The sequence below is a fragment of the Dietzia sp. NPDC055877 genome, assembly GCF_053615975.1.
In genome coordinates, this window is sequence record NZ_JBSHCV010000014.1 from 1 (window position 1) to 57,671 (window position 57,671).

Annotated in this window: 47 protein-coding genes and 1 tRNA gene (1 of these 48 running past the window's edge); 21 read left to right on the forward strand and 27 right to left on the reverse strand. The window is 71.1% G+C overall.

Going from position 1 to position 57,671, the window contains the following annotated elements; all coding sequences use genetic code 11:
• Positions 1–130: 130 nt before the first annotated feature.
• The 3 genes from ACWGLC_RS13380 to ACWGLC_RS13390 form a co-directional block, all read right to left on the reverse strand.
• The gene (locus ACWGLC_RS13380; protein ID WP_452100349.1) at positions 131–991 is read right to left on the reverse strand and encodes a crotonase/enoyl-CoA hydratase family protein; all 861 of its coding nucleotides are present in this window, start codon (positions 989–991) and stop codon (positions 131–133) included.
• Positions 992–1,041: 50 nt separating this feature from the next.
• Entirely contained in the window at positions 1,042–1,248 is a 207-nt protein-coding gene (locus ACWGLC_RS13385; RefSeq protein WP_230929895.1) for a PspC domain-containing protein, read from the reverse strand.
• 179 nt (positions 1,249–1,427) lie between these two features.
• On the reverse strand, positions 1,428–2,210 hold the full coding sequence (locus ACWGLC_RS13390) for an SDR family oxidoreductase (protein WP_452100350.1): 783 nt from the start codon (positions 2,208–2,210) through the stop codon (positions 1,428–1,430).
• A gap of 120 nt (positions 2,211–2,330) precedes the next feature.
• Here ACWGLC_RS13390 and ACWGLC_RS13395 point away from each other — a divergent pair, with 120 nt between their 5' ends.
• The 6 genes from ACWGLC_RS13395 (at position 2,331) to ACWGLC_RS13420 (ending at position 13,671) form a co-directional block, all read left to right on the forward strand.
• A complete protein-coding gene (locus tag ACWGLC_RS13395) occupies positions 2,331–6,179 on the forward strand; it encodes a Pls/PosA family non-ribosomal peptide synthetase (protein ID WP_452100351.1) in 3,849 nt (1,282 codons plus the stop codon).
• A gap of 57 nt (positions 6,180–6,236) precedes the next feature.
• Positions 6,237–7,631 (forward strand): M1 family metallopeptidase, encoded by a 1,395-nt coding sequence (locus tag ACWGLC_RS13400; RefSeq protein WP_452100352.1) that lies wholly within the window; start codon positions 6,237–6,239, stop codon positions 7,629–7,631.
• A complete protein-coding gene (locus ACWGLC_RS13405; RefSeq protein ID WP_452100354.1) occupies positions 7,609–8,964 on the forward strand; it encodes a polysaccharide biosynthesis protein in 1,356 nt (451 codons plus the stop codon). Before ACWGLC_RS13400 ends, ACWGLC_RS13405 begins: the two co-directional genes overlap by 23 nt.
• Positions 8,961–10,928 carry an arabinofuranosyltransferase gene (locus ACWGLC_RS13410; RefSeq protein WP_452100355.1) on the forward strand — a complete coding sequence of 656 codons (1,968 nt, stop codon included), beginning with the start codon at positions 8,961–8,963 and terminating at the stop codon, positions 10,926–10,928. Before ACWGLC_RS13405 ends, ACWGLC_RS13410 begins: the two co-directional genes overlap by 4 nt.
• A 179-nt stretch (positions 10,929–11,107) precedes the next feature.
• A complete protein-coding gene (locus ACWGLC_RS13415) occupies positions 11,108–11,674 on the forward strand; it encodes a DUF3558 family protein (protein ID WP_452100356.1) in 567 nt (188 codons plus the stop codon).
• 200 nt (positions 11,675–11,874) lie between these two features.
• The gene (locus tag ACWGLC_RS13420) at positions 11,875–13,671 is read left to right on the forward strand and encodes a WXG100 family type VII secretion target (RefSeq protein WP_452100357.1); all 1,797 of its coding nucleotides are present in this window, start codon (positions 11,875–11,877) and stop codon (positions 13,669–13,671) included.
• A 34-nt stretch (positions 13,672–13,705) separates the two neighbouring features.
• Here the strand turns inward: ACWGLC_RS13420 and ACWGLC_RS13425 are convergent, their stop codons facing one another.
• The 3 genes from ACWGLC_RS13425 to ACWGLC_RS13435 form a co-directional block, all read right to left on the reverse strand.
• A complete protein-coding gene (locus ACWGLC_RS13425; protein ID WP_452100358.1) occupies positions 13,706–14,065 on the reverse strand; it encodes a hypothetical protein in 360 nt (119 codons plus the stop codon).
• A gap of 114 nt (positions 14,066–14,179) precedes the next feature.
• Complete coding sequence (locus tag ACWGLC_RS13430; RefSeq protein ID WP_452100359.1) at positions 14,180–14,572, reverse strand: hypothetical protein; 393 nt, start codon at positions 14,570–14,572, stop codon at positions 14,180–14,182.
• A gap of 2 nt (positions 14,573–14,574) precedes the next feature.
• Complete coding sequence (locus tag ACWGLC_RS13435) at positions 14,575–15,471, reverse strand: glycosyltransferase family 2 protein (protein ID WP_230929882.1); 897 nt, start codon at positions 15,469–15,471, stop codon at positions 14,575–14,577.
• A gap of 62 nt (positions 15,472–15,533) precedes the next feature.
• On the opposite strand from ACWGLC_RS13435, the gene ACWGLC_RS13440 reads away from it, so the two are divergent.
• The 4 genes from ACWGLC_RS13440 to ACWGLC_RS13455 are packed head-to-tail and all read left to right on the forward strand — an operon-like array spanning position 15,534 to position 18,645.
• Positions 15,534–16,283 carry a glycosyltransferase family 2 protein gene (locus tag ACWGLC_RS13440; RefSeq protein WP_230929881.1) on the forward strand — a complete coding sequence of 250 codons (750 nt, stop codon included), beginning with the start codon at positions 15,534–15,536 and terminating at the stop codon, positions 16,281–16,283.
• Positions 16,284–16,670, forward strand: a complete 387-nt coding sequence (locus ACWGLC_RS13445; protein ID WP_452100360.1) for a DUF2304 domain-containing protein — start codon at positions 16,284–16,286, stop codon at positions 16,668–16,670. It abuts the gene before it with no gap.
• Between the two features lie 8 nt (positions 16,671–16,678).
• Entirely contained in the window at positions 16,679–17,068 is a 390-nt protein-coding gene (locus tag ACWGLC_RS13450; protein WP_452100361.1) for a hypothetical protein, read from the forward strand.
• Positions 17,065–18,645, forward strand: coding sequence for an alpha/beta hydrolase (locus tag ACWGLC_RS13455; RefSeq protein WP_452100363.1), 1,581 nt, complete (start codon positions 17,065–17,067; stop codon positions 18,643–18,645). The genes ACWGLC_RS13450 and ACWGLC_RS13455 overlap by 4 nt, the downstream gene beginning before the upstream one ends.
• Before the next feature lie 15 nt (positions 18,646–18,660).
• Here the strand turns inward: ACWGLC_RS13455 and ACWGLC_RS13460 are convergent, their stop codons facing one another.
• From ACWGLC_RS13460 to ACWGLC_RS13470, 3 genes are all read right to left on the reverse strand, one after another.
• Entirely contained in the window at positions 18,661–19,599 is a 939-nt protein-coding gene (locus ACWGLC_RS13460) for an NAD-dependent epimerase/dehydratase family protein (RefSeq protein ID WP_452100364.1), read from the reverse strand.
• Positions 19,600–19,685: 86 nt separating this feature from the next.
• Positions 19,686–21,860 carry a DUF6541 family protein gene (locus ACWGLC_RS13465; RefSeq protein ID WP_452100365.1) on the reverse strand — a complete coding sequence of 725 codons (2,175 nt, stop codon included), beginning with the start codon at positions 21,858–21,860 and terminating at the stop codon, positions 19,686–19,688.
• Between the two features lie 83 nt (positions 21,861–21,943).
• Complete coding sequence (locus tag ACWGLC_RS13470) at positions 21,944–23,758, reverse strand: hypothetical protein (protein ID WP_452100366.1); 1,815 nt, start codon at positions 23,756–23,758, stop codon at positions 21,944–21,946.
• A gap of 133 nt (positions 23,759–23,891) precedes the next feature.
• On the opposite strand from ACWGLC_RS13470, the gene ACWGLC_RS13475 reads away from it, so the two are divergent.
• Positions 23,892–24,734: an HNH endonuclease family protein gene (locus tag ACWGLC_RS13475; RefSeq protein ID WP_452100367.1), complete on the forward strand. Its 843-nt coding sequence runs from the start codon at positions 23,892–23,894 to the stop codon at positions 24,732–24,734.
• 17 nt (positions 24,735–24,751) lie between these two features.
• On the opposite strand, the gene ACWGLC_RS13480 is transcribed toward ACWGLC_RS13475, so the two are convergent.
• The 3 genes from ACWGLC_RS13480 to ACWGLC_RS13490 form a co-directional block, all read right to left on the reverse strand.
• Positions 24,752–25,639 (reverse strand): DUF1542 domain-containing protein, encoded by an 888-nt coding sequence (locus tag ACWGLC_RS13480; RefSeq protein WP_452100368.1) that lies wholly within the window; start codon positions 25,637–25,639, stop codon positions 24,752–24,754.
• A 260-nt stretch (positions 25,640–25,899) separates the two neighbouring features.
• Positions 25,900–25,975, reverse strand: a tRNA-Thr gene (locus tag ACWGLC_RS13485).
• A 131-nt stretch (positions 25,976–26,106) separates the two neighbouring features.
• Positions 26,107–27,318: a DNA polymerase III subunit delta' gene (locus ACWGLC_RS13490; protein ID WP_452100369.1), complete on the reverse strand. Its 1,212-nt coding sequence runs from the start codon at positions 27,316–27,318 to the stop codon at positions 26,107–26,109.
• A gap of 72 nt (positions 27,319–27,390) precedes the next feature.
• Here ACWGLC_RS13490 and ACWGLC_RS13495 point away from each other — a divergent pair, with 72 nt between their 5' ends.
• Positions 27,391–28,968 (forward strand): adenylate/guanylate cyclase domain-containing protein, encoded by a 1,578-nt coding sequence (locus ACWGLC_RS13495; protein ID WP_452100370.1) that lies wholly within the window; start codon positions 27,391–27,393, stop codon positions 28,966–28,968.
• 303 nt (positions 28,969–29,271) lie between these two features.
• Here the strand turns inward: ACWGLC_RS13495 and topA are convergent, their stop codons facing one another.
• Positions 29,272–32,235 carry a type I DNA topoisomerase gene (gene topA, locus ACWGLC_RS13500; RefSeq protein ID WP_452100371.1) on the reverse strand — a complete coding sequence of 988 codons (2,964 nt, stop codon included), beginning with the start codon at positions 32,233–32,235 and terminating at the stop codon, positions 29,272–29,274.
• Between the two features lie 334 nt (positions 32,236–32,569).
• The gene (locus tag ACWGLC_RS13505; protein WP_452100372.1) at positions 32,570–34,159 is read right to left on the reverse strand and encodes an alpha/beta fold hydrolase; all 1,590 of its coding nucleotides are present in this window, start codon (positions 34,157–34,159) and stop codon (positions 32,570–32,572) included.
• Between the two features lie 410 nt (positions 34,160–34,569).
• Here ACWGLC_RS13505 and ACWGLC_RS13510 point away from each other — a divergent pair, with 410 nt between their 5' ends.
• On the forward strand, positions 34,570–36,480 hold the full coding sequence (locus ACWGLC_RS13510; RefSeq protein WP_452100406.1) for a 2-oxoacid:acceptor oxidoreductase subunit alpha: 1,911 nt from the start codon (positions 34,570–34,572) through the stop codon (positions 36,478–36,480).
• A gap of 25 nt (positions 36,481–36,505) precedes the next feature.
• Positions 36,506–37,576 carry a 2-oxoacid:ferredoxin oxidoreductase subunit beta gene (locus tag ACWGLC_RS13515; RefSeq protein WP_452100373.1) on the forward strand — a complete coding sequence of 357 codons (1,071 nt, stop codon included), beginning with the start codon at positions 36,506–36,508 and terminating at the stop codon, positions 37,574–37,576.
• Between the two features lie 205 nt (positions 37,577–37,781).
• Here the strand turns inward: ACWGLC_RS13515 and ACWGLC_RS13520 are convergent, their stop codons facing one another.
• The 3 genes from ACWGLC_RS13520 to ACWGLC_RS13530 all read right to left on the reverse strand — a co-directional run bounded on the left by ACWGLC_RS13520 (position 37,782) and on the right by ACWGLC_RS13530 (position 39,456).
• Entirely contained in the window at positions 37,782–38,567 is a 786-nt protein-coding gene (locus ACWGLC_RS13520; RefSeq protein WP_452100374.1) for an NRDE family protein, read from the reverse strand.
• Between the two features lie 11 nt (positions 38,568–38,578).
• Positions 38,579–39,166 carry a hypothetical protein gene (locus ACWGLC_RS13525; RefSeq protein WP_452100375.1) on the reverse strand — a complete coding sequence of 196 codons (588 nt, stop codon included), beginning with the start codon at positions 39,164–39,166 and terminating at the stop codon, positions 38,579–38,581.
• Between the two features lie 86 nt (positions 39,167–39,252).
• A complete protein-coding gene (locus ACWGLC_RS13530) occupies positions 39,253–39,456 on the reverse strand; it encodes a cold-shock protein (protein WP_230929865.1) in 204 nt (67 codons plus the stop codon).
• A 236-nt stretch (positions 39,457–39,692) separates the two neighbouring features.
• Here ACWGLC_RS13530 and ACWGLC_RS13535 point away from each other — a divergent pair, with 236 nt between their 5' ends.
• Entirely contained in the window at positions 39,693–42,029 is a 2,337-nt protein-coding gene (locus ACWGLC_RS13535; RefSeq protein WP_452100376.1) for a DEAD/DEAH box helicase, read from the forward strand.
• A gap of 290 nt (positions 42,030–42,319) precedes the next feature.
• Positions 42,320–43,606 (forward strand): chloride channel protein, encoded by a 1,287-nt coding sequence (locus ACWGLC_RS13540; RefSeq protein ID WP_452100407.1) that lies wholly within the window; start codon positions 42,320–42,322, stop codon positions 43,604–43,606.
• 50 nt (positions 43,607–43,656) lie between these two features.
• Here the strand turns inward: ACWGLC_RS13540 and ACWGLC_RS13545 are convergent, their stop codons facing one another.
• The 7 genes from ACWGLC_RS13545 to ACWGLC_RS13575 all read right to left on the reverse strand — a co-directional run bounded on the left by ACWGLC_RS13545 (position 43,657) and on the right by ACWGLC_RS13575 (position 48,856).
• A complete protein-coding gene (locus ACWGLC_RS13545; protein ID WP_230929945.1) occupies positions 43,657–43,974 on the reverse strand; it encodes an Rv3654c family TadE-like protein in 318 nt (105 codons plus the stop codon).
• Between the two features lie 65 nt (positions 43,975–44,039).
• Positions 44,040–44,402, reverse strand: coding sequence for a TadE family type IV pilus minor pilin (locus tag ACWGLC_RS13550; protein WP_344995125.1), 363 nt, complete (start codon positions 44,400–44,402; stop codon positions 44,040–44,042).
• Positions 44,403–44,494: 92 nt separating this feature from the next.
• Positions 44,495–44,677, reverse strand: a complete 183-nt coding sequence (locus ACWGLC_RS13555; protein ID WP_452100408.1) for a DUF4244 domain-containing protein — start codon at positions 44,675–44,677, stop codon at positions 44,495–44,497.
• Between the two features lie 274 nt (positions 44,678–44,951).
• Positions 44,952–45,653, reverse strand: a complete 702-nt coding sequence (locus ACWGLC_RS13560) for a type II secretion system F family protein (protein WP_452100377.1) — start codon at positions 45,651–45,653, stop codon at positions 44,952–44,954.
• Positions 45,650–46,540 (reverse strand): type II secretion system F family protein, encoded by an 891-nt coding sequence (locus tag ACWGLC_RS13565; RefSeq protein WP_452100378.1) that lies wholly within the window; start codon positions 46,538–46,540, stop codon positions 45,650–45,652. Before ACWGLC_RS13565 ends, ACWGLC_RS13560 begins: the two co-directional genes overlap by 4 nt.
• Positions 46,537–47,721: a TadA family conjugal transfer-associated ATPase gene (locus ACWGLC_RS13570; protein WP_452100379.1), complete on the reverse strand. Its 1,185-nt coding sequence runs from the start codon at positions 47,719–47,721 to the stop codon at positions 46,537–46,539. Before ACWGLC_RS13570 ends, ACWGLC_RS13565 begins: the two co-directional genes overlap by 4 nt.
• Entirely contained in the window at positions 47,708–48,856 is a 1,149-nt protein-coding gene (locus ACWGLC_RS13575) for a chromosome partitioning protein (protein WP_452100380.1), read from the reverse strand. Before ACWGLC_RS13575 ends, ACWGLC_RS13570 begins: the two co-directional genes overlap by 14 nt.
• A 352-nt stretch (positions 48,857–49,208) precedes the next feature.
• On the opposite strand from ACWGLC_RS13575, the gene ACWGLC_RS13580 reads away from it, so the two are divergent.
• Complete coding sequence (locus ACWGLC_RS13580; RefSeq protein ID WP_452100381.1) at positions 49,209–50,033, forward strand: HAD family hydrolase; 825 nt, start codon at positions 49,209–49,211, stop codon at positions 50,031–50,033.
• 407 nt (positions 50,034–50,440) lie between these two features.
• Here the strand turns inward: ACWGLC_RS13580 and ACWGLC_RS13585 are convergent, their stop codons facing one another.
• Complete coding sequence (locus ACWGLC_RS13585) at positions 50,441–51,199, reverse strand: oxidoreductase (RefSeq protein WP_452100382.1); 759 nt, start codon at positions 51,197–51,199, stop codon at positions 50,441–50,443.
• 173 nt (positions 51,200–51,372) lie between these two features.
• On the opposite strand from ACWGLC_RS13585, the gene ACWGLC_RS13590 reads away from it, so the two are divergent.
• From ACWGLC_RS13590 to ACWGLC_RS13605, 4 genes are all read left to right on the forward strand, one after another.
• Positions 51,373–52,272: a PRC-barrel domain-containing protein gene (locus ACWGLC_RS13590; RefSeq protein WP_452100383.1), complete on the forward strand. Its 900-nt coding sequence runs from the start codon at positions 51,373–51,375 to the stop codon at positions 52,270–52,272.
• 155 nt (positions 52,273–52,427) lie between these two features.
• The gene (gene acs / locus ACWGLC_RS13595; protein ID WP_452100384.1) at positions 52,428–54,398 is read left to right on the forward strand and encodes an acetate--CoA ligase; all 1,971 of its coding nucleotides are present in this window, start codon (positions 52,428–52,430) and stop codon (positions 54,396–54,398) included.
• A gap of 104 nt (positions 54,399–54,502) precedes the next feature.
• Positions 54,503–55,018 (forward strand): phage holin family protein, encoded by a 516-nt coding sequence (locus ACWGLC_RS13600; RefSeq protein WP_452100385.1) that lies wholly within the window; start codon positions 54,503–54,505, stop codon positions 55,016–55,018.
• Between the two features lie 196 nt (positions 55,019–55,214).
• On the forward strand, positions 55,215–56,024 hold the full coding sequence (locus ACWGLC_RS13605; protein WP_452100409.1) for an alpha/beta fold hydrolase: 810 nt from the start codon (positions 55,215–55,217) through the stop codon (positions 56,022–56,024).
• Positions 56,025–56,354: 330 nt separating this feature from the next.
• Here the strand turns inward: ACWGLC_RS13605 and ACWGLC_RS13610 are convergent, their stop codons facing one another.
• Positions 56,355–57,551 (reverse strand): MarP family serine protease, encoded by a 1,197-nt coding sequence (locus ACWGLC_RS13610; RefSeq protein ID WP_452100386.1) that lies wholly within the window; start codon positions 57,549–57,551, stop codon positions 56,355–56,357.
• Positions 57,548–57,671, reverse strand: the 3' end of a protein-coding gene (locus ACWGLC_RS13615) for an NUDIX hydrolase (RefSeq protein ID WP_452100387.1). The gene runs 998 nt beyond the window's last position; 124 of the gene's 1,122 nt are visible here — the last part of the coding sequence; its start codon lies off the right edge, out of view; it ends in the stop codon at positions 57,548–57,550. Before ACWGLC_RS13615 ends, ACWGLC_RS13610 begins: the two co-directional genes overlap by 4 nt.

Below are 57,671 nucleotides of genomic sequence, written 5' to 3' on the forward strand. Positions count from 1 at the left end.
ATGTCAAGATGAACGAACTCATCAACGGTGTTGCGCTGGCTCCCTGAGACCGCCCGAGAGGCAGTGTGCGAAACGCTCTTTTCGTTTGTGCGGGTCGGCGGCGCCGGGCGGCGCGTGGGACCAGTGCGGCTCAGCGGCCTGTGTAGCTGGCGTCGCGCTTCTCGAGCGCGGCGCTGACGGCCTCCATCATGTCCGCGGAGGCCAGGAAGCCCGCATTCCAGGTGGCGACGTAGCGGTTGGACTCGCGGATCGGGCCCTCGGTCGCGCGGTTCAACACCTCGCGGGTTCCGCGCACGACCAGCGGCGGGTTGTCCGCGATCTCGGCGGCGGTCGCGTGGGCGGAGTCGAGCACGCCCGCGGCGTCGTCGACCAGGTTGGTGATGAGTCCGTAGCGCAGTGCGGTCTCGGCGTCGATGTCGCGGCCGGTCAGCGCCAGCTCGCGGGTCAGGCCCGCACCGATGATGTAGGGCAGGCGGCCGAGCGAGCCCATGTCGGCGACGATGCCGACCTTGACCTCGCGGACCGAGTACGACGAGTCCGCCGAGCCGTGCCGCACATCGCACGCCGAGATGAGGTCCATCGCGCCGCCGATGCAGCGACCCTGGACCGCCGCGATGGTCGGCGTCCGGGCCGCGGCCACCGAGTCGATGGCCTGACGCATCGTCTCCACGAAGTCGAGGATCCGCTCGTTGCGCGAAGCGTCCGGGGCCTTGTCCCGGGGCAGGAACTCCATGAACTGCGGCATCATCGCCATGAGGTCGAGGCCGTAGGAGAAGTTCCGGCCGTCGCCCGCGATGACGGCGGCACGGATCTCGGGGTCCGCGTCGAGCTCGGCCATCACGCGGGGCATCTCGGCCCAGAAGTCCGGGCCCATGCCGTTGTTGCGTCCCGGGCCGATCAGGGTGACCTGGGCGACGTGCGGGTGCCGGGTCCCCTTTTCGATGCGGACCGAGGCGTACTCGCAGGGGGTGGTGGTGTCGGAATCGCTCATGGCCTAGAGACTGCCATGCCCCTGCCGCTCCGGCCCCCGGCAGTACCGGATCAGGCTCCGGAATTCGGCATGACGAACCAGAGGATCACGTAAATGAGCACCTGCGGCCCGGGAAGCAGCAGCGATGCCACGAACAGGACGCGGACCAGTGCCGGATCGAGCCCGAAGTAGTTCGCCAGGCCGCCGGCCACACCGCCGATCCAACGGTCCTCGGACCGGGCCAGACGCTTCGGCTGGGAGGTGGGAAAGCTGGTCATGACTGGAACTCCTTGTGGACGGCGGTGTCGTCGTCGTCCTCGTGGGGATGGTGGGCCGGGGATCTCTCCCCCGGTGACTCCCACTGTCCTCCCGTCGCGCCCGCACCACATCGGGGACGAACCCGGATTTCCGACCCTGATCCCGGCTCGGGGTCGCCCGGTTCCCGGCCCGGAGTTCGTCAGGTGTGGAACTCGCCGCAGTCGACGGTGAGGGTCTGGCCGGTGACCGCCGAGGCCCGGCCGGAGAGCAGGAACAGGACTGGGTCCACGATCTCGCGCTCGGTCGGCAGGCGGCGCAGGTCCATCTTGGCGGCCGTGTGCTGGTAGACGTCCTCGACCGAGCCACCGTACTTGCCGGCCAGGTGCTCGAAATAGGCCTTGAGGGTGTCGCCGTAGATGTAGCCCGGCGCGACCGTGTTGACGCGGATGCCGCGCGGGCCGAGTTCCGTGGCCAGCGAGTGACCCAGCGCGACCAGCGCGGTCTTGGCGATCTTGTAGCCCGCGTAGCGCTCGCGGGAGTGGTGGATGACGGCCGAGGCCATCATCACCACGGAGCCGTCCCCGGCCTCGAGGAGCGGGGTGAACTCCTGCGTGGCGCGCAGGGCGCCCATCACGGACAGGTCGATGCCGCGGGTGATCTGATCGTGCTCGGTCTCCGCCAGCGGCTTCATGCTGGGCACCGCGAAGGCGCTGTTGACCAGGCCGTGCACCGCGTCGGTGTGCTGCTCGACCGTCTCTCGCAGGGCGCGCACCGAGTCCGGATCGGTGGCGTCGACCGCGGCCGCGATCGCCCGGCCACCCACCTGCGTGATCTCGTCGGCCAGCTGGTCCAAACGCTCCTGCGTCCGCGCCGCCACAACGACCGTCGCGCCCTCGCGCGCGGCCTCGAGCGCCAGCGTCCGGCCGAAGCCGGGACCGGCGCCGATGATCACGATGACCTTGTCCGCGAATAGCCCTGTCATGCAGGCCATCAAACCAGCCGGGCGGCCGCATAGGGGACGGTTCGGTGCGGATTCAACGGCCTCCCCTCCACGGGTGTCGGTGGACTCTCGGCGTTCACTTAGCCGGGATACCATCCACCGGTGCGATCGATCCCCGAGCAGTATCTCCGCGGCCCCCATGCCCCGAGCCCGCGGACGTTACTGGACGTCCTCGGTGCCGCCGCCGAGCGGCATCCCGACGCGCCGTGCCTCGACGACGGCGACCGGATCCTGAGCTACGGGCAGGTGTGGGAGCAGATCCACGCCTCCGCGCGATGGATGCACGAGCAGGGCGTGGGGGCCGGGGACCGGGTCGGCATCCACATGCCGTCCGGCACCGCCGAGCTGTATCTGGCGATCCTGTCGACGCTCGCCGCCGGGGCCGCGTACGTGCCCGTGGACGTGGAGGATCCGCCGGAGCGCGCCGAGCTCGTGTTCGGCCAGGCGCAGGTGGCGGCCATCTACCGGGCCGAGGGCATGTCCGTCACCGACCCGGGTCGTCGCGTCGACCCGTCGCTGCGCCGGGCGCCGATAGGGGACGACGACTGCTGGATCATCTTCACCTCCGGCACCACCGGCCTGCCCAAGGGCGTGGCCGTGACGCACCGCAGCGCCGCCGCGTTCGTCGACGCCGAGTCCCGGATCTTCCTGCAGGACGCCCCGCTGGGGCCCGGGGACCGCGTCCTGGCGGGGTTGTCCGTGGCGTTCGACGCCTCGTGCGAGGAGATGTGGCTGGCCTGGGCCCACGGCGCCTGTCTGGTGCCGGCGCCGCGGTCGATCGTCAAGTCCGGACTCGACCTGGGCCCGTGGCTCCGCGACCGCGGCATCACCGTCATCTCCACCGTTCCGACGCTCGCGTCGATGTGGCCGAACTCGATGCTCGCCGACATCCGCATGGTCATCCTCGGCGGCGAGGCCTGCCCTCCCGAACTGGCGGCGCGACTGTCCGGCGACGGACGCGAGGTGTGGAACACGTACGGGCCGACCGAGGCCACCGTCGTGGCGTGCGCCGCGCCGCTGGACGGGCTCGGCGAGGTGTCGATCGGCCTGCCGCTGGACGGCTGGGACCTGGCCGTAGTCGACGACGACGGCCACCCGGTGGGCTTCGGCGAGTCCGGCGAACTGGTGATCGGCGGAGTGGGGCTCGCACGCTACCTCGACCCCGAGAAGGACGCCGAGAAGTACGCGCCCATGGAGACCCTGGGCTGGGAGCGCGCCTACCGCTCGGGTGACGTGGTCCGGCTCGAGGAGGACGGCCTGTACTTCAACGGGCGGGTCGACGACCAGGTGAAGATCGGCGGGCGTCGACTGGAGTTGGGCGAGGTGGATACCGCCGTCTCGGCGCTTCCCGGGGTGAGCGCCGGCGCCGCGGCGGTGAAGAAGACCGACGCCGGCCAGCCCGTGCTCGTGGCCTACCTCGTGGCCCGGGACCCGGCGGGTTTCGATCTGGCCGAGGCCGCCGGCATCCTGCGCGAGCACCTGCCGGCCGGCGTGGTGCCGCGACTGACCCTGGTCGACGAACTGCCGACCCGCACCTCCGGCAAGGTCGATCGCGTTGCCCTGCCCTGGCCGCTGGCGGCGACCTCCGCCGCCGAATCGGAGCTCGACGGCACCGAGGCGTGGGTCGCCGAGCTGTGGTCGTCCGCCCTGGGGGCCGACGTCTCCGGCGTCGACGAGGACTTCTTCGCCCTCGGGGGCGGCTCGCTGGCCGCAGCGCACGTGGTGGTGAAGGTCCGTGAGCGCTTCCCGGCCGTCACCGTCGGTGACATCTACGACCGCTCGCGACTGGGCGACTTCGCCGAGTTCCTCGACTGCCTCGAACCGGAGGCCGAGGTCGAGCCCCGCGACGTCCGGCCGGTCGGCCGTGGGGCGCAGCTCGTGCAGGTCCTCGCAACCATCCCACTGCTCACCGTGACCGGCCTGCAGTGGCTGACCTGGCTCGGCGTGACGAACAACATCGGAGCGGAACTCGGCGCGAGCTGGGCGCGCCCCGTGTCGTGGTGGGTGCTGGCGGTCATGGCTGTGCTCCTGCTGTTGCCCGTCGGCCGGATGGTCGTGACCGCCGGCCTGTGCCGGGTGCTCATGGCCGGGGTCCGACCGGGGGCGCACCCGCGCGGCGGCTCGGTACACATCCGACTGTGGGCGGCCGAGCGGCTCGTGGAGGCCTCGGGCGCGGCCTCGCTCGCCGGCGCCGGCTGGCTGACCACCTTCGCCCGCCTGCTCGGTGCGACGATCGGCCGCGGCGTCGACATGCACACCCTGCCGCCGGTCACGGGCCTGCTCACCGTGGGCGACGGCGCCTCGATCGAGCCCGAGGTCGATCTCGCCGGTCACTGGGTCGACGGCGACGTGGTGCACATCGGCGCGATCGAGATCGGCGAGAACGCCGTGGTGGGCGCCCGTTCGACCCTGCTGCCGGGCGCGACGATCGGCCGCGGTGCCCACGTGGAGATCGGCTCCGCCGTGGTCGGCGCCGTCAAGGCCGGCAAACGCTACGCCGGATCCCCCGCCCTCAAGCGCGGCAAGCGCGGCTCCAGCTGGCCGTCCGAGCCCGCCCCTCACAGCCGGGGGTGGAGCCTGATCTACCAGCTCTCCGCACTGGTCCTGGGTGGGATGCCGCTCGTGGCGCTGGCCGCCGGGCTGGTCCTGGTGGCGTGGGGATCGCGCGACGCCGAGGGCCTCGCCCGACTGGCGCTGCAGACGACGCTCTGGTCGATCCCCGGAGCGCTGCTCGCATTCGCGGTCCTCACCGCGTTCACGCTCGTGTCGATCCGACTCCTGTCGATCCGGCTCAGGCCGGGCTTTCACCCCGTGCACTCGCGCACCGCATGGCAGGCCTGGTGCAGCGAGCGGATCATGGACGCCGCCCGCAACTGGCTGTACCCGCTGTACGCGTCCATGCTCACCCCGATCTGGTTGCGGATGCTGGGCGCGAGGATCGGCAAGGACGTCGAGGCGTCCACGGTGTTGCTCATCCCGTCACTGACCACGGTGCGCGACGGGGCGTTCCTCGCCGACGACACCATGGTCGCCCCCTACGAGCTCGGGTCCGGCTGGATGCGCCTCGAGCACGCGCAGGTCGGCAAACGGGCGTTCCTGGGCAACTCCGGCATCGCCTCCGCCGGCCGCAAGGTACCCGCCCGCGGCCTGGTCGCCGTCCTCTCATCCGCCCCGCAGAAGGCGAAGAAGGGCACGTCGTGGCTGGGCTCGCCCCCGCAGAAATTGCCCCGTGCCGTCACCGATACCGACGACGCCCGCACCTACCAGCCGCCGCGCCGCCTCAAGGCCGCCCGCGGGGCGTGGGAGACGCTGCGCCTGATCCCCGTCTGGATCTCGTTCCTGCTGCTGTGCAGTGTCCTCGTCCTGATGCAGGCCGCGCACCAGCAGTGGGGCTTCGCCGTGGCCGCGGTGACCTCCGGGCTCGTGCTCGCCTACGCGGGCCTGGTCGCGATGCTGCTCGCGGTGCTCGCCAAGTGGCTGTTCGTGGGCCGTATCCGCGCCGGTGAGCAACCGTTGTGGTCGTCGTTCGTCTGGCGCAACGAGGTCGCCGATTCCTTCGTCGAACTACTCGCGGCCCCCTGGATGGCGCGCCCCGCCTCCGGCACGCCGGTGCTGGGCGTGATGCTGCGTCTCCTCGGCTCGCGCCTCGGCCGCGGCGTCTGGTGTGAGTCGTACTGGCTTCCCGAGGCCGACCTGATCACCCTCGGTGACGGCGCCACCGTCAACCGCGGCTGCGTGGTCCAGACCCACCTGTTCCACGACCGGATCATGCAGATCGACACCGTCGACCTGGAGGCCGGCGCCACCCTCGGGACCCACTGCGTGACCCTGCCCGCCTCCTCCATCGGGGCCGGCTCCACCGTGGGCCCGGCCTCGCTGGTGATGCGCGGCGACCGCATCCCCGCAGGCACCCGCTGGCAGGGAAACCCCATCTCACCGTGGCGGGGCTGAGGGCTCAGAAACGGCGACGGGGGCCCGGCCGCGGGGTCCACTAGACTCGCGCAGGTCATGGAACTCAGGGCAGTCAAGAAGGACCTCGTCGCCAAGATCGCCGCGCCCCGCAACCCATCGCGGGCGGACCCGGTCGACCCCTACCTACCGTCCGCCGGCAACCACGGGTACCGGGTCACCCGCTACGAACTGGACCTCACCTACAAGATGAGCTCCAACAACCTGCGCGGCGAGGCCGTCATCACCGCCACCGCCACCGAGCCACTCGATTCCCTCCTGCTCGACCTGTCGCCGCACCTCACCGTCTCCAAGGTGACGCTCGACCGCGGCCGGGTCGCCCGCTACAGCCGGCCCCGCGGCAAGCTCGCCGTCACCCCCGCCGAGCCGCTCGCGGTGGGATCGGCGTTCACGCTGACCATCCGCTACGCCGGCAATCCGCGCCCCATCCGCGGCGCCTGGGGCGAGGTCGGCTGGGAAGAACTGACGGACGGTGTCCTGGTGGCCAACCAGCCCAACGGCGCGGCCAGCTGGTTCCCCTGCGACGACCACCCCTCCTCCAAGGCCCCCTTCCGGATCAGGCTCACGGCCGACTCGCCGTACCGCGCGGTGGTGACCGGCTCACTCGTGGGCAAGAAGCGCAGCGGCAGCATGACCACCTGGGAGTTCGACCTCCCCCACCCCACCTCCACGTACCTCGTCACCGTCAACCTCGGCCAGTACGAGCACGTGGAGGTCAGCGGCGGCCGCGTGCCGTTCCGCGCCTACCTGCCCGCCGACCTCAAGCGCGGTTTCCGGGTGGCGTTCGACCGGCAGCTCGAGATGATCGACGTGTTCACCGATCTGTTCGGGCCGTACCCCTTCGAGGAGTACAAGGTCGTGGTGACCGACGACGAGCTGGAGATCCCGCTCGAGGCCATGGGTATGTCGACGTTCGGTCGCAACACGATCGAGTCCGGCGGCGCCGACGAGCGGCTCATCGCCCACGAGCTCGCCCACCAGTGGTTCGGCAACGCGGTCACCGCCGCCGAGTGGAAGCACATCTGGCTGCACGAGGGTTTCGCCTGCTACGCCGAGTGGCTGTGGACCGAGTTCTCCGGCGGCGCCGACGCCGGCAGCCACGCGCTGCGCTACTACGCCAAACTGCAGAACTCGCCGCAGGACATCCTCCTCGCCGACCCCGGCCCGAAGGACATGTTCGACGACCGCGTCTACAAGCGCGGCGCCCTGACCCTGCACGCGCTGCGGCTGACGATCGGCGACGAGCGTTTCTTCGACCTCCTGCGGGCCTGGGTGGCCAAGTACTCGGGCAAGAACGTCACGACCGACGACTTCCTGCACATGGCCGCCGATCATTCGCCCGTGGACCTGCGCCCCCTGTGGAACGCCTGGTTGTTCTCCGAGCCCGTGCCGCCCACCCTCGGCATGCCCGATGGCCTCCCCGGATCCCGCTGAGGCGGCGCCCACGACCGCTCGGGGGGCCACGGGCGGGATGCGGGCGCTGACGCTGGCCACCCTGTTCGCCGCGGCGTCTGGGTACCTGGTGATGCTCATCGCCGGCCGCGCCCTGGGGCCGGCCGACTATCCGCTGTTCGCCACCTACTGGGGCGCGTTCTTCGCCCTCGGCGGTGTCGCCAACGGGCTCATGCAGGAGGCCACGCGCGCCGTGCGGTCGGCGCGACAGCTCGCCGGCGGCGTCGGGGCTCCTGGTGTCGACGACGACGACGCCGGCAGCATCGGCGGCCCGCCTCCGGCCTCCCCACCGCCCGGCCCCCGCGTCCGGCTCCTGCCCGCCGGCCTCGTACTCGGCCTGGCGCTGGCCGCCGCGGTCGTGGTGAGTACCCCGGCGTGGGCCCCGGTCGGGCTACCGACGTTCTCCGGTGCCGGCGTGGCGATCATGGCGTTCGGCATCCTCGGATTCAGCCTCCAGGCGGCCACCGCCGGCGCCCTGTCCGGCACGGAGAGGTGGGGGCTATACGCGGTCCTGCTCACCGTGGACGCGGCCCTGCGCCTGGCCGTGGCCGGTATCGCCTGGTGGCTCGGTGATGCCGGGCTGGGCTTCGCGATCGCCACCGTCGCCGGCGCCATCACGTGGGCCCTGCTCGTCGCGCTCTCCCCCGCCACGCGCTCCGCCCTGGCCTCCGCCGTGGATGTGGGCCGCGGCCGGTTCTGGCGCAACACCGGCACCGCGATGCTCGCCTCCGCCGGCACGTCGGCCCTGGTCACCGGGTTCCCGCTGTTCGTCACCGCGACCGCCCGCCCCACCGATCCGGCCCCGCTCCTCGGTGCGGTGATCCTGGCCATCACCCTCACCCGCGCTCCCCTGCTCGTGCCGCTGACCAGCTTCCAGAGCGCGATCATCGTCTACTTCGTCGAACGCCGTTCTCGGGGACCGCGCGCCCTCGCGCTACCGCTCGCCGCGGTGACCGCCGTCGGCGTCCTCGGCGCCGGAGCCGCGTGGCTGGTCGGCCCCTGGCTGATCCGCGTGCTGTTCGGCGCCGAGTTCGAGCTGTCGGGTGTCGTGCTGGCCGCCCTGACCGCCGCCTCGGTGGGAACCGCCGCGCTCATGGTGACCGGCAACGCCGCCCTGGCCTTCGACCGCCACCTGCTCTACAACGTGGGCTGGTGGGTGGCGGTCATCGCGGCCGCAGCGCTGCTCGTCGCCGTGCCCGGCGCGCTCGACGTGCGCGCCGCGATCGCGCTGCTCGCCGGGCCCGGCGTGGGCGTACTGGTGCATGTGGTCGGACTCGTCGTCGCCACCTCCTTGCGCCCGGGGGCCCGCTCGTGACCCACCTCCGTCCCCTCGGTCGCGGTGCGGCCGAGCTGCTCGCCGCGCTGATGGTGGCCGCCGCCGTGGGTGTTCTCACCCTGCTGGTGGTGAACGCGCCACCGTTCGCCCAGCCCAGCTGGCTGCCGGAGTCGTTCCGGGCGGCCCTCTCCGCCGGGTTCGTCGTTCTGGCCGGCTGGCTGCTGCTGCGCCGCGCCACCGGCCGGCGCGCCCTGTGGCTGCTCGGCACGGCGGGCCCGTCGTTCCTGGCCTCGTCCCACCTGGGGCTGCTGCTCAACGGCACCCCGCACTACCTGTTCGGCCTGGGTGGCGACCAGATCAACCGCGTGGCCTACGTGACCCGCTTCGCCGATTCCGCGGGGCTGGCCGACCCGTTCTACGCCGACGCCGCGCCGTTCTATCCGCCCCAGTGGTTCTGGGTGGGTGGTCGGCTGGCCGCCATGCTCGGCGTGGACGGGTGGGAGTTCTACAAGCCGTACGCGATCATCACGATGGCGGTGGCCGGGGCGCTCGCGTTCGTGGCCTGGCGGTGGCTGCTCCCGGCCCGACTGGCGGTCCTGTTCGGCCTGGTGACCGCCGTGGTGGGCGTCCACACCAACGCCTATGAGCCGTATTCGTGGATCCTGATCTGCCTGTTCCCGCAGGTCGTGGTGGCAACCTACGTGCTCAGCGCGCGCATCGCCGTGGCCGCGGGCTCGCCGACGGACAGTCGGCCGACGTGGCCGCTCGTCGTGACGATCGGCGTCTACCTCGGCATCGCGGCGTTGGGATACACCCTGATCGCCGGCTTCGCGGCGCTGGTCGTGGGCCTGGTGGTCCTCCTCCACGCCTGGTGGCACCGCTCCGAGCGCGCCGTGGTCCGCGCCCTTCTCGGCCGGCTCGCCGCGATGGCCGGGATCTCCGCCGCGATCGCGCTCCTGTTCTGGCACCGCTACCTGTTCGCGGTGATCACCGGGGCGGAGACCGAGTCGTCCGTCGCCAACGATTTCGCGCCCGAGTCCGGTGCGCACCTGCCACTGCCGATGTTCGAGATGTCGGTCACGGGTGTCCTGTGCCTGATCGGGTTGGTGTGGATCGTGGTCACCGTGTGGCCCACCGGCGCCGATCGGTCCGCCGCCGCGCTGCGCGAGCGGGTCAGCGTCGAGGCGCATGGCGACGACGACAACGACCCCACCCCCTCTGCATGGCCGCTGCCCTCACCGGGCCGGGCGCTCGTGCTCGCGCGCAGTCTGGCAGTGATCACGGTGGCCGTGTTCGGCTGGTTCCTGCTCTCCGGGCTGCGGGCCGTCGCCGGCAGCACGCTGTTGCCCTTCCGCATGATCCCCGCCCTCACGCTGGTTCTGGCCCTCGCCGGGGTGGTGGGGGCGCTCGCGCTGACCCGGTGGGCCGTCGCGGTGGTCCCAGGGCTGCCTCATAGCAAGGTGCTCGCGGCCGTGGTCGTGGTGGCGGGGCTCGCCGCCGTCCAGATGGTCCAGCATGTGTCCGAGGAGGACGCCGAGTTCGCGGAGGTCGCGCGCAACACCCCCGGTGTTCCCACGAACGTCCTGACGGCGATCGACGACATGACGTCCGACCGCGAGCCCTCCGACCTGGTGCTACTGACCTCTGACCCCACGCTGTACTCGTACCGGCCGTTCTTCACGTTCCAGGCCCCCGCTCAGGCGTATGCGACCCCCGCCGGACGCTACGAGGAGCGCACCGACGAGATCCGCGGCTGGGCGGCGACCCCATCGGCCGCGGACCTGGCCGCCGAGCTCGACGCGAGCGAATTCCGCGCCCCCGATGTGTTGGTCCTGGATCGCGAAACCCCCGAGCGGTGGGTGTTCCCCGCGGTGATCAACCAGATGCCGCTCCAGCACAACAACTCCCGCGAGGAGATCGTGTTCGGTCCGGGCCAGTTCGATGACCCCGACCTGTTCGACGTACGCGAGGTGGGGGCGCGGGTCGTGATTGTGCGGCGATAGGTCGCACGTCGGGCCGGCGTCGGCGTCGGCCGTCGGCGTCGGCGGCGGCGGCGGCGGCGGCCGTCGGCGGCGGCGGCGGCCGTCGGCGGGGTACGCCGGAACTATCTTGTGATCGCGGGAACCGTCCGCCGAGCCGGGCCGTCGTACTGGTTGTGGGAATGAGTAGAGGTGTAGGCGCGGTGCTGGTCGCCGCCGTCATGGTGCTGTCCGGGTGCGTGTCTGACGCCGAGGATGTGACGACGATGAGCCCATCGCCCGAGACGCCCGTCAATCCGTGGGACCTGCCCCTCGAGGAACGGCCCGACCTCTTCGACCCGTGCGCCGAGATCCCGGTGGAGGCGATTGACGAGGGAGTGGGATCGCCCCTCGAGGTTGTCGAACAGTTTCAGAACTATAAGCCAGGCGAACTCATCTCATGCGGCTGGAAAACCGACGAGGTGCACGTCAGCCTGCTGTCGACGTGGAAGAGCCGTGAAGAGTTCCTCGCCGATAGCACCGTCTCAGTAATTGACGCAGATTCAAACGCCACCGGCAGACCGTCTCTTCGAATGCAAGAAGCGGCCGATAGCACCAATATGACTTGCTTCCACCTTTTCTTTACCGAACAGGGAGCGGTCATGTACGTACTCGATCTAGTGAATACACTTCACTCGTTCAGGGGAGAGCGATTCGTGGATTCTTGCGACGCCCTGGATAAAGCGGTAGTTCCAGTCGTTCCACTTCTTCCTCGAGGTGACTTCAAATGAGTTTGCACTTGAGCGCGGATTCGGCCGAAAGCTGCGTCCGCGCCTGCGACACATTCGTGAACGACCTGCGGCTGTATGTGAGAGAGCAATTCTTGGGTGCTCATTCCACTAATACTGGCGCTTTCGACACAGCCCGCCAGATCGGGACTGTGTATTCGCTATTCGCGGGCGAGGATCTACGCACTCTACTGAACGGATTCGTGACTCAGGTAGAGGCGATGTCGGTGCTGTTCGCCGCAGCCGGCGGGATGATCGATGCCCAGGACGAAGCAGCTGCTGCCGCACTCGGGAAGGCGGCCGAGGAGCCAGCCGGGTTGAAGAGCATCGGACTGATGAGCATGCTGGCGTCGATGCATGGCCCGGCAGCGACGGTCGCCGTCTCCGCATCCGCTTCGGCCGCGGAGGACCCCGAGAACGTGGGTGGCTACGACCGAGTAGGGCCGGAGGACGTGTCTTCGACCCCATTGGAGCGGATCGTCACCGCCGCCGAGGCGTTGGATCCGAGCCAGTTCGAGCAGGTACAGAAGCAGGTCACGACCGCTGCGAGCACGCTGGACTCGGCGGCTTCAACCTTGCAACGCGAACTGGACGACGTATTGGGCGGCGCCTGGCAGGGCGAGTTCGCCCAGGAGGGCGCGAGGGCGGTCCACGCGTTGACCGGATCCGCGTTCGAACTCGTGGGCGTGCTGGAAGAAGTCGCCACCCGAGCCGACGGAGCACAGGTCGGGTTCCACACCACCCGCAGCAACATCTCCTCCGAGTCGCTGAAGCTGGAGCTGGCGCAGGCCCGCACCCCGGGGCTCGGATCCGGTCCCGGCGCGACACTGGGTCCCGCCTCAACAGGCGCGGCCGAAGCAGCTTCCGCTGCTCGGGCGGCAGCGGAGGAACAGGCGCGAGCTGTGGTCAACACCGAGTACAGCCCAGCAGTGATGAAGGCCAACCTCGACGACCTCCAGTTCCCCACCGCGTTTCGAGTCGTCTCCGGTGCCGCACTTGGCGGCGCCACCGGCATCGACCCCGTCTCGGCCTGGAACACCGGAGGCATTCCGCAGACCGCCAGCGCAGCCGCCCCCGGCCCAGCAGCCCTGGCCGCTGCCGGTGCCGGCGGGCCCGGCGCCAGCGGGGTCAGCGGGCCAGGGGCCGACGCTACGGGAGCAAGCGCGCCGATCACAGCCACCGACGCCGCCACGGAACAGGCACTACTGGCCTCCCGCACCGGCGGAGGCGACGCATCCGGACTGGGCGCAGCCGCTCCGAATGCGGGCGCAGGCCCGGCCGGGGCGGGTCCGGTGAACGCGGCCACCACCGCGGCGGGGGCGCCTCTGGCCCCGATGAACGGAGCCCCTGGACAGCAAGCCGGTGGTACCGGGACGTCCGGCATCCACGGACTACGCGGCAATGCCGGAGCCCGCGGCGGCGCGGCGGGCAGCCGGGACCGTGATCGTGGCTTTGGCAGCGCAGCCGGGCTGGTCGGAGGCGGCGGGGCCGCAGCCGCCGGCGCAGCAGCGACGCGCATGGGCGGGGCCGGGACCCTGGCAGGTCTCAGCCACTCGGCCGGCCCGGGTGTCGGCGGCCCATCTGCCGGTGTCCCGGGGGCAGGCGCCGGAAACGCCGCCGGAGCAACCACCGGTGCTGGTGGGATGGGGCCGACGTCGTCGTCGACTGGTGGTTCCACCGCAGGGCGAACAGGCGCGATGCCGATGGGCATGATGGGCGCCGGCGGGGCCGGGCAGGGCTCCGACCGACGTGGGCACACGCCAGCCGGCTACCTGACCAACGCCACCAACACCACCGACATCATCGGCGACCCCGTCAAAGTCGCGCCCGCCGTACTCGGTCGCCACGCTGAGCCCGGGAGTACGACAACCGACGCGGCTGTGGGCAAGGCCGACGCTGCGGATTCGGATGGTTCCGCAGGCGTCGTCCGCTCGCCGGGGCGGGTGCTCGGCCGCAGCTATACGGGCAGCGGCGACGAGCGGGACCAGGCGCGAAACTAGGCGCAGGGCTCGCGCTATCGAGCGCTCGTCGAGGTCAGGCGCTGCGGAGGTCGTCCGGCGCCGGGAACGGCAGTACGATCTCGCGGCCCACGTCCTCGATCGCGTCGGTCAACGCGGTGGTGAGCACGATGCGGTCGTCGTAGACGTGGGCGATCCGAACCGTGAGAGGGCCCGCATCCGACGACCCGGGCTCGCTGTACACGAACCGTTCGGCCAAGAAGCGCAGGCCGATCGCGTCGAGTGCTTCCTCCGCCTCGAACCAGTCGTCGACGGGCCCCAGCGGGCGGCCGAGGCGATCAAACGGGACCAGGCGCGGCTCGGCGACGGTCATGTCGATCCAGCCGACCAGCTCGCCGTCATCGCGGCGGTGCGGAATCCAGGTTTCGGGGATCATCAGACGAGTCTGCCCGTGCGTTGGCGAGTTGGTCGTAGCCACTGCGGAAATGGTCGCCGCCACTGCGCGACATGTCCGGCAGCCTCGCACTGGTGACGACCATCCGGTCAGGGCTCACGCCGTGACGACCGCCTGCATGATCAGGAACGCCACCAGCGGCACCAGCGGCGTGACCACCATCGCCGTCACGAGCGACCACAACCGGCGGCGCCACAGCACGAGCGCGCCCATCACGACGACGGCCGCCACCAGCGCGGTGATCGGCGTGAGCGCCATGATGGTCTGCCAGCGCGGCTCGCAGATCAGCTCGGTGCTCTCTCGGAAGCAGGTGTCCGAGAGCATCGCCGACAATCCACCGAACAGCAGGCTCAGTAGCGCCAGGACAACGACCTCGGCGCCGTAGAGCACCGCCCCGACCACCCAGTAGGCCGGGGCCGGCCCGGAGCCCGCGCTCGAACCCGGACCCGGACCCGAGCCCTCGCCCGGGCGGCCGGGCGCGGGTTCCACCGTCAGAACTTCCGGAAGGTGTGCCCCAGCAGTTTCTTTCCGCCCTCGGCCAGCTTCCCTGCCTTGGCTGCGGTGGGCAGCAGCGAGAGCGCGTTGAGCCGCGAGGTCACATGCAGGCGCGCGGCCCGTTCGGCGTTCTTCCAACCGCGGGCGCCGAACGCGTCGGCCTCGCCGGAGAAGAAGCGGGCCTCCTCGTCGAAGCGGCGGCCGTCGAGCGCTCGCACCGACGAGTCGGAGGCCGAGTGGCGCCGGTAGAGGAACGCGAGCGTCGGGTCGTAGATCATGTGCCCGCCGCCGGTGATCACATCCACGAGCAGCGCCAGGTCCTGCACCACGTCCAGGCCCTCACGGAAGCCGATGCGCTTGACCCACTCGGAGTTCCACGCCAGCGACGGGAAGTAGGTCCAGTTGCCGTGCATGAGCGAGGTCATGAGCTTCTCGCCGTGCAGCACCGTGCGGCCGTCGGCCTTGGGGGTGGTCAGCGACTTCACGCTGTCGCCGAGGCCGCGGACGGCGGAGCCGTGCTCGTCGATGACGTTGACGCCGACCTCCATCACCGCGGCGTCGGGCACGGCGGCGAATCCGTCGGCCACGACCTGCAGGTAGTTGGGCAGCATGATGTCGTCGGCGCCCATGATCACCACGATCGGCGCGGTGACCATGCCGATGCACTTGCGGTAGTTGCCGTTGGCGCCGAGGTTGGTCTCGTTCTTCTCGTAGGTCACCCGGCTGTCGACCGCGGTGATCTCGCCCATGTAGCGGGCGGGCTCCGGGTCCGGGTAGCCATCGTCCACCACGACCAGCCGGAAATCCTTGTAGCTCTGCGCCAGGACACTGTCCACGGCCTTCTTGAAATGGTCGACATCCCCGTAGTAGGGGAGCATCACATCAATGGCCATTGGTGAACCGCCGTCCTTGTCGTCTCCGGATTGTCCGTCCGATCGCATAGTATCGACCCTCGATGACCGGAGACAGTGTGCGGCCCACGGGGCCAGATGAGGAGGCCGGGGGCGACCCCGTCCGCAACCGCGATGTCTGGCTCATCGTGCCCTGCTTCAACGAGGGCACGGTGATCGAGGACGTGCTGCGCAACGCCGGCGAGACGTTCCCCAACATCGTCGCGGTGGACGACGGTTCGGCGGACGACTCGGCGGCGGCGATCCACCGCGCCGGGGCCCACCTGGTGCGGCATCCGGTGAACCTGGGCCAGGGCGCGGCCATCCAGACGGGTGTCGAGTACGCGCGGAACCAGCCGGGCGCCCGCTACTTCGTCACGTTCGACGCGGACGGTCAGCACCAGGTCAAGGACGTGCTGACGATGGTCGGGCGGCTCCGCAGCGAGCCCGTGGACATCGTGGTGGGCACCCGTTTCGGCCGCCCGCGCGCGGAGGACGACCAGGTGCCGCTGATCAAGCGCCTCGTGCTCCGCACCGTGGTGATGCTCAGCCCGCGCACGCGCCGCCTCGGGCTGACGGACGCCCACAACGGCCTGCGCGTGTTCAACCGCCGCGTGGCCGAGGGCCTCAATCTGCGCATGAACGGGATGAGCCACGCGAGCGAGTTCGTGGAGCTCATGGACTCGAACGGCTGGCGCGTCGCGGAGGAGCCGGTCGACATCCTGTACACCGAGTACTCCATGTCCAAGGGGCAGTCGCTGCTCAACGGGATCAACATCCTGTCCGACGGGATCGTGGGACGGAGGCTGCCCTAGATGATCAAGGTTCTGCTACTCCTCGCCGGTGCGGTGCTGGTCGCGTTCTTCGTGGCCAACCGTCGCAAGGCCCGGGCCAAGGCCGGCGTGAAGATCGGCTTCGTGCTGTTCGTGGTGTTCATGGTCTACGCCGTGATCCGCCCGGACGATCTGACGTGGGTCGCCAACCGCCTGGGTGTGCAGCGCGGCACCGACCTCGTGCTGTACGCGCTGGTCATGGGCTTCGCGTTCGTGACGGTGTCGACGTGGGTGCGCTTCCGCGAACAGGAGCTGCGGTACGCGCGACTGGCCCGCACCATCGCGCTGGCCGACGCGGTGCGGCCCGAGGATCACGTCGATGTGCGGGTCATGAAGCCCGTGTTCGACGACGATCCACTGCAGTCCTGAGCCACGTCGTGGATCCCGCGAAGGGTCCGGACGCGGATTCCGCGCAGACAACCGGGACCTGCGAGAACACCGAGGCCTCCCGCACCGCCGCCGAAGTCGATGAGGCCGCCCGGCTGCGGGATCGGCTCGGCGTGGCGAGCGCCCGCCTCGAAGCCCTACTGCCCCCGGAAGATCCGGCCGCGCCGGGGGAAGGAGCCGCGCCGCGCGGGGGTGTCGCCAGGTTCGACGACGACGCCGTCAACTCAGAGCTCCGGTCACTCCTTGCCCCCGCCGCCGCCCGGGCCTCCCGCCTGCTCGAGCTGGCGGGGTCGGTCGCGGACGGCACGCTGAGCGAGGAGTCCGCCACGCGTGCCGCCCGGGCGATCGCGGCGGAACAACCCCATCGGCGGCCGCGGTGAGCGGTGCGATTCCGGAGAACCCGCCTCCGCTGCGGGTGACTCGACTACTCGGGCTGGCCACCGAGGCGCTCTCGGCCCGGGATGCCCTCGCCACGGCGCGCGACGCCCTGCTCTCGGCGCCCGTGCACTCCCCCGCGCTGACCGCGCTCGCCGAGGCGATCGACGGCGAGGCCCGCGGTCTCGACGAGTTCCTGGCCGGCGTGTACCGGCTGGTCGAGCTGGCGGAGGACAGCTGGGACGATCTCGACGGCCCGCACCCACTCCCTGAGCCTGAGCGCGGCCGCCTCCTGCGATCGCTGGACCAAGCCGTGGACAACGCGTTCGTCGATCTGGCCCGCCTGACCGGCACCCGGCCAGTCGGGGGCCAGGCGATCGACGCCACCGGCCTCGACACCCGCGCCACGGTCGCGTCGTGGGCCCGGGCCGAGCCTGACGCGGTGTACTCGACGGTCGAGCACCTGAGCGCCGCCGATCGCCGCCTGCTGGCGTTGGCCGAGCCCGTGGCGGTCGGCAGCACGTACGGAGTGCCGTGGGCGGTTCGCGCCCGCGCCAATGCGGTGTCGGTTCGTCGGGCGCTGCATCGCGAGCAGGTGGCGGGCACGCCGTGGAGCCCGCGCATCGGCCGGCTGGAGACCATGGCCCGCCGGGCGGGCCGTCGGCGTCGTTCGTTCATCGGCTTCTCGGCACGACGGGGCGGCCGGATGATCGAGGTCGTGGGTGAGCCCGGCCCGGCCACCGAGGCGATCGCGGTCTACGTGCCGGGCACGGGCACCAACCTGGACATGTCGCACGTCAACACGGATGTGGTCGATGATTTCGTCGACGCCGCCGCCGGCCGCCTGGTCGCCGTGGCCTACCTCGACGGCGAGTTCCCGCAGGACATCATGGCCGACGCGGGGCGCCCGGACTACGCCGAGGAGATTGCTCCGCGACTGGTCCGCTTCTGCCGCGAGGTGGACCGCGTGGTGGAGATCGACTGCCCCGGCGCCGCGGTCACGGTCCTCGGCCATTCGTACGGCGGCCGGATCGTGGGCACGGCCGAGCGGATGGGGCTGCGCGCCGACCGGGTCGTCTACGCCGCCTCCCCCGACCTCGGGGTGGGGGTCAACGGCCCCGAGGACTGGCGCTCCCCCGGGCCGGTGCGCCGCTATTCGATCACCGCGCCGGCCGATCCGGTGGAGCTGCTCCAGGCCCGGTTCGCGCTGCGACGCCGCTGGATGTCCCGCAACCTTCCGGACGGGGTGGTCCGCCTCGACGCGGGTTTTTTCGACGACGACGAGCCCGTCTACGGGACCCGCGGTCACGGCGGGTTGTTCGATCGGGACTGTGGCGCGTTCCGGGCCATGCTGGCAGTGATGCTCGGCGGGCGGGTACCGCTCTGGTGCGACCGCGAGATCCACGCCCGCCACACTCGCGTGCGTAGGGGCGAGCAGGGACGGCTGCTGCCGATGATCCGCCGCCACGCGGTCGGGCTGTGGCTGCGGCGGGACGACGATCCCTACGGCGAACCCGCAGTCGTGTGGGCGGCACCCGGGCAGGTCATCGACATCCCCGCTGCCCGGTCGGTGCGGCGTTAGCAGCGGCGGGGCCGGTCAGTCGCGGAAGTAGGCGACCGTGCGGGCCACTCCCTCGCAGATCGGCACCTGCGGGTTCCAACCGAGCACCTCGCCCGCGCGGCGGGCGTCCAGCGCCGAGCGTGCGACGTCGCCGAGGCGGGCGGGCGCGTACTCGGGATCGTCGGTGGCGCCGGCGGCCTCGGCGACCAGGGTGTGCAGTTCCCGGTCGGAGGTCTCGACGCCGGTGCCGATGTTGAAGCGCAGCCCGGCCGCGGCCTCGACCTGCGACGCGCGGACGAAGCCGTCCACCACGTCGTCGACGAACACGTAGTCGCGGGTGTTGCCGCCGTCGCCGAAGACGCGGGTGGGCTGCCCGGCGAGCAGGCGCTGCGAGAAGATCGCGACCACGCCGGCCTCGCCGTGCGGATCCTGGCGCGGGCCGTACACGTTCGCCGGAGCGACGCCCGCCCACTCGATGCCGTACAGGCGGGAGAACATCTCGAGGTAGATCTCCCCGGCGACCTTGCCGGCCGCGTACGGGCTGAGCGGATCCACCGCCCGGGTCTCGGCCACCGGCAGCTCGGTGACGGGACCGTAGATCGAGCCGCCGGAGGAGGTGAACACGATCCTGCGCACCCCGGCCCGACGGGCGGCCTCGGCAAGGCGCACGGTGCCCACGACGTTGACCTCGGCGTCGTGCACCGGGTCCTCGACGGACAGCCGCACATCGATCTGCGCGGCCAGGTGGAAGATCACCTCCGGCCGGGCCTCGGCCACCACACCCTCGATCGCGGGATCGGTGAGCCCCATCTGGTGGAATGCGAACCGCTCGCCGACCTCACGGGCGGCGGCGAGGTTCTCGAGTCGCCCGCGGGACAGGTCGTCGATGACCGTCACCTCGTGCCCCTCTGCCAGCAGTCTGTCCACGAGGGTCGAGCCGATGAACCCGGCTCCGCCCGTCACGAGTGCACGCAAGTGTTCCCCTCCCGGTGTGCGGCGGATCCGCCGCGGCCGACCGTCTGGACGCCTGAAGCACAGGATACGACCGACGGGGGCTGCGGTCACTCCGGGATCTCGGATTCCAGGGTGAGCGGGGCCCTGGCGTGCGGCGGGAACGGTGAATCGGCGAGGATCTGCGCGAGCTCGGCGTCGGAGAACGCGGCACGTACCGCGAAGATCCGGACCTGCGAGTCGTTGTACACCTTCACCAGTCCGGGCGTCGCGTCGAGCTCGAGCAGGTGCGGGTTGGGTTTCTGGAAGCCCCAGTAGTTGGGCGGGCTGATGTAGACGTAGGTGACCCCGAGTTCGGCCAGGGCCGCATCCACCGCGGGGTTCACGCCGGCCTGATCCAGCGTCATGAACAGGCTGCTGGTCAGTGGTGCGGTGTCCCCGGGTGCCAGGTAATGCCGCGAGGTCGAGGGCAGGCCATCGGTGGCGTACATCCAGCCGGAGCCCTCATCCGGATTGGTGTAGATCTGCCCGCTGTAGGCGCGGGGTTGCTCGGACAACCACCGGAAAGCCGCCAGGTCGTGGCCGTCGACGAGCCGTCCCCAGCGTTGGTTCGACCCGGCCGCGACCGCGTACTCGGGCGAGGTCTGGATGACCCACGAGCCGGTGCCCACCAGTGCAGCCAGCGCCACCGCCACCCGCAGGCCCGTTACCCCGCGCCCGTCCGGGTCGGTGATCGGGTCGATGAGCCGGCCCAGCCAGCCCGCGAGCATCTGCACGAACGCGCCCACGCCCACTCCCACCGCGGCGGCCACGACGACGGCCATCACGACCCCGATCCGGCGCGGGTCGTTGTAGAAGACACTACCGAGGGCACGCAACGTGCCGCCGGTCCAGTTGCCGAAGTGGTCCATCGCGTTGACGCACACCACCAGCAGCCCGCCCCACAGCAGGATCGGCCAGAGGACCAGGCGGCGCAGCATCACGATCACGCCGAGCGCGGCGAGGGACAGCAGCACCCAGCGCACACCGAAGTCCTCGACGTGGCGCACCTGTAGGGCCGCCGCCTTGCCCCAGGTGGCGGCCCTGTCGGCGTTGATCTCGAACTCGAACGCCGAGATGTCATCCGCCTCGGCGGAGACAGTGAGAATCTGCGGCAGCAGGGTGAGCACCCCGGCCAGCCCGACACCGGCCAGGACGAGGAAGTCGCGCAGGCGTCCCCGCACCGGTCGCCACAGGGCCTCGAACAGCCACCAGAACAGCACGATCACCGCGGCGGTGACCATGCCCGACGGGTGGACGCCACCGATGCCGACCAGGCCCAGCGCCGCCGCGGGGATGAGCCGCCGGTCGGCCACCGCCGCCACCACGACCGCGGCACCCAGTCCGGCCAGCCCGTTGGCCACCGCGGACGGGGTCGCGGCCACCATGACCTCCATGAACGGCAGTCCCGGGAACAGCGCGGTCGCCATTGCCGCGACCGCCGCGGAGGTGGCCACCACCGGGCGCGAGAACCGCCGGTGCGTGATCAGCCACGCCAGCGCTGCCACGCCGAGCGGGAACACCAGAGCAACGGAGCCGATCTGCACGAGGTTGTACGTCTCCACGGCCCCGATGCCGCGCAGCGCCATGACGAGCGCGGCGATCGCATGCCACGTACTGGGGTAGTAGAGGGTCGCCGAGTTCTCCGGATAGCGCAGCGCGCCCGCGTGGTCCGGCGAGGCCAGGCCCTCGTCGTGGATGAACCGGATGTAGTTGGCGTGCCAGTGCGCGTCCCAGCCCTGGAACACATTCGCCGTGCCGCCGGGCATCGCCGACAGTTCCGTGATGATCATCTGGCCGATCAGCCAGGCGCTCACCAGGACCGCCGTGCCGGGCAGCAGCCACCACCACGACCGGCGACCCGCCCGTGCCGCGGCCCGTCCCGCTGGGGCGGCAGGCCGTCCCGCGTTGGCGCGTGCCGCCCGCGAACGACCGCGAGTGCGCTTCCTGCGTCTGCTGCGGGACGTTGCCGGACGGGCCGCTCGTCGTCGCCGTCGTCGTCGGATCCAACCGACGCCGGTGATGAGCAGGCCCACGACACCGACCACCGCGGTGGTCACGGCCGTGGCCACCGCGTAGCCGGCGAGCGTCCAGGGCACGTCGATGCGGCCGTAGACGTAGCTCGCGATGGCGGCGATTCCGAACGACACCGGGATCGACGTGGCCACGGCCAGTCGCAGCGGCAACTGGGCCGCTATTCCGACGATCGCCCCGGGCAGCACCAGGAGCGCGGTCAGGGTCACCATGACCATCGCGATGTCGATGACCCGCCTCCGTTCCTCGCCGACTTACTGTTCAGCCCATTATGGGCCACCCCTGCGCCATCTCTTCACCGCGGCACGAGGACTCCGACAGGTCCGCTGCCGACGCACATTTCGGTGACGCCCTCACGTGGGGAAACGGTGAGGCCCGTGCCCCCGCCCTCGACCCGCACGAACACCGTGCCCAGACCGGCCCGCACCGGGGCGACGGTCTCCTCACCCTGATCGAACTCCAGGGCCACCTGACCGTCGGCGTCGGCGAACACGTTGAGTTGCACCACCCAGTCCCTCTCGAGCAGCGGGCCGTCCAACGCGAGCCGGGCCCCGTCCGGCCCCACGCGATGGCCACAGGCCGGCTCGGGCCCCTGCGGGAGCGTCCGGCCGAACGCTACCTCGGCCGGGTGGAGCGCGCCCAGGGCATCGATGAGGACCGGCTCGGGGGTCCACGTACCCACCTCCGGCATCCCGGGCACGCCGGTGATCAGTGTCGACAGCCGGTGTGCGGGCGCCGTGACCGGGTGGAGAACCTCGAACGGCACGTCCTGGTCGAGCATCGGTTCCGGCCGGTCGCGCAGCGTCTCCACCAGCGGCTGCACGTAGTCGCGCGACGGCTGCTCGGACCACACCTGCCGGAACGTCACGGTCGACACCACCGACGACGCGAGCAGCGCGACGAGCGCGAGCACGCCTACGACCGTGTGCGTCGGCGCCGCCGTGCGCCGTGGTGCGGCCAGGGCGAGCGCGGCGGCCGCACCGAGGATCACCGGCAGCTCCGCGTGATAGCGGAGGGTCTGGACGATCTCGGCGGCGGTGTCCGGGCCGGCGCGCCCGGCCGCGACCAGGACCACCGAGATCAGGGGGTACAGCGCGGCGACCAGCCAGATCGCACCGGTCCGGCGCCGCGTGAGCAGCGACCACGTCAGGACCGCCGCGCACGCCAGCACCCCGATCACCACCGCGGCGACCGGCGGATCGGCCATGGGCGGGCCGGGATGCCAGCGGTCCCACCGCCACGGTCCGCCGCCCAGCGCGGGAACCACGGCCAGGCGGTAGGTGTGGGCCACGAGGTCGACGAACCCGGGGCGTGTGCCCTCCGCCTCGCCGAACGATCCCCGGCCCCCGAGACGTCCGACGACGACGAAGAAGACCCCCGCCCACACCACCACGATCACCGCCTGTGCGGCCCACGCGACACGGGTGCGCCGCCAGAGATCGAGGATTTCCGCCCGCCCTCCCCCGGCGGTCCACCATCCGGCCAGCAGCACCATCGCCGCGACCACGGGAATGATGAGGGCCTTCTCCACGAACAGCAGGCCGAGGACCGTGGCCAGCGTGGCCTCCACGGCATGCCTGCGGTGGCCAGTCCGGGCGAGCAGGACCATCGAAGACACCGCCCAGGCCAGCGCGGCGCTGAGCGGGAGCACGTTGAGGGCGGCCGCCCACCAGGTGGCCGCGGGCAGGCCGAGCGGGATGGCCAGGCCCGCGATGAGCGGCACCAGCAATACAGGCCGTCCGCGGAGCAGCACCCAGAGCATGCGGGCATACGCGGCGCCGGCGAGCAGTTGGAGCACGACGATCTGCGCGAGCGGGAGCCGGAAATCCAGCGGCGCGAAGTGGGCGGCGATCCAGACCAGCGCCATCCCACCGGGCATGAGGTGCCCGTCATGGTCGGTGAGCAGGAACTCCGGGGTCGGCCACGAATAGCCGGCGGCCAGGCTGTGCAGAATCAGATCGTCCCAGTAGAACCAGCCCGCGGCCGCCACCCAGAGGCGCACCACCGCGGCCACCACCACGATCGCCGCGCACAGACCGACCAACGCGCGCGGGGACACGGCGGCGCGCGAGGACTGGCGGGGCGGCGGGTTCTCGATGGTGGGCGACATCGCGGGTCAGGGTAGCCGCACCCTCCGACACGGTCTCCGAGACGCACCCGCGCCGCACCACGCTGCCGCGCGCGAGCGCAGCCCCGGCAGGCCGCGGGCGGGGATGTCGGAGGGCATGGCTATGGTGCCCCGCATGAGTTCACGGTCCTCTCGCCCGGTCATCGCTGTCGTCCTCGGCGTGGCCGTGCTGGCGGGCGTCGGCTGGTGCGCCGAGGCCGAGGAGGGGACGGACTTCCCGAGCGCGACCGGAGGAGACGATTCATCGCAGGCCATCACGTCGGTGCCCGCTCCGCCGGAGGGGTCACCGGATTCCGACCCCGCGCCTGCGCCCGCTCCTGAGCCGGCCCCCGGTGAGCCCGGGGGCCCGGCGGTGCCGGAGGCGCCCGCGCCCGGCGGCGATCCGCTCGTCCCGCCGGCCCGTGCGGCGCTGGGGCAGCTCGAGGTCAAGGGGCGCGCGCCCAAGACGGGGTACGACCGTGATCTTTTCGGTCAGGCCTGGTCAGACGATGTGGGCGTGGAGTTCGGGCGCAACGGCTGCGACACGCGCAACGACATCCTCAAGCGAGACTTGCAGGAGCACACGTTCCGGCCCGGGACGCGGGACTGCGTGGTGCTCACCGGCGTCCTGAACGGGCCGTACACCGGGGAACGGATCGAGTTCCAGCGCGGGCAGGACACGTCGTCGCTGGTGCAGATCGATCACGTCGTGGCGCTGTCGGACAGCTGGCAGAAGGGGGCGCAGCAGCTCACCGTGGAGCAACGGCGCGATCTCGCCAACGACCCGCTCAACCTGTTGGCGGTGTCCGGTCGGGCCAACCAGCAGAAGGGGGACGGCGACACGGCGACCTGGCTGCCGCCGCGGCGCGAGTTCTGGTGCTCGTACGTCTCGCGTCAGGTGTTGGTCAAGGAGCGCTACGGGCTGTGGGTCACGCAGGCGGAGCGCGATGCGATGGACCGGGTCCTCTCCGGCTGTTGAGCCGGACCCGCGCGGGATCAGAAGTCGAACAGGCCTCCGCCGTCGCCGCCGAACAGGCCGCCGTCGAAGAACCCGCCGCCGTCGCCACCACCGTCACCGCCGAACAGGCCGCCGTCAAAGAACCCGCCGCCGTCTCCCCCGGCGTCGCCGCCGGCATCACCGCCGTCGCCACCGAACAGGCCGCCGTCGAAGAACCCGCCGCCGTCGCCGCCCATGTCGCCACCCATGTCACCGACGTCGGCGCCGCCCTCGCCGATGCCGGAGGCGAATTCCTCACCGGAGTATCCGACGCCCGACATGCCGGCGAACATCATGTTGAACATCATCATCGAGCTCATCATCCACATGCCGCTGACCAGCGCGGACGCCCACCAGGGCTCCGAGTACCAGCCGGCCGGGACGGGCCGGCCCGCCACGACGCCGCCCGGGTAGTAGTGCGGGGTCTGGTCGCTCGGCCCGGTGGCCGCGCTCATGGTCCGACCGTCGACCTCGACCGTGCGGTCCTCGGTCACCTTTCCGGCGCGGTCCTGGCCGGGGGTGGCGGGCAGCTCGGGGCCGGGATCCATGCCCATCGCCTCGCGGGCGGCGCGCACGTAGTACAGCCCCTCCAGCGCGGTGTCCTTGGCCAGCTGCGCCTGGACCGGAGTTGTGGCCCGCTCGAGCTCGGTGACGGCGGCCGTATAGCGCTCGGAGGCGTCCGCCATGGCCTGCTTGGAGGCGTCGTCGATGCCGTCGATGTTGAACACCTGGCCACCGAGCCGCTCGACCCACCGGGTCGCCTCCGCGCGGTAGTCCTCCAGGTGGCGGTTGTGATGCGCCTGCAGCTGGGTCTGCCCCTTGTTCTGACTGCGGGAGATCACGGCGACGGCCACCGCGATCACGGCGGCGATGAGGAGGAATTCCACGGGAGCGACCTTTCTCGGTACTACTGACCGAGCGTACCGAGATCGCCGACGTCAGGACATCGCGTGCGCCTCCGCTCCGGCGTCAGAGCCGCTGCGCCCGAGGGCGGGTCCGGAACGCGCCATCCGGGACGACCGGCCCGAGTGGTTCGCGGGCGCTTGTCGTCATGCGATGGCGGTCGCTCCCGGGCGGGAAGGAACGGCCATCATCCCGGAGAAAGCACCGATCCCCCGGCCGGCGGGCCGAGGGATCGGGTGTGGTGTGGAGCCGCGTGTCGGAATCGAACCGACGACCTTTTCATTACGAGTGAAATGCTCTACCGACTGAGCTAACGCGGCGAGCCCTTGTGGGGCGAGGCAACTATATCCGACGGGGCCCGTGACCGAAAAAACGAGGGCACCGCCCGATGCCGGGCCAGCCACAACGCACGCTGCCCGCCAGCACCCCAGGCGACCGCGCGAGGCCGCGATCAGGTCAGGGCCGCACGGATGGCGCCGACCATGGCCGAGACCGCGAACTTGGGCTTGACGTTGACCTCGATCGCCGCCCGGCAGTCCTGGACAGCCTCGATCGCCTTGAGGATCGACGCCGCCGGATAGTGGCCACCGAGGCGGGCCGCCTCGTCCGCTTTGTCCGCGTGGACCGGCGCGACATCGCGCGCCCCGATGGCGGCCGTCAATGCGTCCCGATAGAACCCCGCCAGGTCGACCAGCGCGAGATCCAGCGAATCCCGGGTGGAGCGCGTCCGGCGCGATTTCTGCGCGCGCTCGAGTTCCTTGACCGCCCCTGACGCACCGCGCCCCGCGGACGCCGTGCCCTTGCCCGTGCCGCCGGCGCCGAGCGCGGTGCGCAACTCCTCGACCTCCCGCTCGTCCGACTCGGTGTTCCGCGCGATCGCCTCCTGCTCGGCGGTCTTGACCAGCTGGTCCGCGAGCGGGAACGCGCGTCCGGGGTTGTGCATGACCATCGGCAGCTGCAGCACGACCTCACGGCGTTCGCGGGTCGCCTCATCCGTCGCCAGCCACCGGGCGCGACCGACATGTCCCGACGAGACCGAGGCCGCCCACCTTGCCCGTTCCGGGTCGATCGAGCCGTCGGCGAGCAGCGCACGCTCCACCGCCTCGGCATCCGGTTGCCGCAGCGCGACGTTCCGCGACCGCGACCGTAGGGTCACCATGATGTCCATCGGGTCCGTGGTGGGCGAGCACAGCAGGAACACCGTGCGACTCGGCGGCTCCTCGACCACCTTGAGCAGGGCGTTTCCCGACTGCTCGGTGAGCCGGTCCGCCTCCTCGACCACCACGATCTGCCACCGACCGGTCCCGGGACGGCTCGCGGCCCGGTGGATGGTCTCCTTGACGTCCTTGAGCAAGATGTTGACACCCTGCGGGGCCAGCAGGTGCACGTCCGCGTGCGTCCCGGCCAGGGCGGTGTGGCAAGCCCGGCACTCGCCACAGCCGACGATCTCCGGGTGCTCGCATTGCAGCGCCGCCGCGAAGGCCATCGCCGCCACGCTCCGGCCGCTGCCGGGCGGGCCGGTGAACAACCACGCGTGGACCATGCGCGCATCCGACTCGTCCCACCCCTGGCCGGGGACACGCAGACGTGCGGCGGTGGCCGCTGCGGTTAGTTCCGCCACGGCCTCGGCCTGACCGGCCAGACGATCGAACACCCCGGACATGGCCCCACCTTATCGCCGTCCTCCGACACACCTACGTTCCCGGGATGACCGGCGCGAACTACTCTGGGTGCAATGGAGCGCTGGGTCAGGTTGTTCAGGTGGCTGTGGGCCACTCCCTGGCCCGTCTACGCGCTGACGATGGTGCAGGCCAACATCATCGGCGCGGTCTTCGTGTTCGCGTTCCTGCGCTTCGTCATCCCCATGGATCGTTTCCTGGACCTGGAGGAGTTCCGATTCCTCAACCAGTACCTGTTCATCGGCTATCTGGTGCTGGCGTTCATCGGTGGGGTGATCGCCTCCACGCTGCTGCTGCTCCCCGTGCTGCGAGCCGACCGCTCGGGCCAGGACTTCGGCGATGAGATCCGCTCCCGGACCCTGCGTCTGCCGTTCCATCAGGCGCTCATCTCGGGCGCGATGTGGGTCATCGGCACGCTGCTTTTCGTCGCCGTCAATGTCGGCCACTCCCCCCGTCTGGCCCTGATCGTCGCGGTGACCAGCCTCCTCGGCGGCTCCACCACGTGCCTGATCTCCTACCTTCAGGCCGAGCGGATCATGCGGCCGATCACCGTCCGGGCGCTGGCCCGGGGCGTCCCGGCGAGCAAGCACGTCCCCGGCGTGCGCCGGCGCATCTTCCTCGGCTGGGCGCTGACCACGGTGATCCCTATCGCCGGTGTGATCCTCATCCTCATCGGCCACTGGTTCGGCCTGTTCGGCAGGGATCCCAACCACATCCTGGTGGCCCTGGCGGTCCTGGCCAGCGTCGCCGTGATCGCCGGTGCCATCGGGATGGGGCTGGTCTCCGACTCCATCGCGGACCCCGTCCGCGAGATGCAGGACGGCGTCCAGCGCGTGAAGAAGGGCGATCTGGAGACCCGTCTGACGATCTACGACAGCTCCGAGGTCGGCCGCCTGGCCCAGGGCTTCAACGAGATGGTCACCGGCCTGCAGGAGCGCGAGGCCATCCAGGACCTGTTCGGCCGCTACGTCGGCGAGGACGTGGCCCGCAACGCGCTCGAGCGGGGCACGGAGCTGGGCGGACAAGAAAGGGAGGTCGCGGTCCTGTTCGTCGATCTCACGGGGTCCACCGAGTTCGCCGCCGCCCACGAGCCCGCCGAGGTCGTAGCCGTGCTCAACGAGTTCTTCCGGATCGCCGTCGAGGCCGTCGACGCCAACGACGGGTACATCAACAAGTTCCAGGGCGATGCCCTGCTCGCGGTGTTCGGGGCTCCGATCGAGGTCGACAACGAGGCCGGACGCGCCCTCCGGGCGGCCCGCGCGCTCCAGTCCCGCCTCTCCGAGCTGGCCCCACTGACCGCCGGCATCGGGGTGTCGTACGGCACTGTCATCGCCGGCCACATCGGCCACGCCAAGCGGTTCGAGTACACGGTTATCGGCGACCCGGTCAACGAAGCCGCCCGCCTGACCACCCTGGCCAAGATGGAGCAGGGCCACGTCTTGGCCTCGGCCGCGGCGATCCGCCACGCCGACGCACCCGAGGTGGCCCGCTGGGTGCTCGGCAGCAGCGTGGAGCTGCGCGGACGCGGGGTCATGACCCAGCTCGCACGGCCCCTTCGCCCGACTCTCGCCGACCGCTGGCAGGCGGGGAACGTCGCATTGCGCCCGGCGCCTGCGGACAACGCCACAGACTGACCAGCCTTGCCCGCCCGAGGGCCGCCCCGGTTGACCGTGCCGGCCCGACGGCAACGCCCTGCCGGCCCGGCGGTTGCCGGGCAGCGGTTGCCGGACATGACAGACGAGTTGCCGGACAGAATGTGCGAAAAATCGCCCCCCGAACGCACCGGATGTCGGGCAACCGCGGGGCGATGTCCGGCAACCGGCGCAGGGGCCCACGACCTGGCGCAGGCCGAGGTGTCGAGGACCAACGGCCCAGGACGCGGGAGCCCGGGGCCAGCGGCGCGGCCGCTACTCCGCCGACGCCTACATCGCCGGGGCCTACTTCGCCGCGGCCTTCTTCTTGGCCGGGGCCTTCTTCGCGGGGGTCTTCTTGGCCGGAGCCTTGGCCCGCCGCTCGGACAGCAGCTCGGAGGCCCGCGCGTCGGTGAGCGTCTCCACGGTGTCACCCTTGCGCAGGGAGGCGTTGGACTCGCCGTCGGTCACATACGGTCCGAAGCGGCCGTCCTTGACCAGCATCTGCTTCCCGGAGACCTCGTCGACCCCCATCTCACGCAGTGCCTTGGGCGCGGCCTGGCGACCACGACGCTTGGGCTCGGAATAGATCTTCAGGGCCTCCTCGAGCGTCACCGAGAAAACGGCCTCCTCCGACTCGAGCGTGCGCGAGTCGGTGCCCTTCTTCAGGTAGGGGCCGTAGCGGCCGAGCTGCGCCGTGATCTCTTCGCCGCTGTCCGGGTCCACGCCCACGACGCGCGGCAGTGACAGCAACTTGAGCGCGTCCTCCAGCGTGACCGTTGCCGGCTCCATGGACTGCATGAGCGAGCCCGTGCGCGGCTTGGGCCCGGTCGGGCTCTCCGCGTCCTTCTTGGCCTTGCGGGTGACCGCGGACTTGGACTTGGTGGCCGCTTTCTTGATCTCGGCGATCTCGTCGTCGTTCTTCGCGGCGGCGATGGCGGCCTCGCGCTCGGCGTCGATTCGCTTCTTCTCGGCGTCGGCCTCGGCGAGCACCTTCTTGGCCCACTCGGCCTTCTCCGCATCGGTGGCCTCGGGGAGCTTCTCGGTCACGTACGGGCCGTAGCGCCCGTCCTTGACCACGATCTCGTGCCCGGTCGCCGGGTCGACGCCCAGCGGACGACCGTCCTGCGGGGTGGCGAAGAGTTTCTCGGCCACCTCGAGGGTGAGCTCGTCGGGGCTCATGCCCTCGGGCAGGTTCGCGCGCTGCGACTCCTCGGCGCCGCCCTCGCCGGCGACCATGCGCTCGAGGTACGGGCCGTAGCGGCCGACCCGCACGTGGACGGGCCGCCCCTCCGAGTCATCGAAGACGCGGATCGAGTTGATGCTGCGGGCGTCGATGGCCTCGAGGTTCACGTCGACCAGGTTCTTGAGGCCCACCGCGTAGTTCGCGTCGTCGCCGCCGCCGGCACCCGGGCCGGAGCCCTCGCCGACGCCGAAGTAGAAGCGCCGCAGCCAGTCGTCGCGGTTCTCGCGCCCCTCGGCGATCGCGTCCAGCTCGTCCTCCATCAACGAGGTGAAGTCGTAGTCAACGAGTCGGCCGAAGTTCTGCTCCAGCAGCCCGACCACCGCGAACGCGACCCAGCTGGGCACGAGCGCGTTACCGCGCGAGTACACGTAGCCGCGGTCCTGGATGGTGCGGATGATGCTGGCGTAGGTCGACGGGCGTCCGATGCCCATCTCCTCCATCGCCTTGACGAGGCTGGCCTCGTTGTAGCGCGACGGCGGGCTGGTGGTGTGGCCGTCGGCGACCAGCTCGGAGCCGGTGAGGTGCTGTCCCTCGTCGAGGCGGGGCAGGCGCCGCTCGGCGTCGTCGGCCATCTGCTTGTCCGAGGCGGTCTCGTCGGTGGACTCGACGTAGGCCTTGAGGAAACCGGGGAACGTGATGGTGCGACCCGACGCGGCGAAGGTGGCGTCGCTGTAGCCGGAATCGTTGGTTCCGGCCCGGCCGGTGATCCGGATGCTCACGGTGGTGCCGCGCGCGTCGGCCATCTGGGAGGCGACGGTGCGCTGCCAGATCAGCTCGTAGAGGCGGTACTCCTCGGCGTCGAGGACGCTGTGCAGCTGACCGGGCGTGGCGAACGACTCGCCGGCGGGGCGGATGGCCTCGTGCGCCTCCTGCGAGTTCTTGACCTTGCGCGTGTACTGGCGCGGCGTGGGCGAGACGTGCTCGCTGCCGTAGAGCTCCGTCGCCTGCGCGCGAGCGGCGGCGATGCCGCCCTCGGACAGGGTGGTGGAGTCGGTTCGCATGTAGGTGATGTAGCCGTTCTCGTACAGCCGCTGCGCGATGCGCATCGTCCGCTCGGATGTGTAGCGGAGCTTGCGGCCTGCCTCCTGCTGCAGCGTGGAGGTCATGAACGGCGCGTAGGGGCGTCGTGTGTAGGGCTTGGACTCCACGGAGTCGACGACGAAGTCGGCACCCTCGAGCGCCCCGGCCAACGCCCGCGCGGCCTTCTCGCCGAGCACGACCGAGTCCTTGGCCGCGCCGGTCGCCTTGAGCCGGCCGTCCTGGCCGAAGTCGCGGCCCTGCGCCACCCGGGCTCCGTCGACGGCGGAGAGGCGGGCGGTGAAGCTGCGCGGCTCGCCGGCGTCTCCGCCGCCCGATCCCTGCGTGGCGAGCGAGGCGGTGATGTCCCAGTAGTCGGCGGCGATGAACGCCATGCGTTCCCGCTCGCGCTCGACGATCACGCGGGTCGCCACCGACTGCACGCGGCCGGCGGACAGCCGCGGCATGACCTTCTTCCACAGCACCGGCGAGACCTCGTAGCCGTAGAGGCGGTCGAGGATGCGGCGGGTCTCCTGGGCGTCGACCAGGTCGGTGTCGAGCTCGCGGGTGTTCTCGGCGGCGGCGAGGATCGCGGGCTTGGTGATCTCGTGGAACACCATCCGCTTGACCGGGACCTTGGGCTTGAGGACCTCGAGCAGGTGCCAGGCGATCGCCTCGCCCTCACGGTCGGGGTCTGTCGCGAGCAGCAGCTGATCGACCCCTGCGAGCTCCTTCTTGAGCTCGGCGACCTTCTTCTTCTTGTCGGCGCTGACCACGTAGATGGGCTCGAAGTCGCGGTCCGGGTTCACGCCCAGCCGCGCCCACGGCTCCTTCTTGTACTTGGCCGGGATGTCCGCGGCACCCTTGGGCAGGTCGCGGATGTGACCGACGGAGGCCTCGACCACGTAGTCGGACCCCAGGTACGGCTGGATCTTCCGGGCCTTGGTGGCGGACTCGACGATCACCAGGCTCCGCTTGCCGCCCGATGCTGCCTGCTTGCTCGCCACTGAACTGCTCCCAACCTGCGCTGATTCATCGACGACGCGCGCCACCGACCGCCGGTCCCGGTCACGGTACGCGCGCCGGGGCCTTCTTATAGAAATTCATACCAGGCTATCGACGCCCGGCGAGAAACCCGAACCTGCCCGTCGGGAGCGCCTGCCCCCGTTCGGCGGGTTTCGTCCCGGTCCGCCGATGTGAGCCGGACCCTTGCCCAGGTGCCTTATATATGGGCCTCATCTCGAACTCTCCGCGACGGCGACGGCGACGCCGCGGTTGGCGTCGTCGTCGTTACGGTCCGACCCACCATCGCCGCTCCCGCGGCCTCACACCCGTCGGGGTTCAGACCCACGGTGCCGGCTCCGGCGCCGGCACCGGTGTGTCCAGGTAGAGCCCCTCCGGGACCTCCCCGGTGTGCAGATAGTCCAAGACCACTGCATCGACCCGGAGGTTTCCGGTATCGAAGTGACAGTGCACCGTACCCCTGATCCGGACCAGCGTGCCTCCGGTGGCCGCAGCGGTGGACGGTCCGAACATGCCGGGGGTGTTGGGATCGTGGTCAGACTGCAGTATCAGTGGCGGCGCGGCCATCTCGTTGGCGACGATACGGGGCGGCACGGTCGACGGCGGGTACAGGCAGTACGGGGTCTGCTCCTCCAGCGCCCACGAGTCCTCTCGCGTACTGCCCACGGAGTCGCTGCTCCCCAGCAACACCCCTGCCAGCGGGGTCCCCGACGGAGGCGCGGTCTCGTTGCAGTTGAGGATCGTCAAGTAGGTCTGGGTGTCAGAGGTCATCACCGGGACCGGAAGGCCCTCGACGATCTGCTCCTCCAACTCGTCCGGGGTCGGCGGGTCGGTCACTGTGCCGTGGATCTTGGCCGAGATGATCCACGCGATATCGGACCACACCGACGGGTTCCTACTGTTCGCGTCCAGCACGGTGAAGTATCCCTTCGCCCCTTCCACGTCGCGGTCGAACGCCCCGGAGGACGCCGCCGCCGCATTGTCGAGCCGGGCCGACCCGGTGGTCAACGCATCGGCCGATCCGGCAGTGAAGGGTTCAGCCGAGGCTCCCGCCGATCCGCCGGACAGCGACCCCAACACCTCGTCGCCAGGCTGCGCCGGCGGGGGCAGGAACCGTGCGGCCGCCCGTCCCTCCGTCAGATCCAGCTCGTGGATACGGCGGTAGACCTTCAGCGGAGTATCGCCGAGGTCGTACGTGGCATCGTTTTGTGCGATCCACCCGAGAACGTAGTCGCGAGCCTGGTGGCGGTTCTCGGCCTGGTGGCGGTGGAAGTCGTACCACCACGTCTCGGTGGGGCCGACCGAGGAGTCGAGAAGCATCCGCTCGATACTCTCCGGGAACAGCGTCTGGTACATCATCCCGATCGCGGTGCCGTACGAGTATCCGAAGTAAGTGATGCGACCCAGACCCATGGCCTGACGCACGTACTCGTGGTCCCGGACGAGATTCTCTGTGGTGATCGACGAGACGAGCTCGGAGTCGGCGTCCATGCACGCCTTTGCCGCCGCGACCGCGCTGAGCTCCCCCGCCCGGTCGGGCGCACACTCGAGCGAGCCGGCCCCCTCGAGCCCGCGTGGCTGCACCACCACCAGATCGTGGTCCCGCCGGATGGTGTCCATCGGCGAGTCCTGGGCCGCGTCTATAGCGGAGTACCAGAGCGTCCGCGCATCGGCGCCCGGCCCGCCGGGGTTCCCGAAGACGGTTCCGGTCCGGTCCCCGGCGGCGGTGATCCGGCGGATTTCCACGTCGACCTTGCGGCCGCCGGGGTCAGAGTGATCGAGGGGGATCGGGACTGTGGCGCAGAGGACGTCGGCGCGGGGCATCCCGTAGAACTCGTCCTCCGGCGAACTGGCCGGGCACGCAGCCCAGGTGAGGGTGTCGACGCCGGTCGCCGCGGTTGCAGCCACGGGGGCGACCGCAAGTGGCAGGAGGACAGTGGCGATAGAGGTGGTGGCGACGGCGACAACGAGGCCGGCTGACGCTCTCTCACGAACTGGGGACATAGTGATAAGTCTTTCATCGTCGCTGCGCCGCGAGGGCGAATTCATGGGACCAGCCCGCGGAATGGCTTCACATAGACAGACCGGTCTACACTTGTGAGGAGCAGCCACGGATGCGAACTGTAACCTGTTACAGTTCTGCGGAATCTGACGTGGCCGGAAGGCACGCCGGAACCGGCGTACCGTCGGTGGTTGAACGGACACACCCGTTCAGCCCGATCATCACGACTCAACGGAGGTCAGCAGCGGTGGGCAATGTGTCCAAGACCAGGCTGGACAAGGTGGTCATCCGTATCGCGGGTGACTCTGGTGACGGCATGCAGCTCGCTGGTGACCAATTCACCTCCGAAGCAGCAGCCTTCGGCAATGACCTGGCGACCCAGCCGAACTACCCGGCCGAGATCCGTGCCCCGCAGGGCACGATCCATGGTGTCTCCAGCTTCCAGATCCAGATCGCGGACTACGACATCCTCACCGCCGGTGACCGTCCCGACGTCCTGGTGGCCATGAACCCGGCCGCGCTCAAGGCGAACATCGCCGACCTGCCGTCGGGCGGGATCCTCATCGTCAACTCGGACGAGTTCACCAAGCGCAACCTCACCAAGGTCGGCTACGAGTCCAATCCGCTCGGATCGCCCGCGTTCGAGGCCTACCAGGTCCATGAGGTCGCGATGGGCACGATCACCATCGGCGCCGTCGAATCGGTCGACATCGGCAAGAAGGACGCCGAGCGCTGCAAGAACATGTTCGCGCTGGGTCTGCTCATGTGGATGTACGGCCGCACGGTTGAGTCCATCGAGAAGTTCCTGCAGGACAAGTTCGGCAAGAAGCCGACCATCCTCGAGGCCAACATCCTCGCGCTGCGCGCCGGCTGGAACTACGGCGAGACCACCGAGGCCTTCGCCTCGGAGTATGAGATCCAGCCCGCCAAGCTGCCGTCGGGCCGCTACCGCCAGGTCACGGGCAACACCGCTCTGGCGTACGGCCTTGTCACTGCAGGTGTTTCCGCCGAGATGCCGGTTTTCCTGGGTACCTACCCCATCACCCCGGCCTCGGACATCCTGCATGAGCTGAGCAAGCTCAAGCAGTTCGACGTGACCACTTTCCAGGCCGAGGACGAGATCGCCGGCGTCGCCGCCGCTCTCGGTGCCTCCTACGGCGGCGCCCTGGGGGTCACCTCGACCTCCGGCCCCGGCCTGGCCCTCAAGTCCGAGGCCATCGGCCTGGCGGTGATGACCGAGCTGCCGCTGGTGATCATCGACGTCCAGCGCGGCGGCCCGTCGACGGGTCTGCCCACCAAGACCGAGCAGTCCGACCTGCTACAGGCCCTGTTCGGCCGTAACGGCGAATCGCCGGTCGCCGTGGTGGCGCCGCAGTCGCCCGCCGACTGCTTTGACGCCGCCCGCGTGGCCGCCCGAATCGCTGTCACCTACCGCACGCCGGTCATCCTGCTCTCGGATGGCGCGATCGCCAACGGCTCCGAGCCGTGGCTGCTGCCCGAGGTCGAGGCCCTGCCCAGGATCGACAAGAACCTGGCCACCGTGCCCGAGGGCGAGGATGCTATCGAGTACCTGCCCTACGCCCGTGACCCGGAGACTCTGGCTCGCGACTGGGCCATCCCCGGCACCCCGGGATTGGAACACCGCGTCGGCGGCCTGGAGAAGGCCAACGGCACCGGCAATATCTCCTACACCGGCGACAATCACGCCCTGATGACCCGTATCCGCGCACTGAAGATCGCGCTGATCGAGGTTCCTGACCTCGAGGTCGACGACCCCTCGGGCGAGGCGGACGTGCTGGTCATCGGCTGGGGCTCGTCCTACGGCCCCATCGGCGAGGCTGTGCGCCGCGCCCGCGCCAACGGACATCGCGTCGCCCGCACCCATGTGCGACACCTCAACCCGCTGCCCGCCAACATCGGCGAGGTCCTGGGCCAGTACCGCCGCGTCCTGGTTCCGGAGATGAACCTCGGCCAGCTGTCCATGCTGCTCAAGGCCCGCTTCCCGGCAGAGATCCAGCCCATCACCAAGGTGCAGGGCATGGCATTCTCCGCCGAGGAGCTGCAGGAGGCCATCGAGGCCGAGTTCGCCGGCCGTCTCACGCACGCCGAGCACGACAAGTACCGCCTGGCGCTCAACGGCGTGGCCACCACCACCGGTGAGCCCGCCGCCAGTAACCGCCGCCTGGGGACCACCGCCACCGGCACCACCACCGCCAACCGCCGCTGACATCACGAGCGAGGAGAGGATACCCATGACAAGTACCGATTCCGGACTCGTCGGCACCAATTTGCCGCTGGACGCGCTGGCGCATGTTCCCAAGACGGATGCTCCGCAGAAGCCCAAGGACTACACCTCTGACCAGGAGGTGCGCTGGTGCCCCGGTTGTGGTGACTACGTCATCCTGGCCACCATCCGTTCCCTGCTGCCCAAGCTGGGCCTCAAGCGGGAGAACATCACCTTCATCTCCGGCATCGGCTGCTCGAGCCGCTTCCCGTACTACCTCGAGACTTACGGCATGCACTCGATCCACGGCCGCGCCCCGGCGATTGCCACCGGCCTGGCCACCACGCGCGAGGATCAGTCGGTGTGGGTCGTCACCGGGGACGGCGACGCCATGTCGATCGGCGGCAACCACCTCATCCACACGCTGCGTCGCAACGTCAACCTCAACATCCTGCTGTTCAACAACCGGATCTACGGGTTGACCAAGGGCCAGTACTCGCCCACCTCCGAGACGGGCAAGGTCACCAAGTCCAGCCCCATGGGCTCGTTGGACCACCCGTTCAACACCCTGTCGCTGGCTCTGGGGGCCGAGGGCTCCTTCGTGGCCCGCGCGCTCGACTCGGACCGTAAGGGGCTGACCGAGGTCCTCGAAGCCGCCGCCGTGCACCGCGGCACCAGCTTTGTGGAGATCATGCAGGACTGCCCGATCTTCAATGACGGCTCCTTCGACATCCTCCGCAAGGAGAACGCTGCCGACCACCTCATCCCTGTGCGTCACGGCGAGAAGATCGTCTTCGGCGACGAGGGACAGCACTGCGTCGTGCGCAACGGATTCTCGCTGAAGGTTGCGGCCACCGCGGACGTGGACGAGGCGGACATCATCGTCCACGACGCCCACACCGACGACCCCGCCTATGCGCACGCACTGGCCAACCTGTCCAGCCAGGATCTGCAGTACACGGTCATGGGGATCATCCGCCAGATCCACCGCCCGACCTACGACGACCAGGCCCGCGCCCAGGTCGCCACCGCCAAGGAGACCGCCCCCGGCGACCTCCAGGCACTCCTGGACGGCCCCAACACCTGGACCGTCGCCTGACCTGAACCCCGGCCGGGCGGCCCTCCCCGGCTGCAAGACAACGCCCTCCAGTTGCAAGGCATCTCGTGCGAACCTGGCCGTGTATTGCGCACCGGAGGTCTTGCAACTGCGGGGCGGTGTCTTGCAACCCGCCGAGGCACGAGGCGGCGAGGCACGAGGCGGCGAGGCGCGGGGCGGGACGGGACGGGGCGGGCGGCCCCGCGTCTCAGACCCGGGCCGTCGCCGTCCCTGCGATCCGCCCGCGGGCGTCCCAAGTGCGCTCGACCACATCGGTGGTGCCGTGCTCGTCGATCCGGATCGCGGTGGTCGACCGGGTGCCGTACCACCTACCCACGCGGACGAACCGCGAGGAAAGTCGCCACTCCTGGGTCAGGTGCACGCCGGTTCGCGGAAGACGGTGGAGCGGGGCTCTGCGGCGGTCGGCGAGCAGGTCGAGGAGCGGGGTGGACCAGTCGGGGTGGGAGACGGCGTCGTCGTCGACGTAGCGCTGCACGTCGATTGCCGCCCCGGTGACCTTCGGCCACGGCGTGTCCAGCGCGGCGTTGGACAGGCCGTGCACCTGCTCCCCCAGCCGCTCGGGTCCGCGACGGGACCGGTTGGACGCCCACCACAGCTCGTCGGGATCCCCGGCCAACAGGTTGACCCCCGCGTACCGGTCGAGGTCCGGGGCGATGTGGCGCACATAGTCGGTCGTCGGCACCGGCCCGGCGAGAGCGTCAACGGGGAGTTCGCCGCGTGAGGCATCGGACGGCGGCGGCGTGCCCGGCTCGCGGAAGTTGGTCACCGCCGAGAAATGCCCGCCGGGGGCCAGAGACAGCCAGGTCCCGCCGGCCGTGACATCCCGCCCGGCCACGATGCCTGCGGTCCCCTCGCGCTCGGCGGTCCACTCGTGCAGCGGCTCGGTGGGCCGGTCGAGGACCTCGTCGCGGTTGGCCACGACGATGAGGGGATATCGGGGATGCACCCGACGCGCCACGACGAGCATGCACATACGAACAGACGCTACCCGGGCCAGCACCCCTCGGGGACCTCGGCAGGCGCCGCCCCGAGGTTCTGGGCCAGCCGCGCACGAGCCCGCGCGGTCCCCAGCCTGAGCATCGGCCCACCGCCCTTCGAACCGATGTAGGTCGACCGGATACCGACGCGGTCCAGCGACTCCCCCAGGGCGGCCCGCCGCGGGGCGTGCTGTTCCGGGCCGGCGTCGATCCCCAGCTCGATGACACCACCCGGGGTGATCCGTCCCGCGGTCAGAAACCACACGCGCAGCGCACCCGCTGAAGGGGTCCACCCCGCCGGGACCGCCGAGACCGCGCCACGCCGCCACCGCCGCACGACCGGGACCAGCGCCGCCGATCGCCCCGTGGAGACCGTGCACCGCCCGTCCCGGTCCGCCTCCGCGCGCACAGGATTGAGGCCGGCCTCGGCGAGCAGCGACATCAGCGCATCCGCCCGCCACGGCGCGTCGAGAGCCACCGACACCTGTGCCAGGGCGTCGGTGAGCGTCGACTGGCCCCGGGCGGCCAGCGCACCCTCCAGATCCGCGGGCTCCGGGACGTGGGAGTCCGCGGCGAAGAACGACAGCTGCGTCACGCGCCTGAGCCTACGGCCGCCCTCCGACACGATGCGAGGCCCCCACCGCGGATGCGGTGGGGCCTCGACCAGATCGACCGGGATGGTCAGAGCGCGCGGACCGCCTGCGCCTGAGGACCCTTCTGGCCCTCACCGACCTCGAACTCGACCTGCTGGTTCTCCTCGAGCGACTTGAAGCCGCTGCCTTCGATGGAGGAGTAGTGGACGAAGAGGTCGGCGGAACCGTCCTCGGGGGCGATGAACCCGTAGCCCTTCTCCGCGTTGAACCACTTGACGGTGCCCTGTGCCATGTTTACTGCATTCCTTTTCCGTACTGCCAGATGCGACTCGCGGGATGGCCACGCGCGTCGGGCCGGCGCCCCCACCCCGGAATCCGAGGTGGATGAGACGGCCGCGTCCAGTAGATCACGAGAGCGTCCGCGGGAGAACCGATCTCTGCAGGTCGCTCGTGGATAAGGGAAGTTCGTCGCCGGTTCACGCCCACGCCACCGCCCGACGCGCCCCCGCTTCCCTCTACGGTCGAGGGGTGACGACGTACGGACGTGAACTCCTGGGGCATCTGCTCGACCAGCTGCCCGCCGACTCGTCCCCGCTCACCCACGCCGTGGACCTGCCCGCCCGCGAGGCCCGCCACGCCGACTGGCCGCGGTGGGCGCACCCGGGGCTGGTCGACGAGTTGACCGGCCGCGGAGTGGACCGCCCGTGGGCCCACCAGGTCGCCACCGCCGACCACGCCCACGCCGGCCGCGACGTGGTGGTGGCCACCGGCACGGCGTCCGGCAAGTCGCTGGGCTACCAACTGCCCGCGCTCAGCGCACTGGCGGCGGACCGCAACGCGTGCGTGCTGTACCTGTCCCCCACCAAGGCGCTGGGCCAGGACCAGCTGTCGTCCGTGATCTCGCTGGTCGACGCGGTCCCCGACCTCGCCCACGTCGCCCCCGCCTCCTACGACGGCGACACCCCGACCGATGCCCGGCCGTGGATCCGCGAGAACTCGCGGTGGATCGTCACCAACCCGGACATGCTGCATCTCTCGGTGCTCGGCCGCGCCCGCCAGTGGACGCGCATCCTGCGGGGGCTGCGCTTCGTCGTCGTCGACGAATGTCACTCCTACCGCGGCGTGTTCGGCTCCAACGTGGCCCTCGTCCTGCGCCGGCTCGACCGCCTCGCCCGTGCCCTGGGCGCCGATCCCACCTTCGTCCTGGCCTCGGCCACCACCTCCGACGCCGCGGCCGCGGCGAGCACCCTCACCGGCCGCGACTGCGTCGAGGTCACCGACGACGCCTCGCCGCAGGGCGGCCGCACCGTCGCACTGTGGGAACCACCCCTGATGGAGGGGCTCACCGGGGAGAACGGCGCCCCGGTGCGGCGGCCGGCGCCGGTGGAGTCGTCGACGCTCATGGCCTCACTCGTCGCGGAGGGCGCGCGGACACTGACGTTCGTGCGCTCCCGGGCGGGCGCCGAGTCCACCGCCCTGCGTGCCCGCGAGAAGCTCGCCACGGACCACGGCGCGCGCGGACGCGAGCTCGCCGGGCGGATCGCCGCCTATCGCGCCGGGTACCTGGCCGACGACCGCCGCCGGCTCGAACGAGACCTGGCGGAGGGCGCGCTGGTGGGGGTGGCGTCGACGTCGGCGCTCGAGCTGGGCGTGGACATCTCCGGGCTCGACGCCGTGGTCAGTGCCGGATTCCCCGGCACGATCGCCTCGTTCTGGCAGCAGGCCGGCCGTGCGGGACGCCGTGGCCAGGGCGCGCTGGTGCTGCTCGTGGCGCGCGACGACCCGCTCGACACCTACCTCGTGCACCATCCCGAGGCGCTGCTCGGGCGCCCCGTGGAGGCGACGGTCACCGATCCGCGTAACCCGGTGCTGTTGGCGGGCCAGTTGCGGTGCGCGGTGAGTGAGCGACCGATGTCGCACGCCGAGGCCGCCGCGTGGGGCGCGACGGAGGTACTGGAGGCGCTCGCCGACGACAACCTGGTCAGACGCCGGCCGGCGGGGTGGTATCCCTCCGCCGACGACCACGCTCCGCATGCCGAGGTCGACATCCGCGGGACCGGCGGGGCGGAGGTCATGATCGTGGACACCCTGGACGGGCGGATGCTCGGCACCATCGACTCGGTCCGGGCCCGCTCTCAGGTCCACCCGGGGGCGCTGTACCTGCACCAGGGCGAGTCGTTCGTGGTGGACGAACTGGATCTCGACGACGGGCTGGCCCTGTGCCGTCCCGAGGAGCCGGAGTGGACCACGTCGGCGCGGGAGCAGGTGACCATCGACCTGATCTCCACGCTCGAGTCGGTTCCGGCCGGGCCGGTGACCCTATCCTTCGCCGACGTGGAGGTGACCACCCGCGTGACCGGTTACCAGCGACGGTTGCGTGGTGGGGAGATCCTCGACGTGACCCCGCTCGACCTGCCCGAGACGACGCTGGCCACGCGCGCGGTGGTCTACACCGTCACCCCACAGCTGCTCCGGGTCGCGGGGCTGGAGGAAGCGGACTGGCCGGGCGCGCTGCACGCCGCCGAGCACGCGGCGATCGGGCTGCTGCCACTGGTCGCGACCTGTGACCGCTGGGATATCGGCGGGGTGTCGACGGCCCTGCACCCGGACACCGGCCTGCCAACGGTCTTCGTCTATGACGGCTACGCGGGCGGGGCCGGCTTCGCCGCGCGCGGGTTCCGGCGCGCCGAGGCGTGGCTGCGGGCGACGCTCGAGGCCATCCGGTCCTGTGAATGCGAGTCGGGGTGCCCGTCGTGCATCCAGTCCCCTAAGTGCGGCAACGGCAACGATCCGCTCTCCAAGCCGGGTGCGATCGCGCTCCTGGCGGAGGTGGTGGGGCAGTTGACTGAGGTCGGCGCCGCGTAGTCGGTGGTGCCGGATTGTGCGACGACGACAACGGTGGTGGCGGGCCCATCTACCGATCCGTGCGGCCGAATACCGTCCGCGCACAACGCTAGTGGCACGGCAGCGCAACGATCTGCGGCGACCCACCAGGAAAGACGACCGGAGTTCGCTGAAGGTCAACTGCGCGTCTCGCCGCGGACTCCCGTCGCCAGGCCTATGGTCAAGCTGTGTCCCCGACCCATATTGGCACCGGCAGCGGGGACGCCCGTGGAGACGAGACCCGCGAGAACAGCACCCGCATCCTTGTATGGATGACCCTGCTCGCCGTGCTCGCGGGTGTCCTCGCAGGGGCTGCTGGTGGTTCTTTCCGTTGGCTACTCGTTCAGGCCAACCAGTTCCGATTAGACGTCGTGACCTGGTCGCACGACCTCGGCGGGGCCGGATGGCTCATCCCGGTAGCGATGTCGGCGGCCGCTGCGGTGGTGGCCGGACTCATCGCCACGAAAGTCCCGCTCGCTGCGGGCAGTGGCATCCAGCATGTCGAGGCCGTCCAGAGGGGCGAGGCCGAGGCCGCGCCGCTCAGTGTCCTGCCCGCGCGCTTTGTCGGCGGGCTCCTCTCCATAGGGCTCGGTGGCATGGTGCTCGGCAGAGAAGGTCCGACCGTGCACATGGGCGCCACTATCGGGGCGTGGTGCGGAAGGACCGCCCGGGCCACCGTCGACGAGATCCAGACCATGCAGTCGGCGCTGGCGGGCGCCGGACTCGCCGTCGCGTTCAACGCCCCGATCGCCGGGACCCTGTTCTGTCTGGAGGAGATCACCCACAAGATCAGAGTTCGATACGTTGTGTGGACCATGGCGTCGGTGGCGGTCGCGGTGATGACCAGCCGACTTATCCTCGGCGACCGCGCGGACTTCCACGTACCGGCGATCGCGGAGCCCGCCTTCTCGAAGCTTCCGATCTTCGCGATCTTTGGCGTGGTCGTCGCACTCTTCGGAGTGCTATACAACCGTCTCATCCTCGTGCTCCTGGCCTGGTTCGACGACCTGCACCGCATTCCGCCGCTGCTCAAGATCGGTGTGATCGGAGCACTGATCGGTGTGGCCCTGACTGTCGACGCCACCCTCGTCGGCGGTGGCGACGACCTGACCCAGGCACTGTTGACCGGCCAGCAGTTGACCTTTGTCGGCGTTGCCGTGATCGTGGTGGTTCGCTTCATCGCCGGCCCGCTCTCCTATGCCGCCGGTACTCCGGGCGGATTGTTCGCGCCGATGCTCGCACTCGGTGCGCTGTTCGGACTGGTCGCAGGACACATCGTCGACCTGATCTCCCCCGGGGTGGGAACCGAACTCGCGCCGGCTCTCATGCTCGTCGGCATGGCCACGATGTTCACCTCTGTCGTGCGTGCGCCGTTGACCGGCGCGATCCTGGTGATGGAGATGTGTGCCTCGACCGCGGTCGCGGTTCCGCTGCTCGCCGCCAGCGTGACCGCGGTGATCGTTCCACAGTTGCTCGGCTCGCGTCCGGTCTACGACCTCCTCCGCGAGCGGATGCTCGCCGCTCGCATCTCCTTCCCTCCGGCGTCTTCCGAAAGCTGAGACCCCCCGGGCCTGCCGGCAACCCGCGACGTCGGTGAATCAGCCGGGAATCAGACCGGCCCGGCGCGGGCCACCGCCGACGCCGTCCGTGTTCCCAACAGCCCGAGGTCGACCGGCACTTCCACGCGCGTTACCACGTCATCACCGTCGATCGTGCACACCGCCAGTCCCGCCCCGTTGGCGACAGCAATTCCGGAGGCCACCCCACACGCGTCCTCGCCCTCTCGAAGGGCATGTGCTGCGGCGAGCGCGGCCAGGTCCGCGGCCGACCGGGCGGAATGCGCGGCCACCGCAGCCCGCCCGATCAGCAGCACCGCCACGGCCAGAGCCAGGATCGCCGCCACGGCGAACGCGGTGGCGACGGTCATGGCGCCCGTGTCGTCGTCGGCCCTCCCCCATCCCGACGGGCGCGGTCCCGGACGCAGGCGGGCCGTCACCCCGTCGCTCCGGGCTCGACGCGCGCGACCGCCCGGGCGCGGAGTTCCACACCCGGCAGTCCCCGCGCCGGCGCCACCACAACGGCGGTGACGTGGGTGCCGCCGGCTTCGACGGTGACGTCGGCCTCCGGAGCGGCGGCCCGACCGGCCGACCGGCCCGGCCCCGTGCCGGAGGTCGCGGCGACCCGCGCGGCCTCGCGGGCGGCATCGACCACCCGGAGCTGGGTCGCCGCCGCGCCGGCCCCCGCGGCGGCGACCGCCAGCACCGTGATCAGAGACGCGATACCCAGTGCCGCCTCGACCGTCACCGACCCGGAGTCCGCACCCGCGCGGCGCATCGCGGGGTCAGACCCGCTCACGTTTCCCCAGGAAGGTTCGGCGAAGGAGCCGGATCTTCGACCACTCGGCGCCGCAGAACTCCCGGCCGCCACGCGGAGCCGACGCGACACGGTCACACCGAGGTGTTGAGAGCCTGCTCGATGATCCCGCCGAGAGCGTCGGGGATCGAGTCGCCGCTGACCACCGTGTAGAGCACCGCGCCGAACGCCGCGGCGGCGATCGTCCCCACCGCGTACTCCACCGTGCTCATGCCCGCCTCGGCGCAGGTGGCGCCGGCGAACCGTCGTCGGAGCATCACGCGGGCCCGGGCCAGTCGCGAGCCGGTGATCACGGGATTCTGAGGGGCGGGCTCGGGATCGGGCTCGGTGTCGGGCCCGGGGTCGAGCGACGCATCTGTCGGCTCGCCCATAGCCGCGGGTTGGGCTTCGGCCGGGGGTTCGACGGGCGAGGCGGCCCCGGTGGCGGGCCGGTCAGCGATTCCGGTGGTGCAGTTGATGGTCATCAGCGTTCTCCTTCTTTCGTGACCGGGGCGGCGTCTCCGCCCCGGAATCCGTGGGGCCGGGTCGGGGTCATAACCCGATCCCCGGCAACATCCCGTCCGCCAGTCCCACCACGACGGGCAGGACTCCCAGGCAGACGAAGGCGGGCAGGAAGCACAGTCCGAGCGGGCCGGCCACCAGAACGGAGGCGCGCTCGGCCCGGGCCGTGGCGGCGGCGTCGGCCTCGGCTCGCATGCGGACGGCGGTGTGCTCCAGGGCGGCTTTCACCGATCCGCCTCCGTCGGTGGCGCGGACCAGTACGGACTGGAGCGGAGAGAGGTGCTCGACGCCCGGCACGTCGAGCCAGGCCTCCTCCGGAGTGGCGCCGAGCCGCAACCGGGCGCCGGCGGTGCGCAGCGGCGCCGCCACGTTCGGCCGGGTATCGCCGACGGCGTCGGCCACGGCGGCCAGCGCGTCGGGAGCGGGGAGCCCGGCGGTCAGGGCGGCGCGGAGGAGGTCCACGACCTGGGCGAGCACGTCCGGGTCGGGGCCGGCGCGCCCGCGCAGGAACCGGGCGGCCGGCAGCCTCAGCAGGGCGTGCGGCAGGACAGAGCCCGGGTCGTCCCCCGGCGCTTCCTCCCTTCGGCCGGGCCGATCACCGGCTCGGTGATCCACCGAGGGCGCTCCAGGGCGTCCGTCCGGCGGGCGCAGCCTGTCGAGTCTGCCGACGGCTGCCCCGCACCATGGCGCCACGCACACCGCGGTGGCGAGCAGCAGGAGCGCGAGCGTCATCGGGCCGCACCTCCCGCGATCCGGTCGGTCCACAGCAGGCCCGCGGACAGGAACATCGCGCCGGCCAGGCAGAGGGCCCCGCCGAGCAGTCCGTCAACCAGCACGCCGAGTGGGTCGGCGCCGAACCCGGAACCGAGTAATACCCCGAACAGCGGCAGGCAGGTGAGGATGACCGCGGTGGCCCGGGGGCCGGCGAGCGTGGCGTCGACCCTGAGAGCCCTCTCTCGCCGTGATGCGACATCAGCCCGCAGACCGTCCACGACGTCCGCCAGCACGACCCCGTGGCGGGTCGCCAGCAGCCAGGCCCCGGCCAGCTCCGCCGCGATCCGCTCGGCTATCGACCGCTGGTCATGGCCGCCGGGCGTGGGGTTCCCGCCGGTCGAACCACCGGCACCGTCGGCTCCCCCGACTCGAAACGCCGCCGACACCTCCCCGCCCAGGTCCGCGTGCGCGGAGGCCGCGGTGAGCACCGCTGCGACCTCCACATCCGCGGAGACAGCGGCCTCTGCGGCCCGGCGCAGCGCGGTCCCCGGTCCGGCTCCCGCCCGCAGCGCGGAGGACGCCTCGTCCAGGGCCCGCTCCCAGCCCCCGAACGCGGCGAGCTCTCCACGTCGCTGCCCGGCCCGCCGCCGGAGGTCGACTCCCGTGGCCGCGATGATCGCAGCAGCGCACGCGTGGAGCGGTCCTCCGACGAGCAGGGCCACGACCGCCGCCGCGGCGGGGACCACCACCGCCACCGGCAGGCGCTCGACAACGCGCCACAGCTCCGGCGCGCCCGGCACCGCCACCGAATCCGGATCAGCAGCAAGCCCACGGAGTCGCATCGTCGCCGCCCCGGCCGGCCAGACGAGCAACGCCGTCGCCAGCAGGAGCGCGCCGCCGATCACCGGCCGTGCTCCCCGAGCAGGGCGGCGAGCACCTCGCGGCCGGGCACGTCGCCGCCGTCGGCGCGCCAGGCCGGGTCCACCACGATTCCGTGCGACTCGCGGCGCACCACCCCGATCGAGTCGACACCCCGCCGCCCGTCGGGCCGCCGCCGCATCCCCACCACGACCCGCAATGACGCCGCGACCTGCGCGGACAACGCGGCGCGGTCCAGCCCGCCGAGCGCCCCCAGCGCCTCGAGCCGCGCCGGCAGCTCAGTGGGCGAGTTGGCGTGGACGGTGCCCGCACTGCCGTCGTGCCCGGTGTTGAGCGCGGCCAGCAGGTCCGCGACCTCGCCGCCGCGCACCTCCCCCACCGCGATCCGGTCGGGGCGCATCCGCAGCGCCTGCCGGACCAGGTCCGACATCGCCACCCCACCCGCGCCCTCGACATTGCCGTGCCGGACGACCATTCTCACCACATGTGGGTGCGCGGGCCGCAGCTCCGGGGAATCCTCCACGCACAGCAGACGCTCGCCCGCCGGGACCAGCCCGAGCAGCGCGGCCAGCATCGTCGTCTTCCCCGAGCCGGTGCCGCCCACCACCAGGTAACCGACGCGCGCGGCGACGAGCCCACGCAGCAGCGCCTCCGCCTCGGCGGGCACGGTCCCGGACGACACGAGCCGGTCGAACGTCGCCTCCGCCGGTCTCGACACCCGTAGAGAAAGACAGGTGCCGTCGACGGCCACCGGCGGCAGCACCGCGTGTAGACGCCAGGCGATCCCGTCCCGCGAGCGCACCACCCCGTCGGCCCAGGGCCGGGCGTCGTCGAGCCGCTGCCCCGCCCGCCCGGCCAACCGCACCGCAAGCGTCCGCAGCTCCGCCTCCGTCGGCACCACCACGTCGGTTTCCTCGAGCCCCCGTCCGCGGTCCACCAGCGCGGGGCCGGGCCCGTCGACCACCACGTCGGTGACGCCCGGCTGCGCCAGCAGCGCCTCGAGCGGTCCCGCACCGGCGAGGTGTTCGCGCACGAGCCGCGCGGTCCGCAGCAGGTCGAGGTGCCCGTGCAGCACCCCGGATTCGGCGCGGACGGCCCGCACCACCTCGTCCGGCTCCGGCTCCACCCCCAGCCCGGCCAGCCGCGCCCGCACCCGGTCCACGAGATCGACCGGCACCCCCGCGGCCTCGACGTCATCGGTGCGCATCCGGGCCCACCTCGTCGAGTAGGGCGTCCGCGAGCGTCCCGAGTCGCCGTACCCCGCCGGCCCGGCCCCGGTCCAGCGCGGCGATCAGCCCTCCCGACCCTGCCGCCCGTCGAACCCCGCGGATCTCCGGCAGCACATGCCACCGCGCCGCGCCCGCGTAGCCCGCCACGTCCGCCGCGTGAAGCGGGTCGCCGCGGCCGGTGCGCACGACCACGACAGCGTCGGACGCCCTGCGCACCGCCCTGCCGGCCGCCACCGCGCCCGGGAGATCGGCCCTGGTGACGACGACGACATCATCACCGACCCCCACAGGCGTGCCATCGCTCAGCACGCCCGCATCGCTCACGACCAGCCCACCGGCGTCCCGATGGGAGCGCATCGCCCCGGCTCCGCCATCGGGGGCAAGAGCCGTGACGGCCATCGCGTCGGCCGGGCGGGATCGCGCGAGCAACCCGAGCCCGGGTCGCGCTTTGGGGACGGCGGCCCACAGGGCTTCCGGGTCGGGGCCGCCGAGGTCCGCCCGCACGTCCTGCAGGCGCAGGCCTGGCTCATCCTCGACGCCCAGCAGCAGGTCGAGCCCGGTGCCGCACGGGTCCGTCTCGACCAGCAGCGTGCGCCGCCTCGGCGATGCCCGGATCGCGAGCGCTGCCGCCACGGTGCTGGTCCCACAGCCTCCGACCGCGCCGAGTACGACCAACCGACTCCCAGCCCGGCCCGTTACCGGCGTCATGAGGAGCGCGACCAGATCGCCGGTCCCGGACGGGAGCCGGATCACCTCGTGGCCGGTCTCGTCGTCGTCGACCCCGGCTCGGTCCGGTGCGACCCGCACGCGGCGCACCCCACCCTCCCCCGGCCCGGCCGGGCTGCCTGCCGGATCGGCTCCGGAGGCCCGGTCGTCCCCTCCTGCACGGTCGGTCACCACCAGGTCCACAGACGGGTCCTCGCCGGGTGCGACGTCCACGGCGAGAGCCGCCAGGATCGCCCGGACGTCGGCGTCAAGGTCCGGGTCGTCCACGGCCACCCCGACCCGGCGGGCCCTCGCAGCACCGACGTCCTGAGGGTGCCCGCCGTCGGCGTTCCATCCGGGACGGCCGACGTCGGCGGCGCGGCGGGTGGTACTCGCAGTCGTGTTCACGGGGCTCAGCGTGTCCCACGACCACGGCCGTGGACCCCGCCCGACCGGCCATTTCGCCGCCGCCTGTGGAGGGGGACGTGCCTGTGGAATGCCGCGGGCAGGCGGCCCGGGCCGACGCCCACATCGGCGCTGGCGGCCCCGCACGGACCAGCCGTGGCCGACAGGGTCAACGGGGGCGGATGGGGACTGATGGCCGAAATGCGAGAAACCGCGACAGGGGGATGTCGCGGTTTCTCAAAGTCTCAGTTCTCGGGGGGAGGGAACTGAGCACCTTGGGGGGATGCCCATGTTTCATGGGCGTGACCATTATCACTTACAGCCGAACGGGGCGCAAGGTCAGTATGGTTGGACCGTGTCCGCCCCCCGCCGTCCCGGCCCCAGGCCACCGCATCGTCGCCGCAGGGTCGCCGCCTTCTTCGACCTCGACAAGACGATCATCGCCACGTCGTCGGTGTTCGCCTTCAACAAGTCGTTTCTCGACGAGGGGATGCTGTCGCGGCGGTCCGTGATCGACCTGGCGTACACGCAGCTGGCGTTCAGCCTGTCGGATGCGGACGACGAACAGATGAAGAAGGTGCGCCAGGCGATGGCTACCGCCACCAAGGGCTGGGAACCGGCGACCGTCGAGCGGATCGTCACCGAAGGGCTCACCGACACCGTCTCGCCGACCGTCTACGCCGAGGCCCAGGAATTGCTCGCCGAGCACCGCGCGCTGGGGCATGACCTGGTGATCGTGTCGGCCTCCGGCGAGGAACTCATCGCCCCGATCGCCCGGATGCTCGGCGCGGACCACTACGCCGGCACGCGGATGTCCCGCGATGAGAACGGCCGGTACGGCGGCGAGATCGAGTTCTACTGCCAGGGGCCGGGCAAGGCGGTGGCGATCCGCGCCTTCGCCGAGCGCTACGGGTACGACCTCGACGCCTGCTACGCCTACTCGGACTCCTCCACCGACCTGCCGATGCTGGAGGAGGTCGGCCACCCGACGGCGATCAATCCCGACCGCGTGCTGCGGCGCGAGGCGCTGGAGCGCGGCTGGCCGATCCTGACGTTCTCCAACCCCACCCCGCTGCTGCCCACCCTTGAGCGCGCGACCGGCCCGATCATCGGCGCCGGAGCGATCGCGGTGGCGGTGGGAGCAGCGGCGGTGGCCTTCGCCCGCGCCACCCGGAACTGACCCGACGCCCGCATTTCGCCAAAGCACCAAACCGCCATCGTCCGCCGCCGAACCGCCTCGTGGCGATGGCCGGAACGGCCTACGAGCCCGCCGGATTGTTGTGGGTTCCTACCATCGCTACGGGCCCGGCCGGACCGGCATGCTCAAGGCACGGTGGTGAGAACGCCAGGACCGCGACGGAAGAGAAGTCACGGCCCCCCGCTCGATCTACCGTCATCGATATTCCGGAACCCACGCGACGGATGACGCCCGAGAGGCAACCCCGGCCGTGGGTCCGCGCCAGTCGTCACCGACGGTTGTCCCGGACCGGCCACACGGCGGACCACAGGACGCTTGGTACCCGGATCTCTCGATGGAACCGCAGTGAGTTGGCGGGCTGGCCTCCGGGCCGGCCCGCCATTCGCGTGTCAGGCGCCTGCGGCGTCGGCGATCGAGGTGGCCTCGCGGGCCCCGTTCTCCAGGGCACTACAGCAGTGGAGGATCCAGGTCGCGACGCCGTCCTCGGTGCCGCCGACGAATCCCTCCAGCGCCTCGCGGTGGGCCTGCGGATCCCGGTAGAAGGTCACCTCGGGAACGCCGAGGCAGTGCGGGTCCAGGCCCGTCGACACCACGACCAGACGGAATGCGGCGCGGGCCACGATCCCGTCGGCGGAACCGAACGGCCGCAGCCCCGACAGCTCACCGAGCACGACGGCGGCCAGGACCGGTGCGGGCACGCGGGTGCCTCCGGTGACGAGCTCGGCCAGCCCCTGCAGCCGCTCGGCGACCCCGGCGTCCGAACGCGGGCGTCCGAGGCTCTCGGGGACCACCCCGGTCCCGGAGGCCGCGAGAAGATGAAGGTGCGCGAGCTCCTGCAGCGGCGATCGCGTCCACACACCCACCGCCCGATCCAGGGACTCCCCGGTGAGCTCGCCGGCGACGCGCAGGGCGCCGGCCAGCACCTCGTCTGTTTCGGAGTCGGCATCCAACCGCACGGAGGCTCCCTCGACGCCCGCCGAGGCGCGGGCCCCGCGCAGCACGGATTCGGCGGCGGTGGTGGGCCACCCGCGTCGGTTCGCGGGGTGGCGGTGCACCGTGGCCAGTGCCGAGCGGGCGGCGTCTGCGGCCTCGGCCACGCCGGGCAACGCCACCAGCGGGGCGAGCGGATCGTCGGCAGAGGTGTTCACGGCATCGAGGTTACCGACCCGCCACCACCCGCGACATGGGGGTATCGCGCAGGCCAATCGCACGACACAGCCGATTATCAGCTGCCTCAACCGCTGTCGAGCTGGTGTAATCACGGCTACGACGCCGGCCCCGCCGGGACCCCGGCGCCCATCCCCCGACCCACGGAGGCCCCGTGAACCTCAAGGAACAGCTCGACGCCCTGCTCGACGCGACCGCCTTCGATTCCACCGGGACCAAGGTAGGCGCAGTGCGCCAGGTCTATGTGGACGATGCCAGCGGGAAGATCACCTTCGCGACCGTCTCCACCGGCATCTTCTCCGCCGACGCGATCGTACCGCTCCACGGCGCCCGCCTCCTCGACGACGAACTGCACCTCGATCACACCCGCAGCGTCATCCGGGATTCACCGCGCCCTGACAACACGGAGGACGCTCTCACCCCCGAGCAGGAACTCAAGCTCCTCGAGTACTACGGCATCGAGGCGCCGCATGGGAGCCGTCGCGAGTCCGAGCCGAAGCCCGGCGGCAAGCCCGGAGTCAAGGCCGGTGCCGACGCTGGAGGCAGGACCGACGCCAAGACCGACGCCACTGTCGACGCCAACAGCGCGGCCAAGGCCGAAGCCGGGGCCGACGCTGGCAAGACCGACGCCAAGGTCAGCGCGGCCAAGGCCGAAGCCGGGGCCGACGCTGGCAAGACCGACGTCCCCGAGCCGAAGTCCGGCGCCGAGAAGCCGAAGCCGGAGTCGAAGTCGCCCGCGAGCCCGGCCGCCGCCCCCAGGCCCGCCGGCAAGACGACGACCCCCGGGCCCGCCGGCCCTCGCAACGGTGTCTCCGAGCGTGGCGACGCCAGCAACGCCGCCGCCCGGCCCGACGCGAAGACCGCCGAGAAAGACGGGCCCGCCACCGCGCGAGAAGAGAAGGGGACGACGACAACGCCGCCGGCCTCCCCCTCCCCCGTGAAGACCCCCGGTTCCCCGGACCGCGCGACGGGCCCCCGCCCCGGATCCGCAGCCTCCGATTCCGCGCCTACCTCGCAGAACAGCGAGAAGGACGGCTCCGCAGAGCGCGACTGAACGCAGGGGGCGGGGCTCCCCCTTCCCTTCCCCCCGTCGGGTGGGTTACCGAACGTGCTGGCGTGGATGTGACTACGCTCACAGCCATCGGTCCGGTCGTTACCGCCGTGTCGACTCCGGCCGCCGTGAAATCCGTCCCCGAGAGAGAGCCTCTGATGACCGATCACGACCCCAATGAGACCTTCGCGCCTGATCCCGCGTTCGCCGCGCAGGCCAACGTCGGCGCCGACGAGTACGAGCGCGCGTCCGCCGATCGTCTGGCCTTCTGGGACGAGCAGGCGCGTCGACTGGACTGGGCTTCCGAGTGGAACGAGGTCCTTGACTGGACCGACGCCCCGGTGGCCAAGTGGTTCGTCGACGGCACCCTCAACGTCTCCTACAACTGCGTGGACCGCCACGTTGATGCCGGCAACGGCGACCGCGTCGCCATCCACTGGGTGGGCGAGCCCACCGAGGACTCCCGAGACATCACCTACGCCGAACTCAAGGACGAGGTGAGCCGCGCCGCCAACTACCTCAGCTCTCTCGGTCTGGTGGCCGGCGACCGCGTCGCGATCTACATGCCGCTACTGCCGGAGACCTACGTGGCGATGCTCGCCTGCGCTCGTCTCGGCCTGACCCACTCGGTGGTGTTCGCCGGATTCTCGTCCGCGGCTCTGCGCTCGCGTGTCGACGACGCGTCGGCGAAGGTGGTCATCACCGCGGACGGGCAGTTCCGCCGAGGCAAGCCCGCCCCGCTGAAGGCGGGCGTGGACGAAGCCCTGGGGGACTCGCTGCCCAGCGTCGACGGCCCGGCCGAGTCCGTGCAGAAGGTTCTCGTGGTCCGCCGCACCGGCATCGACGTGGACTGGAAGGACGAGCGGGACGTGTGGTGGGACGAGGTCGTCCCCGGCCAGTCCACAGCGCACACCCCGGAGGCCTTCGACTCCGAGCACCCGCTGTTCTTGCTGTACACCTCCGGCACCACCGGCAAGCCCAAGGGCATCGTGCACACCACGGGCGGCTACCTCACCCAGGCCTCGTACACCCATGACGTGGTGTTCGACCACAAGCCGGGCAAGGACGTCTACTGGTGCACCGCCGACGTCGGCTGGGTCACCGGCCACACCTACGGCGTCTACGGCCCGCTCTCGAACGGCGCGACCTGCATGGTCTACGAGGGCACGCCCAACTCCCCGAACGAGCACCGGCACTTCGAGATCATCGAGAAGTACGGCGTGACCATCTATTACTCGGCGCCGACCCTCATCCGGACGTTCATGAAGTGGGGTCGAGAGATCCCCCAGTCGCATGACCTGAGCTCGATCCGTCTCCTCGGCTCGGTAGGCGAGCCCATCAACCCGGAGGCGTGGCGTTGGTACCGCGAGCACGTCGGCGGCAACGCCGTCCCGATCGTGGACACCTGGTGGCAGACCGAGACCGGCGCCATCATGATCTCCCCGCTGCCGGGCGTCACCGAGACCAAGCCGGGCTCCGCTATGCGGGCACTGCCCGGGATCGACGTCTCCGTCGTCAACGGTGACGCCCAGGAGGTGCCGGCCGAGGAGCAGGGGTTCCTCGTGATCACCGAGCCGTGGCCGGCCATGCTGCGCGGCATCTGGGGCGACATGGAGCGGTACCGCGACACCTACTGGTCCCGCTTCGCCGAGGAGGGTTACTACTTCGCCGGTGACGGCGCCAAGTGGGATGCCGACGGCGCGCTGTGGGTCCTGGGTCGTGTCGACGACGTCATGAACATCTCCGGCCACCGGATCTCGACCTCCGAGGTCGAGTCGGCTCTCGTCGGCCACGACTCCGTCGCCGAGGCCGCTGTCGTCGGCGCCGACGACGAGACCACCGGCCAGGCGATCGTCGCGTACGTGATCCTGCGCGAGAGCGCCGTGGACAACCACGACCAGCACCGCGCACTGATCGACGAGCTGCGCGCCCGGGTCTCCACCGAGATCTCCCCGATCGCCAAGCCCCGGGACATCACGATCGTGCCCGAGCTGCCCAAGACCCGGTCGGGCAAGATCATGCGTCGTCTGCTCAAGGACATGGCCGAGGGACGCGACGGCGGCGACACGTCCACTCTCTCTGATCCCACGATCATGGAGCAGATCCGGACGAAGGGCACGCGCGGCTGACGGGTAGCGCGTGAAGGCAGCCACATGTCGTGGCACGATGGACGGCGGTACACCGGCCGACCGAGAAGACGGTGTATCCGTCGCCGGACAATGGAGGAACAACCGTGAGCCACGCCCAGGGAACCCACAAGCCGACCGAGGCCTCGATCCCCCTGCACGACGCCGACTCGATCGGCCGTGGCGACGCCAGCATCGGCACCTTGGTCAAGAACGCTTCGACGCACGTGTCCACGCTGATGCGCGCCGAGATCGAGCTCGCCAAGACGGAGGTCACCGAGCAGGTCAAGAAGGCCGCCACCGGCTCCGGCTTCTTCGTGGCCGCGCTGGTGCTGCTGCTCACCTCGTTCTTCCCGTTCGTGTTCATGTGGGCCAAGCTCATCTCGATGTGGTTCGGCACCAAGACCTGGGACTGGATGGGCTTCCTCATCGTGTTCGTGGTCCTGCTGCTCCTGGCCGGCCTCTTCGCGTTCCTCGGCTACCTCAAGATCAAGAAGATCCGTAAGCCGCAGCGCACGATCGACTCGGTCAACGACCTCAAGCTGGCGATGCCCACCGGCGGCGACCCCAAGCCCGGCACCGTGCGGGTCACCGAGACGCCCGAGCCGTCCGCGCGTCGCTGAACTCAGTAGTAGCTGACACGCTGAATCCGGCACGACTCTGAAACCCCCCGCGCACAGGCCGCCCGACCCGTCGATCGTCAGGATCGACGGGTCGTGGCGGCATCGTGATGTCTCGGCCAACGGCATCCGCCTGCACCTCGCCGAGGCGTTCCCGGAGAACACCCCGCCGGGCGAGCTCCCGCCCCTGGCGCTACTGATCCACGGGCTCAGCGGTATCTGGTGGACCATGCGTTCGCCCCTGCTCGCCCTGGCCGAGGCCGGTTTTCACGCCGTCGCCGTAGATCTCCGGGGCCACGGCGACTCCGACAAACCGCCCCGCGGCTACGACGCCTGGACCCTGGCGTCCGACATCACGAACCTCGTGCGTGCGCTCGGCCATTCCTCCGCAGTCATCGTCGGCCAGGGCGAGGGTGGATTCGTGGCGTGGACCGCCGCCTATCGACGGCCACGCGCGGTGAGGGGCCTCGTCGTCGTCGGATCTCCCCACCCACTGGCCATGCGCACCGCGGCGCTACGCGATCACGGGCAACGGCGCGCACTCGTGCCCCGCCTGCTGTCCGACCAGGCGCCGCGGTTGCCCGAGCGGCGGCTGACGCGTGACGGGGCGGCCGCCGTCGAGGAGATGCTGCGCAGCCGCTCGGGGCCCGACTGGCCCGAGACCGAGGACTTCCGCGAGTCCGCGGACCTGCTGCGGCGCGCGATGCTCATCCCCAAGGTGGCCCACCTATCGCTGGAGAGCCGGCGCTGGATGGTGCGGAGCCAGTTCCGTCCCGACGGCCGCGATTTCCGCCACACCGTCGCGGGCGTGCTCGACCAGCCGGTGCTGGGGATCAGCGGCGCGGAGGACAGGTTCGTCCTGCCGGAGACCGTCCGGGCGTCGGCGCCGTGGGCCCGCGATTTCCGGTCCGCCGAGGTGCCCGGCGCCGGCCACTACCCGGCGATGGAGGCCCCCGCGGAGACGTCGCGCCTGATCGTGGACTTCGCCCGCAGCGTCACCGACCCCTGACCGTCCGGCCGGCCGGCTCCACGGGCGCCCGCACCAACCCACAGCCGCCCAATCCACGACCGTCCAACCCACAACCGCCCGATCCCCGCAGTTGCAAGACATCCCTTCGCGATTGCCTGACAGAACGTGCGAAAACCCCCGTCGAACCGCACCAGAAGTCTTGCAACCGCGAAGGGATGTCGTGCAACTGCCGCTTAGCGCCACTGGGTGCTGGGTGCAACTGGATGTTGGACGTCACCGGCGGCTGCGCACCACAGGGCACCACTGGGTGCCACCGGGGGCCTGGCGTGCGCGCCGGGCCAACTGTCAGGCCAACCGCCACGCCAACCGTCAGGCCGCGCCCACGCAGGAGCCGGTCGGCACGGGACCCGGGGCCTCCAGCGCCTCCATGAGCTGCGGCAACACCTGCTCGACGGTGAGCGCGTAGCCGGTGTCGTCGGCATCCATCGCCGCGCCGAACACCACGCCCGCGACCTCGCCCTCCGGCGTGACCAGCGGGCCGCCGGAGTTGCCCTCGCGCACGGTGCCCCGCAGGATGTACACCTCGCGCTCGACGGTCTGCTGGCGGTAGATGTCCGGCCCGCGCAGGGTCACGCGCTCGCGGATACGCGCGGCGTCGGGGCGGTACGGACCGTTTCCGGGATAGCCCAGCACGATCGCGTTGTCCCCGGTCCGGGCGCGCTCCGCGGCGAACGGCAGCACCGGCGCCGACAGCTCGGGAACCCTCAGCACGGCCACGTCCACGCCGGGGTCGAAGACCACGACCTCGGCGGGCAGGTCGCGCCCATCAGACTGCACGGTCACCCGGTCCGTGCCCGCCACGACGTGCGCGTTGGTCATGACCAGGCCCGGCGCCGCCACGAAGCCCGAGCCCTCCAGCGCGCGGCTGCACGATTCGGCGCGCCCGAGGATCTTCAGCACCGACGGCTCGACCCGGTTGACGACCTCGGAGGACGAGAGCACCGGGTCCGGCGGCTCCACCTCCTGCAACGGGGTCGTCCCGAACGGCCCGAGGATGTCCGGCAGGCCGGTGGTGCCGAGAACCGAGGTGAACTCCGCCGGGATCCGCTGCAACTGCTCGGGCGCGATGTCGTCGACCTTCGCCAGCACCGACGACCCTCGGACGGCCTTGCCCAGCGAGGTGCCCTCCTGCGCGGCGACGGGCACGGCGACGAGCCACGCCACCAGCAGCATCGCGGCGGCCTGGAACACCGCGCCCACCGTCGAGTCGATGAGTCTGGCCCCGGTGCCCGAGAGGTATCTCCTGGCCGCCCGCCCGATGGTGACGCCGGCGATCTGACCGATGATCACCATCACCGCGATGACCGCCAGCCCGGCCGACAGCCTGCCGAGTGGCGAGTCGATCTCACGGACGAGATGGGGCGCGACCAGCAGTCCGGATGTAGCGCCGATGCCCACGCCCAGCAGCGCGAAACCCGAGGCCGCGGCGCCGTTGATCCAGCCCGAGATGGCCGCTGCCGCGGCGAGCGCGAACAGGGCCAGATCGAGCCACTGGGACCCCGTCACCGGTACCCCCGGCGCGGGTTGTCGGCGGGCAGGTCCAGCGGCTCCTCGCCGGGGGGAGCCTCCGCGGCGGAGCCGCCGGGGCCGGGGGCCTCGGAGTCAGAGGTGCCGGGGGCGGAGCCG

What these genes read in the sequence shown, in the direction of transcription:
- ACWGLC_RS13380 (WP_452100349.1), bottom strand. Translation starts at nt 991, where the DNA reads ATGAGCGATTCCGACACCACCACCCCCTGCGAGTACGCCTCGGTCCGC.
- ACWGLC_RS13385 (WP_230929895.1), bottom strand. Translation starts at nt 1,248, where the DNA reads ATGACCAGCTTTCCCACCTCCCAGCCGAAGCGTCTGGCCCGGTCCGAG.
- ACWGLC_RS13390 (WP_452100350.1), bottom strand. Translation starts at nt 2,210, where the DNA reads ATGACAGGGCTATTCGCGGACAAGGTCATCGTGATCATCGGCGCCGGT.
- ACWGLC_RS13400 (WP_452100352.1), top strand. Translation starts at nt 6,237, where the DNA reads ATGGAACTCAGGGCAGTCAAGAAGGACCTCGTCGCCAAGATCGCCGCG.
- ACWGLC_RS13405 (WP_452100354.1), top strand. Translation starts at nt 7,609, where the DNA reads ATGGCCTCCCCGGATCCCGCTGAGGCGGCGCCCACGACCGCTCGGGGG.
- ACWGLC_RS13425 (WP_452100358.1), bottom strand. Translation starts at nt 14,065, where the DNA reads ATGATCCCCGAAACCTGGATTCCGCACCGCCGCGATGACGGCGAGCTG.
- ACWGLC_RS13435 (WP_230929882.1), bottom strand. Translation starts at nt 15,471, where the DNA reads ATGGCCATTGATGTGATGCTCCCCTACTACGGGGATGTCGACCATTTC.
- ACWGLC_RS13440 (WP_230929881.1), top strand. Translation starts at nt 15,534, where the DNA reads ATGACCGGAGACAGTGTGCGGCCCACGGGGCCAGATGAGGAGGCCGGG.
- ACWGLC_RS13445 (WP_452100360.1), top strand. Translation starts at nt 16,284, where the DNA reads ATGATCAAGGTTCTGCTACTCCTCGCCGGTGCGGTGCTGGTCGCGTTC.
- ACWGLC_RS13465 (WP_452100365.1), bottom strand. Translation starts at nt 21,860, where the DNA reads ATGGTGACCCTGACCGCGCTCCTGGTGCTGCCCGGGGCGATCGTCGGA.
- ACWGLC_RS13470 (WP_452100366.1), bottom strand. Translation starts at nt 23,758, where the DNA reads ATGTCGCCCACCATCGAGAACCCGCCGCCCCGCCAGTCCTCGCGCGCC.
- ACWGLC_RS13475 (WP_452100367.1), top strand. Translation starts at nt 23,892, where the DNA reads ATGAGTTCACGGTCCTCTCGCCCGGTCATCGCTGTCGTCCTCGGCGTG.
- ACWGLC_RS13490 (WP_452100369.1), bottom strand. Translation starts at nt 27,318, where the DNA reads ATGTCCGGGGTGTTCGATCGTCTGGCCGGTCAGGCCGAGGCCGTGGCG.
- ACWGLC_RS13495 (WP_452100370.1), top strand. Translation starts at nt 27,391, where the DNA reads ATGGAGCGCTGGGTCAGGTTGTTCAGGTGGCTGTGGGCCACTCCCTGG.
- ACWGLC_RS13510 (WP_452100406.1), top strand. Translation starts at nt 34,570, where the DNA reads ATGCAGCTCGCTGGTGACCAATTCACCTCCGAAGCAGCAGCCTTCGGC.
- ACWGLC_RS13515 (WP_452100373.1), top strand. Translation starts at nt 36,506, where the DNA reads ATGACAAGTACCGATTCCGGACTCGTCGGCACCAATTTGCCGCTGGAC.
- ACWGLC_RS13520 (WP_452100374.1), bottom strand. Translation starts at nt 38,567, where the DNA reads ATGTGCATGCTCGTCGTGGCGCGTCGGGTGCATCCCCGATATCCCCTC.
- ACWGLC_RS13530 (WP_230929865.1), bottom strand. Translation starts at nt 39,456, where the DNA reads ATGGCACAGGGCACCGTCAAGTGGTTCAACGCGGAGAAGGGCTACGGG.
- ACWGLC_RS13540 (WP_452100407.1), top strand. Translation starts at nt 42,320, where the DNA reads ATGACCCTGCTCGCCGTGCTCGCGGGTGTCCTCGCAGGGGCTGCTGGT.
- ACWGLC_RS13545 (WP_230929945.1), bottom strand. Translation starts at nt 43,974, where the DNA reads ATGACCGTCGCCACCGCGTTCGCCGTGGCGGCGATCCTGGCTCTGGCC.
- ACWGLC_RS13555 (WP_452100408.1), bottom strand. Translation starts at nt 44,677, where the DNA reads ATGCTCCGACGACGGTTCGCCGGCGCCACCTGCGCCGAGGCGGGCATG.
- ACWGLC_RS13560 (WP_452100377.1), bottom strand. Translation starts at nt 45,653, where the DNA reads ATGACGCTCGCGCTCCTGCTGCTCGCCACCGCGGTGTGCGTGGCGCCA.
- ACWGLC_RS13570 (WP_452100379.1), bottom strand. Translation starts at nt 47,721, where the DNA reads ATGCGCACCGATGACGTCGAGGCCGCGGGGGTGCCGGTCGATCTCGTG.
- acs (WP_452100384.1), top strand. Translation starts at nt 52,428, where the DNA reads ATGACCGATCACGACCCCAATGAGACCTTCGCGCCTGATCCCGCGTTC.